We start from the raw sequence: 56238 nt of genomic DNA, 5'->3' as shown, positions 1-56238 counted from the left end.
GCCTTGTTTTGATGCTGGCTGCGGCCATCCTGGCATTCGACGACGATGCCGGTAGGGATATGCGTCAGGCGCACGGCGGAGTCGGTCTTGTTGATATGCTGACCACCAGCACCACTGGCGCGGAAGGTATCTATGCGCAGGTCAGCATTGTTGATGACTACGTCCGCAAGTTCATCGGCCTCAGGCATGACAGCAACCGTACAGGCGGAGGTATGGATGCGACCCTGGGTTTCTGTCGCCGGGACACGCTGTACGCGGTGGCCACCGGATTCAAATTTGAGTTTGGAATACACGCCCTGGCCAGCAAGGCGCACGATGACCTCTTTATAGCCGCCCAGCTCGGATGGCGATTCAGACATGATCTCGGTCTGCCAGCGATTGCGCTCAGCAAAACGCATATACATACGCAGCAAGTCACCGGCGAAGAGGGCTGCTTCATCACCACCCGTGCCAGCGCGGATCTCCATGAGGATATTGCGCTCGTCATTGGGGTCCTTTGGCAACAGCATGGTTTGCAAATCACTTTCCAGTGTCTGCATAGTGGTTTTTGCGGCTTCGATTTCGTCCTGGGCAAAGGCCTTCATGTCGGGGTCGCTGAGCATGAGCTCGGCTTCGGCGATATCGGCCTGGGCTTGTTTGTAATTGTTGTACAGCGCGACCAGCGGGTCTAGTTCGGCATGCTCGCGATTCAGTTTGCGGTAGCTGTCCATGTCATTGGTGGCACCTTCCTGCATGAGAAGGTGGCCAACTTCGTCGAGGCGTTCGGCAAGCTGGTCGAGCTTGTGTAGCATTGATGGTTTCATAATATATTCTTTGACTGTATAGCTAATGATGCTGATTACGCTAAGGATGGGGCGGGTCAGGCTGACCCAGAAGAAAATGCCCGTAAGCGCCTACGCGTACAGGCCAGCAGCGTAGCGAATCGCTAACGCTTTGTGCGGAATAATTGAGGTAACAGCGTGGCCAGGCGGGCGCGTTCATCGCCGCTGGCTTGATGCAAGGCCTGTTGCGGGCCATGCAGGAATTTGGCGGTGATGCCCTTGGACAAGGCTTCAAGTACCGCGTCTATATCATCGCCGCGTGCCAGCATCTTGCGTGCACGTTCGAGTTCTATCAGGCGCAATTGCTCGCTGCTTTCATGCAGGTCTTGTATCACCGGTACAACAGCACGGCCATCGACCCAGTGCATGAAGGATTGCACGCGGGTTTCTATGATGGCTTCTGCCTGTGCAACAGCAGCCTGGCGATTTTCCAGGCCGGTTTGTACAACGGTACCAAGATCATCGACAGTGTACAAAAACACGTCATCGAGCTTGGCGACTTCAGGTTCTATGTCGCGCGGTACCGCCAGGTCAACCATGAAGATGGGGCGGTGTTTGCGCGCCTTGACGACACGTTCTATCAGACCCAGGCCTATGATGGGCAGGGAAGATGCCGTGCAGGAAACGATGATATCGAATTGCGCCAGTTGCTGCGGCAAGTCGGCCAGGCGTATGGCTTTGCCGCTGAAGCGGTGCGCCAGTGCTTCACCACGTTCCAGCGTGCGGTTGGCAATGGTGAGCGACTTGGGGTTTTGTGCCGCAAAATGGGTGGCGCAGAGCTCTATCATCTCACCCGCACCGATGAACAAGACATGCTGGTCAGCGATCTTGTCAAAAATACGTTGTGATAATCTGACGGCAGCCGCCGCCATCGAGACACTGTGTGCGCCTATCTCTGTGGTAGTGCGTACTTCCTTCGCGACAGCGAAACTGCGCTGGAACATCTGGTGCAGATAAGTACCCAGGCCACCGGCTGCTTCTGCCTGGCGTACGGCATCTTTCATTTGGCCCAGGATTTGCGGCTCACCTATGACCATTGAATCCAGGCCAGAAGCAACGCGGAAAGCATGTCTTACCGCATTATCTTGCGGCAGTGTGTACAAGTGCGGACGTAAATCTGCATAAGACAGCTTATGAAAATCCGCCAAAAAGTGGGCGGTAGAATCAATCGCATTGGCTCCACTACAGGCTGCGTACAGTTCGGTACGGTTGCAAGTTGATAAAATTGCTGCCTCATTACCATGCCTTGCCACATTGTCATCGCGACCAAACCAGGCACGCGCAGCCACAACCGCCTGAGATATTTGCTCAGGCGAGAAGGCGACCTTTTCGCGCAAGGACAGCGGCGCGGTCGTGTGGTTGAGGCCAACAGCAGACAGTTGCATTGCAATTAAGCTCAATTAAGCTGGGGGAGGACGTAAGGCTTCATTATAACGCTTTGCATCAGCATTTTCCTGAACGTGGGCATTTGATGCATATCAAGTGAACCTTATAAACCAGGAATTATGCCTTTTTTGCAACATGCATTGCGCCAACATTTGCTTTGTTACCCATGCTTAAAGCCTGAATTTATTCCAGATCGGCTGGAATGCGCACATTGAATGTCGTACCTTCATTCGGCACGCTTGTGAAGTCTATCGTCGCCTGATGCCTGTCCAGCACAGCCTTGACGAAGACCATGCCCAGGCCTATGCCGTCATTTTTAGGCTGGTCACTGGTCTTGAAGCGCTGGAAGCGCTGGAATAGCCTGGCCTGGTCTGCATGGGTAATGCCATAGCCCTGGTCTGCGATAGAACAGACGATGACAGAGTCAGCCAGGCGCTGTTCACGCACGAGTGAGCAGGTGATGGTGGTGTTCTTGGGGCTGTATTTGATGGCGTTTGACAGCAGATTTGTCAGCACCCTGGTCATCAGCGAGTTATCTACCAGCACTGGGAATTCTTCATCCTGGATTTTTGTTTGTATGCGGATATTCTTGCTACGGGCCAGCGACCACATTTCTTCCGTCGCTACCAGCAAGATGTCCTGGAAGTCGGCTTCTTCATAGCGATAATTCTGCGACTCTGCCTGCGCGAGTTGTACAAAATTATCAGCCAGGCCCAAAGTGGAGCGCGATGCTCTTTCTATGCGTGCCATGAATTCATCCGCTGGCAGGGCGGTGCTGCTGTCTTTTTGCAATTCCAGCAGTGCCAGTATCGAGGCCTGTGGTGCGCGCATGTCGTGCGAAATGAAATGCAAAGTCTCGTCCCTGCTGCGTTCGGCGGCACGCACGCTGGTGATATCGATCAGGCTGACTATCCAGCCCACCAGCTGTTTTTCGCCGTTGTAACTCGGTGCGCTCTTGATCAGCAAATCCTTGCCCTGCGGGTCTCTGACCTCTATGCCCTGCGACATGGATTTGGTGTGTTTGATGTCGAGCAAATCCCACCAGCTAAAACTGGCATCTGAGCCGGTGTCAGCATTGCTTGGCGGGGACATCTTGGCGAACAGATAGGGTACCAGCGCATCATTGACCTTGGGCATGCCTATGCCGGCAAAATAATCAAGCGCAGGCTGGTTGCTCAGCAAGACATTGCCATCGGTAGTGGTGACCATCGTCGCATCGGGCAGGCTGGCCAGGCTGTCACTGACAAACTGACGCAGGTCACGTACCCGATCAACTGCTTCACGCATGGCATTGATGCTTTGTTCCAGGGTATCGGTCAGGGCACGAGCAGGTTCTTCATCGTCTTCATCAATAAACTCTGGCAACAGATGAGGCTCCTGGTCGAGTACCCGGAATTCTTCTGCCAGAAAGCGTATCGCCGCTTCCAGCCTGCGCCAGCTCCACAGAGGGTAGGCCAGGATGAGCGCAAACAGGGCTGCAGTGGGGGCAGCCCAATAACCCGCATACCTGAGCATGGCCCAGCTACCAAACATGGTGACGACCGCCACTACCGCAGTTGCCATCAGGGCCTTGCGTGGCGACAGCATCTGGTAAGCCATCAACGCCAGCGCCACTGCGAGTAAATTCAGCAGGTATAAATACAGCTTGGGCGCTGCATGTATGCTGCGCTGGTCCAGCAGCGCAGCGAGGATATTGGCATTGATCTCGACACCGGAAATCATGCCCTCGTTACCAGATACCGGCGTAGGAAAGGAGTCAGCCATGGCACTGGCCATAGGGCCGACCAGCACATACTTGTTCTTGAAAAAATCGGCAGGGACTTCACCACGCAAGACACTGACATAAGGCACAGAGCGGAAGTGCCCGCTGCTGCCAGCGAAAGGGATGTGGATCAGATAGTCGCGTTGCCAGGTACCAGGCTCAGGTGCTGCATTGCGCAAGCTGGCAGGCAGGCGTTCACCCGGCAAATTTGTTTCGGTACCCGGGGTCACCTGGCTACCGATGTCGGCCAGCGCCAGTGCAAAATGTGGCCACCATTCGCCATTCATGCCTTCGCGCAGAAAAACACTGCGTACCACGCCATCTTTATCCAGTTCCAGGTTGATGTGCGCCAGTTGACGCGCAGCACTTGCGAGCAAGGGAACAGGGCGCACCGTGGTCAGGCCCTTGCCCGCATTTTCCGAGATCAGCGGCAAGACCACGTTATTGCTGCGTACCAGTGCCTCTGCCAGTTGCTGGTCACCATTTTGCACCTGCTCATTGCGCTCTTCAGCTTCAGTAAAGACAAAGTCCATACCGATAGCCACAGGCTGGGCTGCGCTGATTTGCTTGATGAGTTCAGCATGACGCAGGCGCGGCCACGGCCATTTGCCAAGTTCGCTAAGGCTGTGGCTGTCTATGCCAACGATGATGATGTCATCCCGCGCCGGGCGGGAATTGAGTTGCATCAGCCTGTCATACAAGACCAGGTCAGTTCGCTCCAGGGTCTTGTAGTACAGCAGGCCAGCGGTGACGCAGAGGATGAGGATACTGAGAACCAGCCACTCGCGTAATGCAATACGTTCTACCTGTAAGTGGCTGTTTTTCATGGGGTGCTGCTAAATTTGCCTGTCCTTTTTTATGCTGTGATTGTATCAATAATTGGTGCCGATAGGGCCGCTGCCACTCTGTATGGGGGAGCCGTCCCCACTGGTCCAGCGCTGTTGCAGCGTGATTTTCTGGGTCGATGAGAAGGGGCTGACATAGCCATCCGGGTCAGTTGAGCGCACGCGGATGAAGTAAACACCTGCATCTGGCCGGTTGATCTTCAGTTCAGCCTTGTCGAGCTCCTTGCTCAGGAACAGTTTCTTGAAATCAGGATCAGTGCTGATCTGTATCAGGAATTTCTGTCCCGGTTCAGAAGCCCAGCTAAATGACAATTGATTGCCGTTGCCTTCATCCGGCGGTGCCAGGCTGGTGACTGGCAAGACCACGAATTTTTGCGCATCGCTGTAAGGGCCATGATCTGGCTTGCCATCTTTTTGCACTATCGTGGCGACATGCCAGAAATACTCACCTTCGGCAGGGCGGTCGGAACTGAACTGGACTTCTTTCAAGCCAGGTTTGTCGATGAGCAGATTCTTGAATTCTGCATCTTTGGCGACTTGCAAGTGATAAGCCACGGCATTGCTGGCTTCTGTCCAGGCAAAATCCAGGCGTTCAGCACGTACCTTGTTCTTAGGCTGTACCGTGAAAGGTGGTTCTGGCCTGGCTTTCAGGGTCACTGCTTTGACCAGTGGCAGGCCTTCCAGCCCCAACTTGTCGATGGCAGTGATACGTACAAAATAATTACCATCGGCGAAACCATCAAACTTGAAGCGGTTGTCTTTGTAGCGGTTTTCTGCCAATACGTTGATGATGTCTTTGTCCTGGGCGATTTGCACGCGATAGCCCGTAGCCGCAGCGTTGGTCTCTACCTGGAATTGCAGGGTAGGACGTTCTTGCAGCAGATAGCTTTCATTCATCTTCGGTGGTGGCAGCAAATCTACAGGCTTGCCCACACCAGTGGCTGAAACGATATTGCCCTTGCCTGTGGTCAGCACTAGTTCATCCGCTTTTTTGGCGACAGTATTATTGACGGCAACACCGCCTTCCAGCACCTCGTTGGCAATCCCATCTTCATTGACACCAACGCGGAAATTGGTGCCGCGTACACCCGCCACTGCGAGGTTGGTACGTACTTCAAAACGTCCCTTGTTGCTGACCAGCGAAGAAACGCGTGACTCTACCTTGCCCTGTAATAAGGTGACCTCAGTACGCGGGCTACCTGTATATTTGGTTTTACGCAACTTGGACAGGCTGACATTGCTGTTCGACGGAATCGAGATACGTGATTCATCCGGCAAGGCCATGGTCAGGAAACCATTTTTGTCAGTGCTGATCTGCGCGCCTTCTTTCAATACGCTACCCAGGGCCAGTGTGCCGCTTGTACCATCCGCAGCTTTGTAAGCCGGGTTGCCGGTCATGGCAATGACCTTGGCTTCGCTAGGTTCTTCTGGTAACAGTTCCAGCGGTATCAGTATCGCCGTGCCTATGGGTATCGCCCTGTCGTTACCTATCTTGTTGCGCTTGCCCAGTATCGGCCAGTTGGTGGTTTTGTCGGTGTAGCGTTTGGCGATCGATGTCAAAGTATCACCCTGCAGGGCGAAATAAGTCATGTCAGGCGGAGTATTGATAAAACTGCCGGGTGTACCTGTAGCCGCGGGGGCTGGCGCGGCAAAAGCGCCGAGAGGGGCAGCAATTGCCAGGCTCAGTAACATGCAATAGGGGGTCTTTTGCAAGAGCGTGGGGGCGCATGGTCTCATGCGGGACTCCTTGATGGGGAAAACTAAGCGGGGCAGCCTTGGCTGCCCCGGGGGTATTTATTCTGGTGTCATTTGTTCGAGGCGATAGCCATAACTATAGACCGGTGCCAGCCTGTAGCCATTTTCAGGACGCAATTCCAGTTTGCTGCGCACCCTGGAAATATGCGTATCCATGGTACGCGAAGGGATATCCACATCGCGTGACCATACTGCTTCGAGTATGTAGGCGCGGGACAGAGGGCGGCCCAGGTTGCGGAACAACAGCAGGGCCAGGTCGAATTCTTTCTGTGTCATTTCTACAGGCACATCATTGACACTGACGCGGCCAGCGCGGGTCTCAAATTTGTAGATGCCAAATTGCAAATGTTCAGACGCTGCCTGTGTTGGATAAGCGCGGCGTAACAGGGCTTGTACCCTGGCCACCATTTCACTGCGGCGTATCGGTTTGATCATGTAATCATCGGCACCGGCAGCCAGGCCAGCGACGATATCGTCTTCACCAGAGCGGCTGGTCATGAACAGAACCGGCAGCGTGGGCGAAAGTTTCTCGCGCACCCAGTGCAAGATTTCAGTGCCGCTCAGGTCTGGCACTTGCCAGTCCAGTATCAGCATGTCGTAACTCTCCCTGCGCAATTGATGCAGCATCTCTTTCCCGCTCAGGAAAGGGTGAGTCGTATGACCGGCTGCATTCAATATGGTGCAGACCAATTCGAGCAAGTTATTGTCGTCGTCAAGTACAGCGATTCTCATGGGATGTTACCGTTGATGTTCGGCAAATAAAGTGGAATATCTTCCATTATATCGAAAGCAAGTGAAAAAATAAGTAATTGTGAAAAAATGTGAATAAAACACAAATTACTTCTTGTTACAAACTTCCGCTAATAGAAGGCGATAATTGCTGATGTTGTTGTTTTTTAGTAAATTCCTTGTCGCACTGCCTGTATTTGCAAACCAGTCAGTGTCCTTAAGACTTAACTACGTAATTCCAGTTCCGGCAAAACGACATTGACATCCAGTACTTCCAGATTTCCCTGCTTATCCAATGACACTTTGATATCTTCCGGATTCACCTTGGTGTATTTGGAAATAACAGCGATCAGTTCTTCACGTAATGCAGGCAAAAAATCATAACCGCCTTCCCGGCCAGTACGCTCACGCGCAATGATGATTTGCAGGCGTTCCTTCGCCACATTGGCGGTTTTTGGTTTGGTATTAAATAAAAATGAAAGCAGAGCCATATTATTTGCCTCCGAAAATGCGTTGCAGCAGCCCCGGTTTTTCGTAATTGATGAAACGCAAGGGCACTTCTGCCCCCAAAAAGCGGGAAACCACGTCTTCATAGGCATCAGAAACATCACTGCCCTTCATATGAATGGCAGGGTTACCTTGATTAGACGCATGAAGTACCGCTTCGGATTCAGGAATAACACCAATCAGCGGTATGCGCAAGATTTCCTGTACATCGGTATAAGACAACATCTCTCCCGCTTCTACCCTTTTTGGTGAGTAGCGGGTGATCAGCAGATGTTCCTTGACTGGCTCACCACCGGCCTGGGCACGCTTGGACTTGGCCTGGATGATACCCAGGATGCGGTCAGAATCCCTGACGGACGAGACTTCAGGGTTGGTCACGACGATGGCTTCATCGGCAAAAGTCAGCGCCATGACGGCACCACGCTCGATACCGGCAGGCGAATCGCAGACGATAAATTCAAAATCCATCTTGATCAGGTCATTCAATACCCGTTCCACGCCTTCTTCTGTCAGGGCATCTTTATCGCGGGTTTGTGAGGCGGGCAAAATAAACAGGTTATCGCAGTGTTTATCCTTGATCAGGGCCTGGTTCAGCGTCGCTTCACCGCTGATGACGTTCACCAGGTCATACACGACACGGCGTTCACAGCCCATGATGAGGTCAAGGTTGCGCAGGCCTACGTCAAAGTCCAGCACGGCTGTCTTGTGGCCGCGCATGGCCAGGCCTGAAGAAAAACTGGCACTGGAAGTAGTCTTGCCTACGCCGCCCTTACCGGATGTCACAACGATGATTCTTGCCACAAATAACTCCTTTTATCTATCCAAGATACTGAAAATTGAGGCTGCTAATCTCCAGTACAAGCTGCAAATTAGCCTGCTGATTTCACTGATGATACTTCAATACTGTCACCAAGCAGTTTAACTTGAACCGGATGATGGGGTAGTAAGGCCGGGAAGCCATTTTCAAACGTACGGTAAATCCCGGCAATGGAAACCAGTTCAGGCTCCATGGTCAGGGCAAAAATCCTGGCTTCGGTATTTCCCGTTGCGCCAGCCAGGGCGCGGCCACGCAAAGGCGCATAAATATGGATGCTTCCATCGGCAATGACTTCAGCCCCGTTATTGACTGAGGCGGTAATAATCAGGTCAGCCCCGCGTGCATAAATGCGCTGGCCAGCGCGCACAGGCGTGTCTATCACCATGGCAGGCATATTGCGGATGATGACTTGTGGTTCAACTGCAACGGGCGCCGGGGCCGCTACTACCTCTACAGGTGCTGGAGCTGGCTGCTGTTCAACTGGCGTTTCAAGCGGGGCTTCAAGCTTAAGTTCAGGCTCTGCCCTGGGTTTGCTGACCACATCTATGCTCAGGCCATGCGAGCGTATGGTGGCATGGTCCTCTTCACGCGCATGGCGCACCGCAACCGGGTTTAGTCCATGCGACTTGAACAGCGGGATCAGTGCATTCCAGTCCAGCGTCTGTTCAGTAATGGCTTCGACATCAATGACGGCAAATTCGTCATCAAAAAAATCAGGCGAACCCGCGGTCATTTCCTTCAATGCGGCTTCGAGCACAGGAAAAGCGGAGTCATGCAGCAAAATTGCAACAGCAACAACAGTAGAAATCTTGATCTCAATGGGCTTGCGCGTCAGGCTGTTTTGCATGGCATCCAAAAAAAATAGTGGTAAATCTGCTTATTGCCCAAATACTTGCACAGGAGGAATAATTACATTCTCTTATGTCAGCATTATATTCATGTACCAATTGTGGCAAGCATGAAAAGGACTAATCCTACCAATAGGCGGGCAGGATTGCAAAATTATGCACTTTTTATTTTACAAAGCTACAAAAACTGAGATGAGTACACTTAAAACTACTTAAAAAGCATGTGCTTCGTGCAAGCTTTCCAGTATATTAATTTTCATTGCTGACAAAGCCGCATGCGTCCGCTGGCGTGGTCTTTTCTGCAATACGGCAAATTCTTGTCGTATGCTAGCGGTATGTTGAACCGACTGTTGTTCCATTAGTACGACACGGTCACTCAAATACAGGGCTTCATCAATATCATGGCTGACCAGGATGACGGTCAAACCATGCTCGCTGGCGATATTGATCAGCAAATCCTGCAACTTCATGCGGGTGAACGCATCCACAGCAGAAAAAGGCTCATCCAGTAACAGGATTTTTGGGCTGGAGAATAAGCCACGGGCAATCGCTACGCGCTGTGCTTGGCCGCCGGACAATTGCTTGGGCAAGGCATGTTGATAGCCATGTATGCCGACTTCCGCCAATAGCCTGGCAACTTTAGGCTGGTCGCGGCTGGCATCATCGCTGTCGAAAGCAATATTTTGGGCCACCGTCAGCCAGGGGAACAAGCGTGGTTCCTGGAAGATAAAACCTATGTCGCGGCTGACGCCCTGCAACTTGCGGCCATGCAGGCTGATTTGCCCTTCGAAACTGCCATCCAGCCCGGCAATGATGGATAACAGGGTACTCTTGCCACAGCCACTCGCGCCGATCAGGCTGAGGATTTCACCCTGTTGCACGCTGAGTTGCAGGTTCTTGAGTATCTGACGTGTGCCATAGGATTTTCTGGTGACTTCGATTTGTAAAAAGGGGGACGAAAAGCTGCTCATCTCAAGTCCTGTTACCGTGTTGGTAAGTATCACGCCAGGCCAGCAAATGCGTTTCCAGTTTTTGCATGAGCAAGTCGCTGCTCTTGCCCAAGACCGCGAGTATAGCTATCGCCGCCAGCACGATATCGGCACGGCTGGTTTCGCGGCCATCCGTCAGCAAATAACCCAGGCCCTGGCTGGCAGCAATCAGTTCTGCCGCCACCATGAACATCCAGGCCAGGCTGAGCCCATTGCGCAGGCCCGTGATAATGGCCGGCAAAGCGGCGGGCAAGAGGATGCGTCTGATCATGGCGGTGGTCGATAAGTGATACAGCTTGCCCACTTCGATGAGACGCCGATCTACCCCGCGTATTCCCGATACCACACCCATATAAACGGGGAAGAAAGCACCGATGGCGATCAACACCAGTTTGGGTGCTTCATCTATGCCCAGCCACAGCAAGAGCAAAGGCACCCAGGCCAGTGACGGTATCGCACGCAAAGCCTGGAAGCTGGGGTCCAGTATCGCCTCCAGGCGAGTACTCAAACCCACCAGTGAACCGGTCAGGATAGCCAGACCGGCGCCTGCGATAAAACCTGCCGCCACTCTGGCGCTGCTTATGCCTATATGTGCCAGCAAGCCTTGCTGCCCCAGATGAACAATGGTGTTGAAAATCTCACTGGGAGCAGGCAAGTGATTGGCCGCGATCCAGCCACGGCTGACACTGACTTCTGCCAGCAGGATCAGGGCGAAGGGCAGGATCAGGCCCAACAAGAAACGCGGCATGACAGGACTTTGCCTGCTGGCAGAGGCGGTCTTGACGGGCGTGTCCGCAATAATGATGGCGCTGGTCGATGGCATGATGCTGGTCTGCTTGATTACACCGTGATCAGCTTCTGGGCAAAGCGGGTATCGATGAGGTCGAGTATGGTACGGTTCAGATCAACACCCGGTTTCACCAGGCCTTCATCCTGCAGTATAGGCGCGGCGACCTGCAAGGCCTGTATGTGTTCATTCGATGGCAGGGCATTGCTAAAGTCACTGCGCAATTTAATTTGCAACAAAGCCACTGGCAAACTGACCTTGGCTTCTTCAGACAAAATTTTCGCCGCCTCAGTTGGGTTAGTACGTATCCATGCCCTGGCTTTTTCATAGGCCCGCAATACGCGACTTACTTCCGGTCCGTGATTGTTCAGGAATTCTTCACGTACATTCAAGAAGCCATAAGTATTGAAAGCGACGTTACGATAAATTAGGCGCGAATTGGCCTCAAGTTCACTGGCTGCCATGTGCGGATCAAGCCCTGCCCAGGCATCTACTTTGCCTTGTTCCAGCGCGGCGCGGCCATCGGCATGTTGCAAGCCCACATGTTCAATGTCTGAACGTTTCAGGCCTGCGGTCTTCAAGGCGCGCAGTAAAAACAGATAAGGATCAGTGCCCTTGGTCGCGGCGACCTTCTTGCCTTTTAAATCGGCCAAAGTGTGTATCGCAGAATCCTTGCGCACTACCAGCGCCGTCCATTCAGGGCGTGAAAAAATATATGGTGTTTTGATGGGGTTGCCATTGGCCCTGGCCAGCAAGGCTGCCAGGCCCGCGGTGGAACCTATGTCCAGGCTATTCGCATTCAGGTATTCCAGTGCGCGGTTACTGCCTGCACTGAGCACCCACTTGATATTCGTACCATCTGCCTTGAACTCTTCTTCGAGCCAGCCAAAGCGGCGCAACACCAGGCTGGTTGGCGAGTAATAAGCATAGTCGAGACGCAATTCCTTGAGCGGTGATGCAGCATGGACGAGTGATGGCAAGCTCGCAATGCCAGTGGTTGCAGCGACAGTAGATAGTTGTAGAAAATGGCGGCGTTTCATGACGTTTCCTGATGATGTTATTGTGTTTTATTGGATGCGATCTTTTAGGCCGCATCAGCCAGCGGTTTGTTGATATGTGTATTCCTGCCTATGTGGTTTTCTGGAAGTCGTGAGCCTCGCTGGAATAACTGCTGGCGCAAAGTACCATCGCTGTAGCTGGTTTTATAACGGCCACGTCTCTGCAATTCCGGTACGATGAACTTCACCACATCTCTGATGGTTTCATGCGCGAGAGCGAAAGTCAGGTTGAAGCCATCAATGCCGGTTTCATCCAGCCATGCTTCGAGTTGATCAGCCACTTCCCTTGCATCGCCAACAAGCACAGGGCCACGGCCACCGAGGGCGATAAATTCTGCGGCTTCGCGCACTGTCCATTTTTTGCCAGGGTCAGCAGAACTGAATGAAGCCAGCGCAGAGCGGCCCGCTTCAGATTCTATGTAATCGATAGTCGCATCCAGTGGCAACTTCGAAAAATCTACACCTGTCCAGCCAGACAATAAAGCCAGTGAAGCATCAATATCAATGTACTGGCGATATTCCTGATATTTGGCTTTTGCAGCTTCGCTGCTTTCTGCCGTAATGATCAATGCTTGTGCGTAGATATACACATCGCCAGCTTCACGCCCAGCAGTTTTCAATGCCGCGCGAGTATCATCAACATAGCGCTTCACCACATGTTTACTGGGGCCGCTGACGAAAGTGCATTCTGCATGCTGAGCCGCAAAGGCTGTGCCGCGTGCTGAATTACCCGCCTGGAATAACAGGGGTGTTCTTTGCGGTGAAGGCTCGGACAAATGTATGCCGGGCACGCTATAGTATTTGCCATGATGATTTATGGCATGCACATGCGCCGGGTCGGTATAAATACCACGCTCCTTATCGCGCACCACAGCCTGATCATCCCAGCTTTTTTCCCATAATTTATAGACCACTTCCATGTACTCATCCGCCAGGTTATAGCGCTCATCATGGCTTAGTTGTTTTTGCAGGCCCAGGTTACGGGCTGCGCTATCCAGATAACCGGTCACGATATTCCAGCCTATGCGTCCCTGTGTCAGATGATCCAGGGTAGAGATGCGTCGCGCAAAAGTATAAGGGTGTTCATAAGTCAGTGCGCAAGTCACCCCAAAGCCCAGGTGTCTGGTGACGCTAGCCATCAGCGGCACCAGTGCCAGCGGGTCATTCAACGGCACTTGTATCGCATGGCGCAATGCTGCATCGGTGTCACCGGCATAGACGTCATATACACCCAGCACATCTGCCAGAAAGATGGCATCAAACAAGCCTTCTTCCAGCAGGCGTGCCAACTCTGTCCAGTGATCTGCGCTGGTGTAGCGATGGCTATTATCCCTGGGATGACGCCACATGCCGGGCGATTGATGCCCGACCGTGTTCATCTGGAATGCATTGAAGCGGATAAGCTTTTTGCTCATAAAAATATTTTTACTTGGCTGCGACTTCAAGTGCTACCTGATAATCAGGTTTGGCAAAACCCGAAAAATGTTTATTGGTTACTTCCAAAAATTCCCTGGAGCGATAAGCTGCTTCCAGGTCTTTTACCCAGGGTTTGCTCTTGTCATCAGTGCGTATGGCAACCAGGTTTTGATAATTGGGGGAGATTTTTTCGCGCGCCAGTGCTTCATTGAGTTTCAGGCCAGACGCCAGTGCGAAATTGCCATTCACGAAAGAGAAATCAGTGTCTTCGAGAGAGCGTGGCAATTGTGCTGCTTCCAGTGGTATCAGTTTGATTTTCTTGAGGTTGTCAGCGACATCTTTTTCAGATGCACGGATAGGGTCGATATTTGCCTTCAGCTTGATCCAGCCCAGTTGATCCAGCAAGACCAGCGCCCGCGCCTGGTTGGTCGGGTCATTGGGCAAGGCAACGGTTGTACCTTCTTTGACTTCGTTCAGGGACTTGTGTTTTTTACTGTAGATGGCAATCGGTGCAGTTGGCACCTTGATCAATTCCGATAGTGCCAGTTTATTGTCGGTCGAAAATTTCTTCAGATAGATGATGTGCTGGAAGGCATTCGCATCCAGTGAGCCTTCTGCCAGTGCAAAGTTGGGTTGGATATAATCATTGAATTCGACAACCTTGACCTTGTAACCCTGTTTTTCCAGTATGGGTTTGATACCCAGTTTGACCTGGTCAGCATAGGGACCAGCACTGGTGCCTATCACCAGTTCTTTTGGGTCTTTTGCGAAGGCTGAGTCAGTCAAAGTAGTGGAGAGTGCAAGAGCGAGTGTAGCTAGCAGGAATGGGCGACGATGCATGAGAGTGTCCTTTTGAAAAATAAAGAATTAGCGTTTATCGATATGGCGGGCAATACGGTTGCCCGTGAACTGTATGATCTGCACCAGTGCAATCAGCAGGGCAACCGTGATGAACATGACATCGGTCTGGAAGCGGTAATATCCATAGCGTATCGCCAGGTCACCTATGCCGCCGCCGCCAACTACACCAGCGACAGCGGAGTAAGACAGGAAGCTGATCGCCAATACCGTCAGTGCCAGCACCAGGCCACTGCGTGCTTCCACCAACAAGACGCGGAGAATGATTTGCAACTCAGACGCGCCCATGGCATGCGCAGCTTCAATCACGCCGCGTGGCACTTCACGAAAACTCTGCTCTACCAGACGGGCGAAATAGGGTATGGCCGCAATCGACAAGGGCACGGCTGCTGCCAGTGGGCCTATTGAGGTGCCGACTATGAAACGTGTGAAAGGCACCAGCGCCACTAGCAAAATAATGAATGGGAATGAGCGTATGGTATTCACCAGCCAACCCAGGAAAACTGCCAGTGGGCGGTTTTGCAGCGACTGACCGTCACCCACCAGGAAAAGCAAAACACCCAGCGGGCCGCCTATCAGCACCGCAGCACTCAGGCCTATGGCCAGCATGGTGAAAGTCTGCAATGCAGCTGTACCCAGTTCTGGCAATAATGAAGTCAGGTTTTCAAACATGGCTTAACTCCTTCCACTGTGCATTGCTGCCATTTTCCTGTCCATGAAAAGCAAGCTCACGGCCGAGCGCAGTCTTGCGCAGGATGCCTGTATCGGCCAGTGAAAAACTCTCGGCAATTTCACCGTCTTCGATAACGGCTACCTTATTGCAGATGGTACTGAGCACAGACAGTTCATGGCTGACGATGACGATAGTGACGCCCAGGCGCTGGTTGATATCCCGCAGCGTATCTAGCACTTCGCGTGTGGTTTCTGCATCCAGTGCCGAGGTCGGTTCATCGCATAAGACCACATTGGGTTTGCTGGCCAGCGCACGGGCAATTGCCACGCGTTGTTTTTGGCCGCCGGATAATTGGGCTGGGTAGCTTTCTGACTTATTGGAAAGACCGACAATGTCCAGGCATTCAGCAACACGTCCGGCGATTTCATGTCTGCTTTGCTTCGTGTGTATTCTCAATGGAAAGGCCACGTTCTCAAACACACTGGCGTTTTGCAGCAAATTGAATTGCTGAAAAATCATGCCTATGTTTTGCCTGGCGACGCGCAGTTCTTTTTTACCTAGTCTGGTCAGTTCCTGCCCGGCGACGGCGACTGTGCCGTTATCCGGACGTTCAAGCAAATTAATCAGTCGCAGTAACGTTGATTTACCAGCGCCACTTTTGCCGATCAGGCCAAAGATATCGCCTTGTTCAATATCGAGACTGACAGATTTGACTGCATGAAAAGTCTTGCCATCCGGTAGAGGAAAAGCCTTGCTGACAGACTGTATTTGTATAATAGGTGTGCTCACGTTTATTGCCGATCAAGAATATGCCGTAGGTTCAGGAAGGCTGCCATTCAATACATAGCGACCCAGGTCGCGCAATTTATAATCGATGGGGTCATGCAGGGTATGTACCCTGACATTGCGCCAGAACCTGTCATAGCCATAGCGTGCCGAGGTGGAACGGGCACCAGTCAGTTCAAACATTTGCGAGCTGACTTCTATACCCGCGCGGTGCGCCAGGCACTTTGCTTCTGCCACTGCAATTGCGAGTTCACCGCGGGTTTCTGCGGTGACCAAAGGCCCCTGACGAAAAGCCTTTTCCAGACTCGCTGCCGCATGGTCTGCGAGGGCAACTGCGGGGCGCAATAGCAGCCATAGTTCTCCGTAGCGGTGTTGTATGAAAGGATCGTCCGTGGCTTTATCCACACCCGCTGCAAACCATGCCCTGGCCTGCTCTTGCGTATATTGGCGGGCTGCATCAAACGCACCCAGGCCTATGCCCAGATACAGATTCGTCATGATGAGCTGGGCAACTTGCGAGCGCAGAGTGGCCTGCGCAGTGGGTAGTGTTGCTGGCGCTTGCAACACCAGATCGGCAGGCAGGAAGACATGTTCAAAATGCACATTGCCACTATCCGTCTGTTTTTGACCAAAGGCATCCCAGTCAGCTTGTACCGAGATACCTTTTTGCGTTGTTGGCACTGCGGCGATCAGGGCACTTTGATTCTGTTCATCCCAGGCCGAGATCGTCAGCCATTCCGCACCCACAGAGCCAGATGAAAAACTCTTGATGCCATTCAGGATATAGCCACCATCTGTCTTCGTCGCTGTAGTGCGCTTGTCTAGAGGGTTAAGGGCATTACCCCAGAAAAATCTTTGTTCTACCGTCGCTGCCAGCAAACGGCGTTGTTGCTGCGCATTGCCATACAGCTGTATGCCAGCGAGTTGCAAATGATGGAAAGCGAAGACATGCGCCAGCGCACTGTCGGCCTTGGCCAGCAGGCGTATGACCTGAAACACCAGCGACCAGTCCGCACCCTGGCCACCAAATTCTACCGGGATGGAGAGTGTCAGCAAGCCAGAGGCACGTATCCATTCACGCTCTTGCTGCGCATGCCCGCCTGCGCGGTCACGTTCAACGGCGGTGCTGGCCAGTTGATCAGCCAAAGCAGTGGCGATAGCCAGAGCGTCGTCTTGCTGATCTGACGAAGAAGTAGGTGTAACGCGGCTGTGGAGAGCAAAAGGCATGGCAAACCTGATATATCAAAATAATTTGAAAAATCAGTATTACATTGCTCCTTATGCGCGTACACGAACAAATCCAGCTTACCTTATGCGTTATTGACCTATGGAGAAAATCAAGATTGGATAGTTGAAATGCGCATGACGCGCAGTCTTATGATGCCTTTGAATTTTGTGCCTGTAGCAGATAATCGATGAAGACCCTGATCTTCAAGGCCAGATGTTTACCGGGTGTGTAGACAGCATAAATATTGCCCGTATAAGGCGCGCAAAATTCCCAATCAGGTAAAACAACTTCCACCTGTTTCGCGGCGATGGCAGCATGTGCTGTAAAGTCAGGAACCAGGCCTATGCCACCACCAGCGAGGGTGGCAGCAAGTATCGCTGAACTATTGTTGATGGTCAGCCGCGCCGGGATTTTTACATTGCATTGTTGCTTGCCTTTTTGCATGACCCAGTGATCACCAAAGCTGCCATAGCCAAGATAAATGCAGCGATGTGCAGTTAACTCATCTGGCTCAGTGGGGTAGCCAGACTGTTGCAGATAATCTGGCGTAGCCACCAGCACATAGCGCATCTTGCCCAGTGGCCGGGCTGCCAGACCGGGGGATAGTTCGCGAGAAATGCGTATCGCCAGATCCACACCTTCATCGATGAGGTCCAGGGTATTGTCTATCAGTGAGAGGCGCACAGACACATCGGGATAGGCATCCAGAAAACCAGGTAGCAAGGGGGCCAGCCAGACTTCACCAAATACGACTGGGGCAGTCACGCGTATCACGCCGCTGGGATGCTGGCTGTAAGTGCCTGCCAGCGCATGGGTTTCACGTGCTGCCTGCAAGATGCGCATGCTGCCTGTCAGCACCTCCTGCCCCAGTTCGGTCAGGGCAAATGAACGCGTGGTTCTTTGCATTAATCTGCCACCCATATGCGCTTCCAGCCGCGTGATATGGCGGCTGATGGCTGAGGTATTCACACCCAGTTGCCGGGCAGCCGCCGAAAAACTGCCAGTTTCCACTACCTGGGCAAAGATCGCCATTTCATTAAGCATTTCCATCACGCATGTCCTTTTATTTATGCCTGTAGAGCAATAATCATTTGTATTTTATGCGTATTGTTGAGGAGTGTCAGCTTGTCGATAATGGAAGCTATTCAATCAGAAGCAGGCGGATACGATGAACAGCAATTTGGAAAGCTCTGGAAACTCCGGCAAATGGCAAATGGTAGCGGCAATGACATTGTCCGGCACCATAGGCCTGTTCGTAATGGCCAGCGGGCAGCCAGCAATGACGGTGGTTTTATTACGCTGCCTGATTGGTGGCCTCAGCCTGCTGGCCTTGCTGTACTGGCAAGGCGGCTGGCAAAACTTGAATGCCAGTCAAGTGAAGTGGCTATTGTTAGGAGCCGTAGCCCTCATCATCAACTGGTTATGCCTGTTTTCTGCCTACAGGCTTAGCAGTATTTCAATCGCCACGGTGGTCTATCACGTGCAACCCTTCTTTTTACTGATCCTGCTGGCCATGATGCAAAGAGATGGGCAACTCTGGCGTAAACTGCCATTCCTGCTGGTGGCCTTTGCTGGCGTGGTGTTCAGTTCGGGTCTGGATATCCGGCATGATTTCCTGCGCAGTGCCGACGGACATGTTAGCCAGGCCCTGGCAGGTGCCGGGCTGGCTTTGCTGGCAGCCTTACTGTATGCCTTCGCTACCCTGGCGACGCGCAAGTTGCAAGGCATAGCCCCGGCGCAGATCGCCAGTGTGCAATTACTGCTTGGCGCCGTGGTGCTGGCGCCAATGGCAGATTTATCTGGCTGGAGCTGGCAATGGCAAAGCTGGGGCAGTTTATTGTTGCTGGGCTTTGTACATACCGGGTTGATGTATAAACTCATGTACGATGCTTTTCAAAAGCTGTCGGCCACGAATATTGCTACCTTGTCCTTTATTTATCCGCTGGTGGCTTTGCTGGTTGATGTGTGGTTTTTTTCTACGGTCTTGAGTGCCGTGCAATTGCTGGGCATGGCCATGATCTTGATCGCCGTGCTGGCAAATCAGCGTGAGTGGAATCTGCTTATGTTGATGCGAACTTTGAATTTAAGAAATGGAATCAAATGATGAAAATTCGTAAACTGGGGCAACAGGGTTTGCTCGTCTCTGAGCTTGGGCTGGGATGCATGGGCATGAGTACAGCCTATGGTGCTGCCGATGAAAATGAAAGCATAGCCACCATCCACAGGGCGCTGGAAGTGGGTTTGAATTTTTTTGATACGGCAGAACAATACGGCCCTTATGCCAACGAAGCTTTGCTGGGCAAAGCCTTGCAGGGCAGACGCAGTGAGGTCGTACTCGCCACGAAGTTCGGTTTCAAGATAGAAAACACTCAAATAACTGGCCTGGACAGCCACCCCAGACATATACGTCAGGCAGTAGAAGGTTCTTTGCAAAGACTGGGTACGGATTACATTGATCTCTTGTATCAGCACAGGGTAGATCCTGCTATCCCGATCGAAGAAGTCATAGGCTGTATGGCTGATTTGGTACAACAGGGCAAAGTGCGCTTCCTTGGTCTGTCAGAAGCAAGTGTCAATACCATACGCCGCGCACATGCTGTCCATCCCATCAGTGCATTGCAGAGTGAATATTCCTTATGGGAGCGCAATCTGGAAGACGAGATTTTGCCACTCTTGCGTGAACTGGGTATAGGCCTGGTGCCATTCAGCCCGCTGGGACGTGGATTTCTCAGCGGTAGCGCGCTACGTGCTGAAGCTTATCCTGCGACGGATTTTCGCCATCTTGATCCGCGTTTGCAGGGTGAGAATTTTGATCGCAATATGCAGGCAGCCGACCAGGTCAGGGTAATTGCCAAGACTAAAAATATCAGCGCCGCTCAATTGGCCCTGGCCTGGGTCATGCATCAGGGGCTAGACATTGTCGCCATTCCAGGCACCAAACGCGTAAAGTATCTGGAAGAAAATCTGCTGGCCAGCGAGGTAGTGCTGGATGATGTGGATAGGCAAGCCCTGGGCTTGGCCATGCAAACTGTGGCCGGTGAGCGTTACAGCAAAGAGAGAATGGCCATGGTGGACAGGTGAGCTGCACCAATGCTGAATCATATAAGACTCAGCTCTTTTGGTGAAGACAGTACTCTCATTGTCCACTTGTAGCTTGTTTATACACATACGCATCCTGATGCCAGTCTGCATGTGTGCTTGACGTTCTGTTATTCCGTGGCATGCTGCAAAAAGGGGAATAGAGCAGGGAAAACAAATGTGAAAGTGTTTTTGCGGGATTTGTGGTGCTAATATCTACGTTTTTAGTGTAACTCCTGGGTACCACGCATGAGATTTTCATGGGCAAGGGCCGCTGGGTACAGCATAATTGTGGATTGCTCTGCTATCAATACTAAAGGACGCACATGACACTCACCTGGATAAGGCAGCCTCCTGCCTCTTATCGCCTGCAACGCTTGTCAGGTATGTCATTGTTCGCCACCCTGAGTCCGCGTGAGTTGAAAATCATTGATGGCATGTTGCACGACAGGCAGTATCTTGCCAATGAAATCATCTTTGATGAAGGTGAGGAAGGGCAGGCCTTGTACATCATCCTGTCTGGGATAGTCAGTATCAACCGCAGGCGCGAGCATGGTGATGAGTTCATTGCCAATCTGACCGAGGGTAATTTTTTCGGTGACGTAGCCTTGCTGGATAATTCTCCGCGCAGCGCGCAGGCCAAGGCGGCAGAGAATTGTGAGGTCGCGGTATTTTTCCGTGCTGACTTCAGCTCTTTACTGGAAACCAATGCCGTCATCGGTTACAAAATTTCGCTGGAACTGGCTCGCCTGAATAGCCGCCGCCTGCGTGATTCCCTCGATGATGTTTCGCGTAGTGAGGCCTTGTGAACCAGCGTCAATCTGGCCCCATTGTCTGGCTATGTGTACTTGCATCGACTTGCGCGCTGCTATTTTTATTGCCCAAGGTCTTGTGGCTGCTGATACCGTTCATGTTTGCAATGATACTGTATTACATCCTCGTGCCTGCAGTGGCGCGCCTGAGCCTGCTGGGTTTGCCGCGTGAGTTGGCAGCTACTTTTGTTGGTGGTATTTTTTTTATTGCATTGGCTTTGGCACTGGCCTACATCATTAATAAATTCACTTTGCGTGCAGGATCTTTGCAAGACATGTTCGCGCATTATGTCGATGGCGGAATACGTTTCGTGCACAATTCCATGCAGACCATGGAAGAGAATTTTTCTATACTCCGTAAGGCACATGCGAGCGAATCAGTGAATGCATGGATGGCGAGTAACACCGATAATTTTGCCCAGCAATATGTCGCCAACATCCTGGTTTCCATGGCGGGAGTATTGCCGGCGGTTTTCCTGACTCCTTTTCTGACTTTCTTTTTCTTGCGTGATGGCCGCAAGTTCAAGCAATTTCTGGCACGCGCTGTGCCGAATGCTTTTTTTGAAGAAACCCTGTTTCTCATGCATGAAATTGGCCAGACTGCGCGCCGTTACTTTCAGGGCTTGTTGAAACTGACGGTAATCGATACCCTCATACTAGCGCTGGGACTGTGGTCTATAGGTATATCAGCACCATTCACACTGGCGCTGATATCCGCCATTCTCGCATGGGTGCCTTTTGTTGGTTCTGTACTGGGTTGCATCATGGTGGTACTGGTGGCGGCTACCGATGCGCCTGATACTCCCTTGCTGGCTTATGGCGCGATTACTGTTTTCATCACCGTACGTTTGCTCGACGATTTTATTTTCATGCCCATGACCCTGGGCCGTAGCCTGCACATGCATCCGCTTATTTCAGTATTGATGATTTTCGTCGGTGGCGAGCTGGCTGGTATCGCCGGCCTGATGCTGGTGTTACCTATACTGGGCATTGCCATGGTGGTGGGTGAGACAGTAGGGAGTGTCATTACCAACCCCCGTTTGCGGGCACGTCACCGCCATGCCAAAGCCTTGCGTGAGCGACAGGTCAGTTTTGACTTGAAAGACTAAAAATAGAAAAAAATGGCAGCGATGAGGCTGCCATTTTTGCTTTAAGGCTTCAGGGTTTGCCTGTGTCTGGCATTGGCTTCCACTTTGTCAGGCGCAAACCACCACGGGCGGCGTTCATCTTTTGCCCAAAGTTTGGCCATGTCATTCTGGTGCTCCTGAAAATGCCTTTCACTGACGCCACCGGCCATTGCCGCTTCTATCTTTTCATTGTCACCAAAGTCCATGATGACTTGCATGGAGGCGAAGAAGTTAGATTCGTAGGGTTTCTGAAAATCATAGACGCCACGGCTGACAGTTTCGCCACTACCCGAGCGTTCAACAGTAAAGCCACCCAGCAATTCCTGTCCCGCACCATTGCGGCGCAAGGGGCTGACAAAGCGTACGGTATGCGCCTTGCCCCAGCGCCATCGGCTTGTATCTTTACCTTGCAAGGCTTCTATCTCTGCCCGGGCGCGTGGTGCGGCAGCACGTATCACGTCGGCCAGGGTTTCACGCTTGTCCTTGGTGCGCACGTCGTCAAACCAGATGGAGTCCGGCTTGGCCAGCAGGGTATCAAAACGCTGCTGCCAGAAATACCAGGTCGATAGCATGTCTTTGGCGACATCGTCGCCCAGTTCATCACTGAAAGTACCTATCACGACTTCGCGGTACAGTGCCTGATAGACCAGCGGGGCAGCAAGGGCCGCATCGTCCCTGCCATCCCAGGCCTTGAGTATGGCAGCCAGGTCTTTGTTTGCAGTATCATTTTCCAGCGTAGCAATAAGGGCAGGGCGCAAGGCATCTGACTGCAGGTTGCGGCTGTCATGCATGAGTTTCCAGTGATCTTCCACCGTCATTTTTTGTGCCGCACCGAGTACCTGTCCTATGCGGGTATAGCGATAATTCGGCGAGACATAATTGGTGTAATACCAGGGGAAATCTTCAGGCCGGGTATCGTGGTTGGCGGTGCCCACCCAGGCACGTGCCGGGTTGAGCATGCCGGGCATCTTGTCCTTGGGAATAAAGCCTGTCCAGTCATCACTACCATCTATCGGTGGCAGGCGCGGGAAGCCGCCGTCAGCGCCTGAGCGTATCGGCACCGCACCAGTGGCACGGTGAGCGATAGTTCCCTGGTCATCACCAAAGACAAAATTGAACATCATCAAATCTATCTTCTGTACCTGATTGTCAAAGTCAGCGGCATTGGCGGCAGTCAGCATGCCCTCTATGCCGATCTGCGGTGTCAATACTTCGGCATCGGTAGAGCGCAAGACCAGCAGCTTGTCACCCTTGGGGCCAAGGCCGGGGTGATCGGTAATCACTGGCCCACGTTTGGTATAGCGTATGACCAGTGCCTGATCCCGGTAGCCACCTGTGGCGCTCTTGTCCTTGATGCGTATGTTTTCAGTGATGACCGTGAATGGCACGCTGCGGCCACCGTCCATGTAATGATCTTTGTTGGCCGGGTCCAGGCTTTCCACATACAAATCCTGCACATCGCCATAAGCATTCGTGACACCAAAAGCCACGTGTTTGTTGCGTCCCACCATAATGCCAGGCATACCGGGTATCGCTGCACCTACCGCCTGTATCTCAGGCGTAAACAAACCTACCGGGTGCCAGGTGCCAGGTAAGATACGGTTGTCCAGATGTGGGTCATTCGCCACCATGGCCTTGCCTGATTGCGAGCGCGATGGGCCAACGGCCCAATTGTTTGAACCCAGACCCTGATGATTCAAAGTCTCTGGTGCGATATTGAGATCACTCCATGCCAGGTTCAATTGTGCGAATTGTGCCTGCTGGTTTGCTGCTTGCGTAGTGGGCGCAGTCTTCCAGTCAGGATTCACAGTCAGCGGGAAAATCTCGCGTGCTTTTTCCATACCCAGATGATCAATAAGCTTTTGCGCGATGACTTCCGCCTTGAAATTGGTTGAATGGGTGTAATGGATGTAATGCACCAGCGCTACCAGGTCAGCCACCGTCCAGGCTTGTGGCACCAGACCTATGGCCTTGAGTTCTACGGGATGTTCACCGGGATAAGACTTGATATAGGCATTGATGCCATCGACATAATGCTGGAAAAAAGTCCGTGATTCAGGACTGAGTTTTTCTGCATGGCGCTCACCATTGCGGCGTATGCCCAGCACACGCATGCGTATGTCGCTGGGCACAGTCTCGGCACCCAATATGGCTGACAACTCACCACGCCAGGTAGCGCGGAATAATTCCATCTGCATCAGCCGGTTTTGTGCAGTCACAAAACCCTGGGCACGTAACAGGTCAGGTGTATTTCTGGCAAAAATATAGGGTATGCCCAGCTCATCGCGCAAGACTTTGACTGGAGCAGTCAAACCAGCCAATTGCATTTCGCCATCGATTTGTGGATGGCCGGAACTGCGCAGTTTCAGATATCCGACCGTTGCGCCCACAACCAGTACTACCGCCAGACCTATGGTCGTGCGTTTCAATATTTTATTCATCTTGTCTCCATCTGGGTCAGTCTTTGGCCTGCCCATTGTTATATTTGTTTGCCTTTTTTAAGCAAGGCTCTCATCATTTCGCAAGCTGCTAGCGCAGTCAAGCAATAATCACTTTGCAAGGGCTTTTGCTGCAAAGCGAAATTATTTGATCTTGTATTGGGTCTTGTATCCAGCCTAAAGCTTGGACTACACTCCATAGTCAAGAAAGATTTGAATCTGGAGTAGTCTATGAACATCAGCCAGTTTGCAGGACTCTGTGAAGTATCGACCGACACCGTGCGCTATTACGAAAAACAGGGCATCATCAAGCCCGCCCCGCGTCAGGGTAATGGTTACCGCAAATATGTTGATGCCGATGTACAAACCCTGCGCTTTGTCCGTGGTGCGCAGGCATTGGGATTTTCTCTGGCGGAAATACAAAACATTTTGCCGCGTCTGGCAGAGGGCAAGTTTGGCCGTGCCGATATAGAGCAGCAATTAATGAACAAGATGGCACAGATAGACGCGCACATGCGTCAGTTGAAAACCCTTAAAAAAGAATTACAGGCGACCTTTGCCTTGCTGACTTGCAAACCTGATTTGCCAGTCACGACCACACAAAGCACCGCCACCGATAGCGGCAGCGGTGCTGGTGCGGCAATCGCAAAGCAGGCCTTCAAAAAACCTGTCACAAAAGGGCGTTAAGCTTTTTGTTCCTTGAAATCCATGCCTACAAATATGCGTCTGGCATTTCCCCTTTCTGTATCGTGATGTTGCATGCGCCTCTCGGCCTTGCTGTCACGTTCTTTGGCAGCATGCAATTCTTCCAGTTTGCTGCTTAGCAGTTGCGCGGCCAGGCGCTTGTTGGCGTGCTGGCTGCGCTCAGTCTGTACCTTGACTGAAATGCCTGTTGCAATATGCGTGGCGCGTATGGCACTGTCAGTCTTGTTGACATGCTGGCCGCCGGGGCCGGATGCTCGTGTAGCTTCATAACGTATTTCACTCTCCGGCATGGTGCTGCCAGCCTGAAATACTTTGCAACCCAAAAACCAGTTTTTGCGTTTATGGCCCAGCCGGTAAGGGCTATTGCAGATCCATAGCAGGCTGCCTTCCCACGCCTGCGCCAGATTTTGCGCGGCATCTTCATTTTTATCAGCTGTCAATTCCAGCAAGGCAGAGCGCAGGCTGCCAGCATACGGGCCATCGACTTGTTCAATGATGCGCGCAGTGACACCTGCTTTGGCCGCTTCTTTATTGAAGACTTGCAAAGCCTTGGCAACAGCCAGACAACATTCTGCCGGGCCGGTATTCGCGGTGATTTGTAGATGCAGCATCAGCAGCACTCCCCACGTGTTTTGTAGGTTAGCAGGGGTTTGCTGCGGGCGATGACGGTGACCAGATCGGCACCCAGCAAGCAATCAAGTACGCTATCAAGATTTTTGTAGGCTTGCGGTGCCTCTTCATAAATCAGGGCACGGTCAGCACAAATCACGCGACTGCCAAATTCTGTGCGGCTCAATTGATCTGGTGTCGCCAGTTTAAACAATCTGTCCTTGCAATCAGTACGCTGCCATTTGCGACCTGCACCATGCGCCAGTGAATGCAAACTGGCTACGCCATTCTCTATTTTTGGTTGCAGCAGATAGCTGTAATCACCGCGTGAACCCGGCAACATCACCATGCCCTGATCACTGGGGCTGGCACCTTTGCGATGCAACCACAAACTCTTGCCATCCGCTTTTACAGGGGTAACGAGATTGTGATGCACGTCGAGTATCAATTCGCCACGGCAACGCAGGCGGCGCAAGATACGTGCGGCGATCATGGCGCGGTTCAATGCGGCATACGCCAGCGCGGCATCATGCTTGCGCAGGTAGTCTGTCGCTGCTTTGCTGTCAATTGCGAGACCAGCGTGGCTATGCGCATCGACATGCTGACGCAAGATGAATTGCCCGAGACCACGCGAGCCGCTATGCACCAGTAATTGCACACGTTTCGCATGCAAGTTTGCTGCGTCGTAGCTGCTTGCATCATCAACTCTGTCAGTGATTTGCAATTCAGCAAAGTGATTGCCACCACCGATAGTGCCGAGTGAGCGCATTTGCAGTAAATCCAGTCCCGCTGCCAGCAAGCCATCTGCGATGGCCTGTTTTTTTACTGCCAGATCAGGATCTAGGCTGAGCAATTGCTGCCATTCATCTTCATCGACAGGTTCATCAAGATTGCCGATTTGCTTGTCGAGTTTGTCCAGCTTGACCTTGTTGATCGCCAGGTCAGTCTGGTACAGGCTCATGCCGCAGCCTATGTCGTTGCCAACCAGGGCAGGGTAGAAATGGTCTTGTGATAAAAATGCGGCACCCACAGGGTAGCCACGACCCGGGTGTAAATCAGGCAGGCCTACTACGCTGACCATATGTGTTAATTGTGCTGTGGTTTTGAGTTGCTGTATCGCGCTGTCTTCAAGCCACAAGCGGTCTGAAGCGATCACAGATACGCGCTCAGACAATTGCTGAATAAAATTGCCCATAGAGGAATTCCAAATAATATTTTTTAGGAATTGGGCACTGGTATAGACGTATCAAATCACCAGCAGATGCTGAAAAGATGAAGGCTAAGATGAAATGCTTGCAGACGCGTACGCTGTATCAACAGAACGATGAAATATACGCTATGAAATACGCGCGCTTAAATACGAATTAATGCAGGCAGTAGAAAACCAGACCCAATGAAGGAGAGAGGTTTGGTAGTAGTCGCATGTTTATCTCCTTTCAGATGATGTTGGTTGAGGTGAGGGTTTGATAGTAGCTGATGGATTTTGGTTTTGGCAAGGAATTTTTTACATTTGTATTTCTGCATTTGTACCTTGGCTATGCCTTAAATCCAGCGAAAGCCAGCGCGTAACATATTGCAACTTCATTTATTCTTTCGCTACCAAGCGACTAGAATCAAAATTTGAAGTAAAGATTTTCCACTTTCTTTGCCGTCATCGGGAATAAAAATGAGCCAGTCGAATCAGGAAAACAAATTGAGCGAAGATGATCTGCACGAGCTGGAACTGGACAAGAAGTTTGCAGAGCATATCAAAAAACTCAACGAGACTGAGACCATCAGTTATGTCGATGAGCAAGGTTATCTGGTCAGGCGTACTCCTGATGGTGTCATCACGCGTGTGCATGATGTACCGGTAGAAAAGTCGTAACATGAGTGAGCGCCCCATCGCCCTGTTTTATGGCGGCACGAATGGTTCGGGCAAATCCACTTTGCGCGAAATCGACTCAGGCAGCAAGATCAGCAAACACATAGACCCCGATGCCATCGCCCGCGTCATGAACCCTCAAGACCCGCGTGCTGTTGATGTCGCCGCAGGCCGTGAAGCAATACACCAGTTCAAGCAAGCTCTGGCAGCAAAGACGTCTTTTACGATGGAAACCACGCTTACCGGCAATGGCATACTCAGACGTATGGAAGAAGCCAAAGCTGCAGGCTTTCAGGTGCAATTGCGTTACGTAGGACTAAACAATGCCGATGTCAATGTAGAGCGGGTAGCCAACCGTGTCGCAAAAGGTGGTCATCATATTGATGAAGATGTGATCCGCAGGCGATATACGGAAAGCCAGGAAAACCTGGTCAGGGCCGTCGCAATTTGTGACAAGACCCTGATACGTGACAATTCTGGCGCGATGCCAGTTACCTATCTGAAAATTGAAAATAATCAAATTACAAAACTGACAGATAAAGAAGCGCCAAACTGGATTAAATCGATAGAGACTAAAATTGTGGCAGGAATGCAAGCCAGCCAGACTCAATCAAAGTCAATAGAAAAAGGGAACGAAATTGCTGCAATTCCCGTGACAGCCATAGAAAGCTCAGAAACCTCAGAAAAATCAGAAAAATCGATTGCAATTGTCAATCACGGTACCAATGTACTGTCAGTGCAAGATAGTCCTTCGAATCGAATGATTGCCGCTGTCAACGAATCGACCAAATTGGATAGATCAAAACCATGAAGTGATGGCATTGAAATAAGATTGTGATCATTCTGCTTGTCTCTTCTTGCTTGTTGTCATCCGATTCCGCTTTTTGCCGTTATAGGTAGATGTGCCTGTTTTTAAGACCGCGTGCAGACGCTTGCTTTTAGTTAAGACATCTCTGAAGCATGCCAGCATGGTAATGGCTGATGCCCTCATAGGGGGCAAACATATCCTCAGCAATAATGGGAGAAAATATGAAATTTGATTTGCTAAAACACACATCGGCTGGCACCATCCTCGGTCTTGCTGCGTGCCTGGTAGTAACGGCATGCGGCGGCGGTTCTTCGTCCAGCCCGGTGACCACCCCCGTTGTCACCACGCCAGATGTGCTTAATCCACCTGGCCCCGGGCATTTCGATACTGCCACATTTATCAAAACCATCAGCCTTGCTGATGTGACTGCTGCCTTGCCAAAAGAAGTGACGGCAGTGATCAAGCCCTTGTATGCAGTTGATACCTACAAGATTACCTATACCACGACGGACACCGGTGGCCGCAGTGTGGTGGCCTCTGGTCTGGCGGCTATCCCGCGCAAGACGGGTAGCCTGGCCAGCCCGGTACTCAGTTACCAGCATGCAACCATCAAAACCAATGCTGAGGCACCGAGCAACCATGCCACTGCAGATGAACCGGCAGTGCTGTTCGCCTCCATGGGTTATCTGGTCAGTGCTACTGATTATGTCGGCTATGGTGTGTCCAGGGGGCTGCCACATCCTTATCTGCTGGCAACACCGACTGCTCTTTCAGTGGCTGATTTCATGACGGCCACTGCGCGCTGGCGGCAGACGCAATCCATTGCTGACAATGGCCAGATGTTTTTAACCGGTTATTCAGAAGGCGCGTACGCGAGCATGGCAACGCTGCGTTACCTGACACAAAACAGGGCAGGTGCTTTGCCTGTCAGCACCTATATTGGTGCCGGGCCTTACGATGTAGTGCTGACGCTGAACGCGATGCTTGATGCGGTACGCAAAGAGAACCCTATTGTCGGCGCACTCATCAGCCCCGGTTTCTTGAAAAAACTCGGTGCGAATGACAGGGCAAATGTGCGTAATCTCTTGTTGTCGTCTGCATTGGGCAGCAATAGCGATATCGTATTTGACCCTGCTTTTCTCGACAATTTCCTCAACGATGATGATGCTGCCATCATCGCGCAAAGTAATGTAAATGACTGGACACCGCAATCACCTATCTCATTTTTCCATGGCCGTGATGACACGACCGTGCCTTATGGGAATACTGATTCCGCCTTCCAGGCCATGACCAGACGCGGCGCAGGCACACTGCTGGACCGCATGGATTGCCCGGTCAAACCGGCAGAGCATATCCCCTGTGTACCGGCTTTCCTCATCAATGATATTACTCGCCTGGGGACTCTGGCTAAAGGACTATAAGCCAGTCATTCGTGCGTAAAGTCATGCGTGAAGTGAAGACACTTCACGCATGAAATACAAGATGCTGATGAAATAAATCAGCGGCCTGTTTCTTTCAGATAATCTGCACGTGCAGCCAGTGCGGTGTCGGCAAAATCAGAGAACATGCCATCAATCCCGAGACGGAAGAATTGCAGGTATTCTGCCTTGGGGTCACCATTGTAGTTGGCTGCCAGGCGGCGCTTTTCATTACGGAAAGTGTAAGGATGTACCAGCAGGCCAGCCTTGTGTGCATCGCTGATCAGGCTGGTTGGTGCCAGGGTAGTGGCATCAGTTTCATTGATCTTGCCATCGCCATTCACATCGACCAGTTTGCCGTCGGCACCCACGGTACCCTTGACGCTGACGATGTAACGTTTCCAAGGGCCTATGCCATCGGCATAAGTCTTGATCTCGGCCAGGCCTGCAGGTGTCACCATGTCGCTGAACAGGCGCTTGTCACCCGCCAGGGCCCAGTCATAAGGGCGGTCGTAAGGTGCGGCAAAAGTCAGTGCACCAGTTTTAAGATCAACATCATCTGCATCGATCAATTGCACCAGCTTGACGTTCAAACCTTTCCTGCGCATTTCTTTCAGGCTGCCTGGTTCAAACGACTGCACGAAAATAGGTGCAGTCTTATCATTCCAGCCTGCTTTGGTGATGAGGTCTATCAGCTTGTCTTCCAGCGGCAAACCAAGTGCGCGGTGATAGCTGGGGTTCTTGGTTTCAGGATAGACTGCAATCGTGCGGCCGGTCTCTTTGCTCTTGGCTTTGACCAAATCGATGATCTCCTGGAAGCTGACGATTTTATACAAGCCATTGTATTGCTGCGGGCGTTCAGCATCGGTGGAGATGCCACCCAGTGTCTTGATTTCTGCAAACGTAAAATCGCTGGCAAACCAGCCGGTTTGGGTTTCGCCATCGACGTCTATGGTTTTTTTTCTGGAAGCAAATTCAGGGTGTTTATCGACATCGGTGCTGTAGGCCAGGTTAGGATCATGGCGCGCAATCAGTACACCATCTTTGGTCGAAATCAGGTCGGGTTCTATCGCATCTGCACCCAGGTCAATCGCTTTCACGTAGGCTTCATAAGTCTCTTCTGGCAAATAGCCGGATGCACCACGGTGCGCAACCACCAAAGGTTTGTCGCCATTCAGGGTAGGTAAAGGCTGCAGGCTATTGCCACCGCAGGCGCTGAGCAAGACCAGCAGGGAAGATGCCAATAGATATTCTGGAGTGCGTGTAGGTTGCATGAGCGTCTCTCGGTAAAAAAGAGCGACGATATAAGTTGTGTATGACGATGTAATGACAGAGTTACAATTGTTACACTTGTCTGAAAAATATTTTTTGCTCGGTTTTGCGATGCTATGATGAGCGCCGATATGCGCATTTCTGTACTTGGTTCCAGTTGAAATAGCCAGATTTTCAAGGGGGTAATCATGCATCACGGCAAAGTATCTGCAGAAATCGCAGCAGGTTTATTGGTATTGAAAGAAAGCATCAAGGAGGCAGAAATACCTTCCTCCAAGCTGGATGAGACCATCAATATCGCCACCTGGAATATCCGCGAATTTGGCCGGAAATCCCGCAATGAAGCATCAATCCATTACATCGCAGAAATCCTCGGTCAATTTGATCTGATCGCCATAGTTGAATTGCGCAATAATCTCGAAGACCTGGGCAAGGTCATGACTTACCTCGGCGACTCATGGCGCGTAGTGTATTCAGACTGGTCAGATGACCGCGGTGGCAATGATGAACGCACCGCTTTTCTATATGACAGAAGGGCTGTGACACATACTGGTCTCGCCGCTGAAGTAGAGGCTCAAAGGGTAAAGGAAGGTGATGAATGGGTCACCAAAGAATCTTACTGGCGCGCACCATACCTGTGTTCATTCAGGGCCGGTAACTTTGATTTTTTGGCGCTGGCCCTGCATGCCAGGTGGGGTGACAGCACCGCCGCACGCCGTGATGAATTACAGCGCTTCAGCAACTGGATCAAGCGCCGCTTTGAGAGTAAATATGTAGAAGACCATGACCTCATCGTGTTTGGCGATTTTAATACGCCGACCATCAAGGATGAATTGTTTGCAGCCCTGGTAGATTGTGGCTTGCAGATACCCAAGCCACTGGTGCAATTAAAAGCAGGCAAGCGCAACATAGGCGGGTCTAATCTGAAGGGCAATGCGCGTTATGACCAGATACTGCATTTGCCTACCGTGCCTGAGAATTTTACCAATGCAGGCGGGGTGGTCGATTTTTTTGTCGATGAGGCCAATATCGCCAGACTATATCCAGGCAAGAATTACACATTGCAGCAATTCAGCTACCAGATGTCTGACCATTTCCCGGTCTGGATACAGATCAAGACCGACATCGAAGGTTTTCGCTTGAATCAAATTATTCAGGCAAAATCGAAGTGAGTTGCTGCAAGCTTTGCCGCTGCTCAGTAAAGTTTGTGTTCACAGTCGCTATCCCAGTCGCTATCCTAGTTAGTATCCCAGTCTGTATCCCAGACCGCCCACCAGTTTTGCTGGGCATCGGCAGCGGGTTGTTTTCTGGATGACAGATAAGTGGTTTCCTCAAGACTGATATTGACTTCGGCAGGCTGCTTGTCTTGCAAAACCTGATAAGCCGTTTCGCCCTTCAGTTTATCCAGCATTCCTGTCAGGCCGGCCACAGACCAGCAGTGATATGACCAGGTGTCTTCTGCCAGTACGCTGGTCGCAATATCCATGTCAAACTTGTAGCACAGACGCATCCGCAAACGCAGGGCAGGCTGCGGCTCTGTGCTGGTCTTCTCTGTAGGCACGCAAAACAGACGGACGATACCTATTTCAAAGCGCGTACCGCGCCCGCGATTGGTGATGTCGTCATACACCACCAGGCCATCGCCTTCAGCAGCGATGACGTCGTAGTCGCGTACATCCTGGTAATAAGCGCTCATCAGCCTCAGGGCTTGCGGCAGCTTCATGCTCTTGAGCGTCTGTTTATTTGCCCTGAGCAGGGCACGCAAGTCTTTTTCAGATTGCGCCGGATTTTTGTTCATGCTGATTTTCTCTTAAAGTTGCAAACCTGACACTCAGATTTCTACTTGCATATATGGTGGGCAATTTTACAGTGAAATAAATTCAGCCTGAGGAGAATTGATCCCGCCAAATAGTTTTGGTGAATGATTAATTTATTTAAAGAATGTTGAATCCATTCATGAGTCTCCTGCGTATCTGAAATATTGGTCATCAAAGACTGATACCCCAACCACCATACAGGAGCCTTAAATGAAAGCCTACACTCTGACTATCGCATCGCGCGCTGCTTGCATTTCCACCGTGCTGGCCAGCGCACTATTGGCGGGCTGCACTTCCATGAGCCCCATGGCAGCCACCTACTCGCAAGACAGCTTGCCAGATGCAGTCAAGGTGCCAGCAGGCAATAAAGTCGCCATGCAGACAGTAGGCGCAGGTTTGATCACTTATGAATGCCGCGCCAAGAAAGACATGGCAGGCCAGTTTGAATGGGCCTTCGTCGGCCCGGACGCCACACTCAGTGATCGCAGCGGCACCAAAGTTGGCAAATACTATGGCCCACCAGCGACATGGGAAAACCTGGACGGTTCCAAAGTCACCGCTACCCAGGTCGCAGTCGCACCAGCAGGCACAGGCAATATCCCGTATCAACTGGTCAAAGCCAATCCTGCGACTGGCAGCGGTGCCATGACAGGCGTCACTTACATACAACGGGTTGCAACCAAAGGCGGTGTGGCACCATCCGGTACTTGTGATGCTGGTAGTGCTGGTAGCAAGCAGACGGTGAATTACCAGGCGGATTATATTTTCTGGAAGTAATCACAACCGTAAATGATTATTGACCGATGCAGCGAATTCTCGTCGCATCGGCATTTTGCCATTACGTTGCGGGACTCTGCCAAATCATGGCATGTCAAAACTAAGCATAGATTTCACATTCAAAAAACGTCCTACACCTTTCTCAGAGCTTTCCTATAGTTCAGATCCTTGGCATGTAGCAAGCTGACCCCTTATAAATAAAATCTTGAAAGGGAGCAGCCATGCCAGAAGGACCATCCATCCGCATCTTGCAAGAAGATGCCAGCGGCTTTACAGGCAAGACCGTGAAAAAAGCATATGGCAATGCGAAGATGGATATGTCACGCATGAGCAATCAAAAAATCAAAGACCTGCGCACCTGGGGCAAGCACTTCCTGATCGTTTTTGAGGACTTTACGGTACGTATACATCTCCTGATGTTTGGCAGTTACCGCATCAATGAACAAAAAGACGCGGTTCCGCGCCTGTCTTTGTTATTTAAGGATGGACAGCAGCTTAATTTTTATACCTGTTCAATCAAATATCTTGAAGGTGATATCAATACCCATTATGACTGGGCTGCCGATGTCATGTCAGATGATTGGGATGCTGCGGCCGCACGCAAAAAATTACGCGCCAACCCGTCTATGTTTGTCTGTGATGCCTTGCTGGAACAGGATATTTTTTCTGGCGTCGGTAATATTATCAAGAATGAAGTCCTGTTCAGAATCCGCCTGCATCCTCTTTCGCTTGTGGGCAGTTTATCAAGCGCAAAATTATCGGACATGGTTACGCAGGCGAGACAATATAGTTTTGAATTTCTCGAATGGAAAAAAGCCTTCGTCCTGAAACAGCACTGGCTTGCGCATACCAGGAAAATTTGCCCACGTTGCCATATTCCTTTCCTGAAAGCACATCTAGGGCATAAGAAGCGCCGGGCTTTTTATTGTGAGAAGTGTCAGAAGAAATATGATTAGTGGTTTGATTTTTGGATGAAACTGTTTAGCTATGCGTTTTCCATGGTACCAGCTTGCGTTCAAGGCGGCGCATGAGCAAATCGAACAGGTAGGCCACGATGCCGATAAGGATGATGCCCATGATCACGATATCGGTGCGCAAAAAACTGGACGCGTTTAACACCAGTTGGCCTACTCCAGCCGTCGCTGCCACCATTTCAGCCGCGACCAGGGTGGTCCAGCCAAAACCTATGGCTATCCTCAAGCCTGTCAGAATATCAGGCAGCGCTGCTGGCAAGATCACATGCCGCAATAGTTGCCACTGGCTTGCACCCATCGATAATGCCGCATGCAATTGCTCGGATGCGACCTTGATGACACCGGCGCGGGTAGCTACCGCGATAGGCGCAAAACAGGCCAGGTAGATCAGCAATATCTTGGCTGTTTCGTCGATGCCAAACCAGATCACGATCAAGGGCAGATAGGCCAGTGGTGGCAACGGTCTATAGAATTCGAGGATGGGATCAAAGATGCCGCGCACGATGCGATTGGTGCCCATCAATAAGCCCAACGGTACGGCGCTGATAGCAGCAAGCAAGAATGCACCAAACACGCGTATCAGGCTCCAGGCCAGATGTTGAAGCAATGGCAGCCCGCCTTGTATATTGCCACTCCAGGCCTGTTGAGCAGCGAGCCACACAGCCGCTGGCGAAGGCAGGAATAAGGGTTCTACCCAGGCTCTTGCCGTGATGAACCACCAGCCAGACAACAGCACGGCGATGGTGACGATAGTCACTCCCACGGTTTTGCCACTGCCTGGCCTTGGGTACACCTTTGCTACCGGCAATAACGGCACAACCTCGCGCCTTGTAACTTCTGTATAAGCGTGATCAGGAGTTGCAACTGAGGTGGATGGTGGTGGCATGTGGAAATCTTTAGACAGGATGATGCACAAGTTGCAGCAGACGTTCACGCCATGCGATGAAGTCAGGCGAAGATTTGACTGTACGCGCATCGCCCGAGGCCAGATATTCGCCAGAAAATGGCAACTCAAATTGTTGGGCAATGCGGCCAGGGCGCGGCGACATGACGATTACCCGCGTGCCGAGAAAAAGCGCTTCTTCTACACTATGGGTAATGAAGAAAATGGTTTTGCCGCTACGCTGCCAGACTTTGACCAGCAGTTCTTGTATTGCCTCACGCGTCAGGGCATCAAGCGCACCCATCGGTTCATCCATCAGCAGCACACGGGGATTATTTGCCAGGGCGCGGGCTATCCCTACACGCTGCTGCATGCCGCCAGACAATTGATAAACGGGGGACGTAGCAAATTGCTCCAGCCCGACCAGACGCAATTGATCCAGCGCAAGCGCATTACGCTGCTCACGTGCGATACCGCGAAAGCGCAATCCCAGTGCGACATTGTCCAGCACATTCAACCACGGCATCAGCGCATGCTTTTGAAACACCACACCCACATCAGGGCTGGGGCCGTTGATTGCCACATCGTCCAGCGTGAGTTCACCCTCAGATGCCTGTATGAAACCGGCCAGGCAATTCAGCAAAGTTGTCTTGCCACATCCTGAAGGGCCAAGCGCGACGACGAATTCTCCTGGGGCGATAGACAGGTTAACGTCGGACAAGGCCAGTGCTTCATCCGGCCCGGTACCGGCAAAGCGCACCGACAGCCGGCGTATATCAAGCCGGCCGCCGTTGTGAGCCGCAGGTGTGATTACTGTGCTGCCGCTTTGCGTACCCATGTGGCATTGACTCCTACGCTATAGTCTGGCAAAACCGTCTGTATAGTGCCCTGGCTTTTCAGGAAAGCCGCTGTAGCAGCCAGTGATTTGGCCGCACCACCACCCAGCCATTGTGCTGAGGCCTGTTGCTGCAAAGTCGGAAACTCATACAACGCCAGGCTGGCAGGCACTTCCGCAGCCTCTGCACCAGCCCATTTTGCGACTGCCTTGATTTGCGCTGAATCTGTTTTCCAGTTTGCCTTGTTGTTGCGGTAATCCGCATCCGTGGCCGCCAATAGCTTCACCAACTCAGTCAGGAATGCATCATTCTGTTTGGCGAAATCCTTGTTGACCACGATGCCATCAAAGGTTGCCGTGCCAGTCTGTTTGGCGATCTCACCAGAAGAGATTAGGGTCTTGCCGGTCTTCTTCACTTTGGCCAGTACAGGATCCCAGATGAACGTCGCATCAATATCACCCCGCTCCCACGCTGCAGCAATTTCTGGCGGACGCAAGTTAATAATCTTGACGCCACGCGCATCAACTTTTGCATGTTCCAGTGCCAGCAGAGTATGGAAATGCGAGGTCGACACAAACGGCACGGCAATGCGCTTGCCATTCAGATCGGCCAGCGTTTTGACATTGCTGCCATTACGCACCACCAGTGCTTCGGCATCATTGATATTGTCCAGTATCCAGAACAACTGTATGTTCAAACCCTGCGACAAGCCCGAGGCTATCGGTGCCGACCCTGCTTCACCTATCTGTACCGAACCAGAGGCCAGCGCACGGATAACATCAGCACCACTCGCCAGCTTGCGAAACGTCACCTTGTACCCGGTCTTTTGTTCCAGGTTGTGCGTTTCCTGCGCATAGCGCCAGGGCACGACCATGTCCTGATAAGCGATAACTACCTCTTTGGTTTCGGCAACAGCGTTCCCCATGAGGAAGACACTGGCGGCGAGGGCGAGAACATGCAGATTCTTTTTCATATATGTTGATGGACAAGTGGCAGACGGTCCAGTATATGAGCTGGTTTTGTGCCGTAAAACGAATCTTTCCGACTATGAATATGCAGTGCATGTATTGCGTACTTTGGGTATAAGCCGGGAGGGGACGTTGAGAGGCGTTGAGAGGCTTAAAAAAGAAAAATGTTCGGTGCCGTACACTGATCTGACTCCTGGCGTCGCATAATGGATATCAATGTGCACTATTTGTCAGTGCAAACTATAGCCACTAAAGCCAATAAAGGACATCGCGTGGAACGCCAAAAGCTTTTTCTGGAAGGCCCTATCACCAAAGCACTTGCGGCACTGGCGTTGCCCATTATCCTCGGCAACATTTTGCAGACTGGTTATCAGTTGACCGATGCATTCTGGGTGGGCCGGCTGGGTGCCTCGGCAGTCGCGGCGATTTCCATCAGTTTCCCGGTGACTTTCCTTGTTATTGCCCTGGGTTCTGGTCTTGCCATGGCAGGGGCGACGCTCACTGCACAGTATATGGGCGCAGGCCGGCAAGATATGGTCAATCATGTTGCTGCCCAGACCATGGTCATGGTCGCTATCAGCTCGGTGGTACTGGGCCTGATTGGGTATAGTCTGGCACCGCACCTGCTGACACTGCTGGGCGTAGAGCCAGCAGTTCACGATGGCGCGTTGGGTTTCATGCGCGTGTCCTTCATAGGCATTATTTTTGTATTCATTTATGCGATGTTCCAGGCACTGATGCGTGGCGTCGGCCAGACCAAAATCCCCTTGTATATCGTCGCAGGAACGGTACTGCTGAACTTCTTGCTTGACCCCTTGTTCATCTATGGATGGCAGATCATTCCTCCTTTAGGTGTCATGGGCGCGGCCTATGCAACCCTGGTGACACAGGCGCTGGCGGCCTTGATAGGCATGATCATTTTCTTGCGTGGCAGACATGGCATACAACTGGATTGGCGTGCTTTAAAACCAGACCCGGCCTATATCCGCCGTGCTTTCTTCCTGGGTTTGCCAGGTTCGGTCGAGCTCTCGACGCGTGGTCTGGGTTTGATCGTCATGTCCTTCCTGGTGTCCAGTTTTGGAACTGTCACGATTGCCGCTTACGGTGTCGGTGCAAATATTTTGCAAGTCATCACGATACCTGTCATGGGCATTTCGATGGCGATATCCACATTGGTGGGGCAAAATATCGGGGCCGGCAATATTGAACGCGCATCACGCATTACGGTGCTCGGTACCTTGATAGGCTTTGCCGTGCTTAGCGTGGTGGGCGTCATCGCCTATGCACTGGCACCTCTGATCGTCAGTTTTTTTATTCCCAATGATGCCGCAGTCATTGCAGAAGCCGCAAACTTCTTGCGCATCATGTGCCTGGCATGGGGGGGTATAGGTGTGCAGCTTTGCATCGTGTCGGCTTTCCGTGCCTCTGGCAATATGCTCAATGCCATGATCATCGCGCTGGTGTCACAGTGGATGGTGCAGTTTCCGCTGGCGTATGTATTATCCAAGCATACGCAACTCCATGCCCATGGCTTGTGGTGGTCATTCCCGGTGACGAATATCGTAGTCGCCCTGATTGCCATCTGCTGGTTTGCCAGAGGCAGCTGGAAAACCACCAGACTCACTGAGGATGACAGGCAAACGGCACTCGTCAGTCAGGAGACGATTATCGAGGATGGTATACGGTGACGAGCGTTTCTTGTCGCAAGCATGAATGCATTGAAAAAGGGATAGCGCCATGAGCATTTCAAAAACTCCTGATTATGAGTTGTACTATTGGTCGGTCCCGTTTCGTGGTCAATTTGTAAGGGCTATCCTGGCATGCGCCGGAAAAACCTGGATTGAGGCCGACGATGCATCCATCATGAAACTCATGAGCGGGCCGATAAAAAATATGCCAGTACCCTTCATGGGGCCACCCATACTCATCGACAAAAAAAACAGATTCGCCATCGCTGAAATGCCCGCCATTGTGCTGTATCTTGGCGAAACACTAGATATCATGCCAGCAAGCCCGGAACTCCGCGCCATGACCATGAAAATAGTCAATGATGCCAATGACGTCATCGATGAAATCACCCTGGATGGCGGGCGACAGATGTGGACAGAAAAACGCTGGAAAGAATTCATTCCAAGACTACAAAAGTGGATGTCACTATGGGAAGAAACCGGCAAGCGCCACGGTCTTAGGGCTGGCAGTGGATTTTTATTGGGCGGCAAGGAGGCAGGCATTGCAGACATCATGACCGCCACTTTGTGGTCAACTTTAGGTGATCACTTTCCCAAAATAAAAAAGTTGCTTGAAAAGACCGCACCCATGACTGCAAACCTGTCACAACGCATCAGTGCGCTACCTCCCTTGCTCAAGCTTGCCGCCAAGGCGCGCGAAGAGTATGGGGATGATTATTGTGGCGGCAAGATAGGTGAGTCAATGAAAAAGATCATAGGTACTTAGCCAAATGAGAGAGTCCTGCGGTCTTGACGTGAGGCTCCTTTGGCTTGATCAACTGGTCTTGAATTCAGATGAGACGCAGGATGGGCTGCATTATTGATTTTGGGATGTCATGATCTGTCTGTATTGATTTCAGATGCTGTATCCACTTCCTGTAAGCGCCCCAGACGTACCAGTCTTGAATTGATTGATCCTCTTGAGCGCCCAAATTCCCTGGCGATTTCGCTTACCTGTGCTCCTGCATCAAATGCTGCCAGCAGTTCGGTGTCGTCTATTGCGGTCCAGGGCTTTCCCGCATTTGTCGCCAGTGATTTTTGCTTTTCATTGCTCGCGGATTTTGCTATTGCTAATTCCGTTTCCTGTTTTCCTGCGCCCAGCGCCTGGGCTGCAAGAAACAGGGCACGGATAATCTGGGGTTGATTAAAAATTCCTTCATCTGGCAAAGCGTCGCCAGTTTCCGGGTGTATGCCGAGTGCCAGAGATTCGAGAATGGTTTTTGCTTTTTGAGGAGTCATAAATTTTCGTTTTCGGCAAATGAGAAATCAGCAAAGGTGATATGAAAAGAAGGAAATTGGCAAAATTATTTTTCTGTTGATGCCAAAGCATTGAGCTACAACGATAAGCTACAACAGAGATTGCTGATCCGTAAAGACTATTGCTGGGATTTTTTATTTGCTGTGTTTCCAATCGCAGATTTTTGCCAGAAAAAGTAAAGGAAAAATCAGATCAATGCGAAAAGCCGCTTAACAAAGAAATTTGTTAAGCGGCTTTTCATTTCTTGGTGACTCAAGCAGTAGCTTATGTATGTGACCTGATGCGCTACTTGCTCGTATAAGGCAATGCAAACATGTACAAGCCAGAAAATAGCATCAGAAATAGCGGAGGCAAAGGCGCATATGTTATCCACGACGACGGTTCACCCTGACCGATTGCTCTTGCCGCAAAATTGGCGATGACTGTCAGCGTAAAAACGATGGATAGCCAGCGGTGGCTTTGTCGTATCCAATCGCTCAAGTTCATGATGATTTCCCTGCTTGTGGCTTGGATGCAGCTTCTATCATTTTCCAGCCATTGCCAGACGGATCGCGAAAACCCGCATCCACAGTGCCATAGCGATCGACGGGTTCTTGCGTGAACTCAACACCGCATTTGCTCAAGCGTTCATAGGTAGCGCGGCAGTCATCCACCACGAGTACGTTTGCCGGCATGGCCCCTTTTGCTACCATCTCATGCAAGGTTTGCGCGGTTGCCGCGTCATGCAGCGGTGCTCCGGGCACGAACAAGCCTAGCTGGAAAGAGGGCTGCTCCGGATGCTGAACCGTCAGCCAGCGATAACTGCCATTACGAACATCGGTGTGGACGAGAAACCCCAGCTTGCCGACGTAGAATGCCAGCGCTTCATCCTGATCATGCACATACAGACCTGCCACATTAACACCTTGAGTCATATATCCTCCTGATTTGATTGAGGCTCCAGTTTGCCAGCGGCTTCCATGCGCCGCTTCTCCAAAACTGCTGTATTGAGATCAGGACGCGCCGCATTGCGCATGACACACTCAGGGATATGCACACCCGCATGCGGAAGTGTGCGTTCACGTTCCCGCAGTTCTCCCGGGCTTTCGCCAGTAATATCACGAAAGATGCGTCCAAAGGTGCCAAGACTGGTCCAGCCAGTCTGGAGTGCGATCTCGGTAACGGGCAGATCAGTATCGCGCAACAGAGTTTTTGCCCGCTCGATGCGGCGAGTGAGCAGGTAACGATGGGGAGGCAGGCCAAAAGCCTTCTTGAATTCGCGCGCAAAATGCGCCGCCGATACTGCGCTCACTTCAGCCAGCTTGTGGATAGGCCAGTCTTCATGGGCAGCCCCATCCATCCGGTCTTTCGCCCGCAGCAAACGTCGTAATAGTTGGGGACTTTGAGGCATCTTATCCTCGCACAAAAAAAATGCCAACCTCAAGAGTGGGCGCTGATGATACCGATCCTTGATGGACAGTATTGAAATCGAACCACCGACACAAGCATTTTCAATCTTATACGATACCTGTGCATTATCCAACCATGGTTGGCATATCCCATGCCAAGCTAGTATGGTCGAGAATGCCAGGCAAATTGATGGGCAAGTGAAGGTAGCTTCTCAGTTCTTGCCCGGTGCCTCTTCAGGGCCATTTTTTGCCGTGTTAGGGGTTGGCAATTGAGATGGGGTGTTAAAACATTTTTTTTGAATCACTGCCTGGTCCAGTGCTTCTTTTTCACCTTTTAATCTGGCGAATTCCGCTTGTTGCTCTTTGTTGCCAGAACCTGTGAAAAATGCCGCTGGCCAGAAAATAACGACGGCCGCTGCAGTTGCGAGATTGCCATTGCTTGCACTTTGATCAATTCGCGCTCCCATTTGCGACGCTCTTACCTGAATACGCTGCCCCTCCATTGCCAACTGATCGCAGTCGTAGGTTGAATATTGAAGTGGCGAGATATAAACCGCAGAAATATCCTTGGAGGTGGTTGCACATCCTGCAAGAAGGGACATTGACAAGGCGATGTAAGAAAGTTTCTTCATTTTTTGCTCGCAAAAGTAATATTCTGAAAATACTATTTGGACATGATCTACTCAGTTAAATACAAGCCCGTATCTGTAACGCTGAGTGCCAAATGGTTTTAGGATTGTTGCCATCACATAGTATTGCCCATCGCCTGCCACTGCTCTTATGCTGGGAGAAGTAATAGTTTGCTTGTGAAAAAATGAATCACAAACAAAAACGCCAATCTTTGCAGATTGGCGTTTTGTAAAATTATTTCTTGGTGGCCCGGGGCGGAATCGAACCACCGACACAAGGATTTTCAATCCTCTGCTCTACCGACTGAGCTACCAGGCCAAGACCAAGAATTATAGACATGTTGGAGGCTGTTTGCAAGCTTTTTCTGAAAAAACCTGTGCCCCTCTCTATGATGGGGCTTTGATCTGGCGCATCGGGCAGGTGGGTGGGCTTCCCGTATAATGGGGCATTATCTGGTTTTTGATGGGGGACTGATGTCTGCTCAGGTGCGGGATTGCGATATTTGTATCGTTGGTAATGGGGCTGTCGGCAAAGCAGCTGCTTTGGGCTTTGCCCAGGCGGGGTTGCGTGTGAACTTGTTGTGCGCTCCTGGTTCTGGAGTGCCTGCAGTTGTTCCCAATTCGGCTCTCGGTTTAACTGCTGACTGGGATGTGCGGGTATATGCGCTGAACCATGTGGCGCATGATTTGCTGTCTTCATTAAAGGTCTGGGATGCACTGGATCAGGCGCGGCTGGCCCCGGTGTCAGCCATGCAGGTGCAGGGTGGTGGTATTGATGCGGGCAGGCTGGGCTTTGATGCTTATGGTGCGCACGTGAATGAGCTGGCCTGGATCATCGAAGACAAGAATCTGAACCAGGCGCTGGATACGGCTTTGCGGTTTGCGCAAAATCTGACGCTGGTGCAGGGGCGGGCGCAGGCTTTGGCAGTTGGCGCTGATGCTGCACAGGTAGAGCTGGATGATGGCAGCAGCATACGTGCGTCTCTGGTCGTTGGTGCTGATGGCGCGCAGTCGTGGGTGCGTGGTGCTTGCGATATTGGCCTTGATTACCGGTCGTATCATCAGCAAGGTGTGGTGAGCAATTTTGAATGTACCAAACCGCATCACGGTGTTGCTCATCAGTGGTTTGTACAAGAGCAGGGTATTATCGCCCTGCTGCCTTTGCCTGGTAATCGCGTTTCTCTGGTATGGTCGGCGCCAGATTCACTGGCCGAGACTTTATTGCGTGAACCCTTGTCGGCTCTGGTGGAGCGTTTGATGCCGTATTGTGGTGAGGTACTGGGAGCCTTGCAGCCAGTGCTGCCGGAGGCGATCAAAGCTTTTCCTTTGCGCCTGATGCGGCCACACAGCATGATCGCGCCACGGGTTGCTCTGGTGGGGGATGCAGCGCATGCTGTGCATCCGCTGGCGGGGCATGGCATGAATCTGGGGTTTGCTGATGTAGTGGATTTGCTGAAAGTGATCAAAGAAAAAGAAGCACACCGGGATTGTGGTGATGCCCGTTTGCTGGGCCGTTACCAGCGTGCGCGCAAGGAAGAGGTGATGCTGATGCTGGCTACAACAGATGGCCTGGCGCGCCTGTTTGCATCTGATTTGACACCTTTGCGTACAATACGTGATCTGGGATTGAACTTGCTGAACCGCTTGCCAGTCATAAAGAACAAATTAATCGCCCACGCCATGGGGAAATAAGTCTGGCGTGGTGTCGTGATGTGTTTGTAAGTTTGCCGCAATGAATGCGACCAAGAACCAGACTACGGTCTTTATGGTTTTGACGTTCTTGCACATGTATGAAGAAAATGAAAGAAGATTGAAGATGAAAAAAACTCTACAAGGCCTGATGGTCATTGCGCTGGCCCTGGCTGGCAGTGCCTTTGCTGCCGAGACGGCGCAAGAAGCCAATGTGCGCAAGCTGGTACAGCCCACCTTTCGTGAAGGTGTGAAGATTGATTCGGTGACCAAGACGCCATATTCAGGTCTGTTCGAGGTACGCATAGGTTCAGATATCATGTACACCGATGAGAAGGCACAATTCCTGTTCACGGGTGAAGTCATAGATGCAAAGAATGGCACCAATTACACCAAGGCCAGGATAGATGACCTGACCAAGGTAAAGTTTTCTGAGCTGCCGCTGGAATCTGCATTGAAGATGGTCAAGGGCGATGGCAAGCGTGTCATTGCGGTATTTGAAGATCCGAATTGCGGCTATTGCAAACAGTTCCGCAAGACGCTGGCGACGATGGACAACATCACCGTGTATACCTTCATGTATAACATTCTGGCAGAAGATTCCAAAACCAAATCCAAAAACATCTGGTGTTCGGCTGACCGCAATAAGGCCTGGGATGAATGGATGTTGCACGGCAAGGTCGCACCTGAGGCTGCTGCCAACTGCAATACACCCAACGATAAAATTTTTGCCCTAGGCCAAAAGTTGCGTGTAACGGGTACGCCTTCTGTTTTCTTTACAGATGGCACGCGTGCGCCTGGCATGCTGGATGTCAAAACGCTGGAAAGCAGGATTGCAGCAGCAGCCGGCAATAGCAAAGCCAACTAATCCATTTAAAGTATTAATTCACGATGACTTCGTCGCCACGCTGGACAGGCATTTTGCTGGCAGCGGGACGCGGTCGTCGCTTTGATGCGAGTGGCCAGCAAGACAAACTCTTGCAAATGCTGTCGGATGGCAAATCGGTGGCACAGCATAGCGCACACAATTTGCTGGCGGTTATGCCGCATGTAGTTGCTGTGCTCAGGCCAGATAATTCTGTGTTGGCAGGCCAATTGCAGACAATGGGTATTGAGTGCCTGGTCTGTCATGACGCTGATGCGGGCATGGCGAATTCTCTCAAACATGCTTTGCGTGCCACCGCGGACAGTGCTGGATGGGTCATCGCCCTGGCCGATATGCCCTCAGTAAAAACTTCTACCATGTCACTATTGTTTGAAGCCTTGCAGGCAGGGGCTGGAATAGTCGCGCCGGTGTATCAGGGACGGCGCGGTAACCCGGTTGGGTTTGCCAATCAATACTTGCCACAATTGCTGGATTTGCAGGGCGACATTGGTGCCCGCAGTGTTTTACAAAGCAATCCGCTCACGCAAATAGAAGTGGATGACCCTGGCATTCATGAGGATATTGATACTCGCGATGCCTTGCTCAGTCATTTGGATAAAGGCGGGAAAGCAAATGCTTGAAATACAGGATTCAATGATTTTGTGATTAAAATACTGTAAATAAGACATGGTTTCACAGACGATACGCATGACGGCTAGGGATTTTCCACAATTTTTGACCTTCCCCACCAGTTTTGTTACTTCTAAATAGCTTGTGGATATATCTATACAACTAAAATAACCATAGAATAGCGGTTTTCTTCCACCTGATTTAGAAGTGGGCGGTATTGGTGCTGCCAAAATGTATGGATAATCTCAATCGAAAACTGGCAATACGGATAGGCATTGCCGGGCTTGCACCATTTATCTTTTTGACGCTGGCTTGCTGGATAGTGCATCCAGACTGGTTGGGGGCTCTGATCAAGGCACAACTGCATTATGGCATTGTGATTTTGTCTTTTCTTGGCGGTCTGCATTGGGGCGTAGCTCTCATGGCAGGTGGCGGGCATGAGAATGAAAACAAAAAAGTCCTGATCTGGGGCGTGGTTCCCATTATTATTGCCTGGCTGTTTTTGAACCATATGCTGATAGGTTTTATCGTGCAGGTTGCCGGTTTTATCGCAACCTACAAGATAGACAAGCGTCTTTATCAATCTTATGGTGTGCCAGCATGGTTTATCAATTTGCGTTTGCAATTGACACGTGCAGTCGTAGGGGCGCAGTTATTTACTTTTATTGCGGCCAATGTGCGTAATTACACCGCGTCATAAAATTCTGTTCCACTTTTCATTTCAGTACTCATTATTTAAGAAACAGAAAGATCGTTCAGAATGAAAAAAACGATAACAACAAAGAGACAAGTGACGAACGTGTCAGTATCCGCCCATGCACTGGCATATACCATCGTCCCCAAGGACCTGGCCGGACATATGTACCTGGTCACGCTGGATATCGCAGCGCCTGATGCCGATGGCCAGATCGTCAGCTTGCCGGCATGGATACCTGGCAGTTATATGGTGCGTGAATTTGCCCGCAACATCGTGCAGATCAAGGCCAGTTCTGACGGCAAAAAAGTCGCGCTGAAAAAGCTCGACAAGCACACCTGGCAAGCTGCGCCTTGCAAAGGCGCTCTGCGTATCACGTATGAAGTCTATGCCTGGGATTTATCAGTTCGCGCAGCGCATCTGGATCAAAGCCATGGCTTCTTCAATGGCACCAGCGTATTTTTGAGCGTGCATGGCCAGGAGATGAATGCGCATGTGGTTGATATTCAGCGTTCTGAAGATATCGCCTGCAAAACCTGGCGCGTTGCCACGTCCTTGCCTGAGTTGAAAGCCAAGCGTTACGGCTTTGGTACGTATGTCGCTGCCAATTATGATGAGCTGATAGATCATCCGGTTGAAATGGGTGATTTTGCGCTGGCGACATTTGATGCGCACGGTATCTCGCATGACTTTGTCGTGACCGGCAAAGTACCGAATATGGATATGGAGCGCATCATCGCTGATGTGCAGAAAATCTGCGAAACGCAAATCGCTTTCTTCGAACCACGCACCAAAAAAGCACCAATGGACCGCTATGTCTTCATGACCATGGTGGTAGGTGAAGGTTATGGTGGCCTGGAGCATCGCGCTTCTACTGCATTGATTTGCAATCGCACTGACTTGCCAGTCAAACACCATGCAGAGATGAGCGATGGCTATCGTGGCTTTTTGGGCCTGTGTAGCCATGAGTATTTCCACACCTGGAACGTCAAGCGCATCAAGCCTGCGGCCTTTGCCAGCTATGATTTGCGTCACGAAAACTACACCAGCCTGTTGTGGGTATTTGAAGGTTTCACCAGCTACTATGATGACCTGATGCTGGTACGCGCAGGCGTGATTGATGAAGCTGCTTACTTCAAGTTGCTGGCCAAGACCATCAATATGGTGACACGCGGTAGTGGTCGTACAAAGCAAAGCGTGGCTGAATCCAGCTTCGATGCATGGACCAAGTATTATCGTCAGGACGAAAATTCACCGAATGCGATAGTCAGCTATTACACCAAGGGTTCTTTGGTGGCACTTGGCCTGGATTTGATGATACGCGCAGAAACTGTCGGTAAAAAATCCCTTGATGACGTCATGCGTGCGATGTGGCAAAAATTTGGCCGCGACTTTTATGAGCGCAGTCTGTCAGGCAAGCAGCAGGGCCTGGGCGAGACTGAGTTTGAAAGTCTGGTCGAGCAAGTCGCTGGCGTGAATGTACGCCGCTTCCTCGACAAGCATGTGCGTGGCACCGAAGACGTGCCGCTGGCAAGTCTGTATGCAGACTTCGCCTTGCAGGTAAATGATGGCAGTGCGAGCAAAAAAGCCAGCCTCGGCGTGCGTGTGGTACGTGATGGCAATGACTGCAAGATCGCCAATGCACATGAAGGTCGTGCTGCGCATGTTGCTGGTTTGTCGCCAAACGATGTCATCATCGCCATCAATGGTTTGCGTGTAACTGCCGCAGATGCTGCCGATAGTCTGGCTATGGCGCTGGGTCGTTATCGTGTAGGTGAGACGGTGCAGATTCATGCCTTCCGCCGTGATGAATTACTGACTGTGCAAGCGAAGTTGCAAGCGGATGATGTGCCAGCTGTGACTCTGACAGTGCAGGCAGCGGGCAAGGCTGCCAGTTTGGTGAGACCGAGCTTTCAGAAACCTGGCAAGAAGTAAGTTGTAGTTTCGAAAAAAATGCCGCACAGTCAGATACTGTGTGGCATTTTTTATTTTTTGTGAAACCTGGATATTTCCCTTTGGGGCAGTGGGATAGTCAGCAAACTACCCAAACACCTTCGCCAGTTCCTCACCTGGATTCTCGGCCCGCATAAAAGCCTCGCCCACCAAAAATCCATGTACGTTGGCTTCACGCATGCGTGTAACATCCGCTGCTGACATGATGCCGGATTCGGTAATCACCAGTTTGTCTGGCGTAATCCTTGGCAGCAAGCCTATTGTCGTATCCAGCGACACTTCAAAAGTACGCAGGTTGCGGTTATTGATGCCCAGCATTGCTGTCTTGAGTTTCAGGGCGGCTTCCAGTTCTTCAGCATCATGTACTTCAACCAGGACACCCATGCCCAGTTCATGTGCGCAAGCTTCGAGGTCAGCCATCAGGCCGTGATCAAGCGCAGAGACGATGAGCAAGATGCAATCTGCACCCCAATGCCTGGCCTGATAAATCTGATAAGGATCGATCATGAAATCCTTGCGCAGTGCTGGTAGGCTGCACGCTGCACGCGCCTGTTGCAGATATTCAGGCGCGCCCTGGAAGAACTGCACATCGGTCAGCACAGACAAACAGGCCGCACCATGTTCTGCATAGCTTTGCGCGATCTCGGCTGGATGAAAATCAGGGCGCAGCACGCCTTTTGAAGGCGAGGCCTTTTTAATTTCAGCAATCACCGCTGCCTTGCCAGCAACAATCTTGCCACGCAAGCTGCCTTCAAAACTGCGCAGATCAGCTTGTGCTTCCTTGTTTGATTCAACTTCTGCACGCAGGCTGGCAAAGGATTGATATTTTTTGGCTGCTGCCACTTCATCCGCTTTGACTGCCAGGATTTTATTTAAAATGTCAGACATGAGCTTACTTCCCTAATTGCTGGGTGACTTCAATAAACTGTTCCAGCTTGGCCCTGGCTGCGCCGGATGCGATAGCTGTCTGGGCCAGCTTGACGCCGTCTGCGATTGACGTGGCGATACCTGCACCATACAAGGCCGCACCCGCATTCAGGGCAACGATATCGGTAGCTGCACCAGGCACATTGTTCATCACTTCGAGTATCTTGGCTTTTGATTCATCGGCACCAGATACACGCAGGTTGCGGTTGGATACCATCTGCAAACCAAAGTCTTCCGGGTGGATGTCGTATTCGCGGATTTCGCCATTCACCAGTTCACCCACCATGGTCGGTGCACCTAGTGAGACTTCATCCATATTGTCACGCCCCCATACCACCAGTGCATGTTGTGCCCCCAGCCTTTGCAAGACGCGGATTTGTATACCCACCAGATCAGGGTGGAACACGCCCATCAAAATATTCGGCGCACCTGCTGGATTGGTCAATGGCCCGAGGATATTGAAAATGGTACGTACACCAAGTTCGCGGCGCACTGGCGCAGCATGCTTCATCGCCGCATGGTGGTTCGGTGCAAACATGAAGCCTATGCCGGTTTGTGCTATCGACTGGGCGATTTGCTCAGGCTTGAGATTGATATTCGCGCCCAAAGATTCGAGCACATCAGCACTACCGGAAGAGGACGACACGCTGCGACCACCATGCTTGGCGACGCGCGCACCAGCGGCAGCGGTGACAAACATAGACGCAGTAGAGATATTGAAGGTATGCGCGCCATCACCACCTGTACCGACGATGTCGATCATGTTGTCCGTATTTGCCAGTGGCACCTTGGTTGAGAATTCACGCATCACCTGAGCGGCTGCAGTGATCTCGCCTATGCTTTCTTTCTTGACACGCAGTCCCATGGTCAGCGCGGTGATCATGACTGGCGACATTTCGCCACCCATCAGTTTGCGGAATAGGAACAGCATTTCATCGTGAAAAATTTCACGGTGTTCTATCAGGCGTGTCAGTGCTTCTTGTTGAGAGATGGTCATGATGCTGTTCCAGTCAAAAAGTTTTTCAGCAGGGCATGGCCATGCTCGGACAAAATGGATTCGGGGTGGAATTGCACGCCTTCGAGATTGAATTCTTTATGGCGCACACCCATGATTTCGCCGTCATCTGTCCATGCAGTCACTTCCAGGCAATCCGGCAGACTGGCGCGTTCTATCGCCAGCGAGTGGTAACGGGTAATCGTATAAGGGCTGGGCAAATTCCTGAAGACGCCAACGCCAGTATGCGCAATCGCAGAAGTCTTGCCATGCATGACTTGCTTGGCACGGATGACCTTGCCACCAAAGGCCGCACCTATGGCCTGGTGACCAAGGCAGACCCCCAGGATAGGCGTCTTGCCAGCGAAGCGTTCTATGACGGCGATGGAAACACCTGCCTCTGCTGGTGTGCAAGGGCCGGGTGAAATACAGATGTGATCGGGCTTTAAGGCTTCAATCTCTTCTATCGTAATTTCATCATTACGGTAGGTACGCACATCTTCACCCAGCTCGGCAAAATACTGCACCAGGTTGTAGGTGAAGGAATCGTAGTTGTCTATCATGAGTAGCATTTAAATTTCTCCATCCAGGCCATCTTGCACTTGTTCTGCTGCACGCAATACTGCGCGTGCCTTGTTTTCGGTTTCTTGCCATTCCATTTCTGGTACTGAATCAGCCACCACGCCAGCGGCTGCCTGCACATATAGCATGCCGTCCTTCAAGACACCGGTGCGTATCGCGATCGCCAGATCCATTTCGCCGCCGAAGGACAGATAGCCGCAGGCACCGCCATAAATGCCGCGTTTGACGGGTTCCAGCTCATCAATGAGTTCCATGGCCCTGACTTTCGGCGCGCCAGACAATGTGCCTGCCGGGAAGGTGGCTTTCAATACATCGAGGTTGGACAAATCGGCTTGCAACACACCTTCTACATTCGAGACGATGTGCTGTACGTGCGAATATTTTTCTATGACCATCTGGTCAGTGACCTTGACGCTGCCAGTCTGGGCGATGCGGCCTATGTCATTGCGGGCCAGGTCGATCAGCATCACGTGTTCGGCGATTTCTTTCGGGTCGGCCAGTAATTCTTTTGCCAGTTCTGCATCGCGTTCTGGTGTGGTGCCGCGCGGGCGGGTGCCAGCCAGTGGGCGTATGGTGACTTTCTTGCTGCCATCATTCAGGCTTTCATTGCGTACCAGAATTTCTGGCGATGCGCCTATGATTTGCATGTCGCCAAAATTATAGAAATACATATACGGCGAAGGATTCAGCGAACGTAGGGCGCGGTACAGTGACAGCGGTGAATCGACATAGGGTTTCTTGATGCGCTGGCCCACCTGTACCTGCATGAGGTCGCCTGCCATGATGTATTCCTTGGCTTTTTCTACAGCCTTCAGATAATCTTCCTTGGCAAACTCGCGTATAGCTTCTGTACGGACAGATGCCGATGTAACAGGTGCATCAACGCTACGGCGCAGCATCGCGCGCAAGTCTTTCAGACGCTGGCGAGCTTTGGACCAGGCTTCTGGCTGGGTAGGGTCGGCATACACGATGAGGTAGAGTTTGCCGGATACATTGTCGATGACGGCCAGTTCTTCGGTCAGCAATAACTGGATTTCTGGCAAGCCCAGATCATCTTTTGGTGCCTTGCCAGCCAGGCGCTTTTCTACATGGCGCACGGCGTCGTAACCAAAATAGCCAGCCAGGCCACCACAGAAACGTGGCAGGCCAGGGCGCAGCGCAACCTTGAAGCGGGCCTGGAATTCAGCAATGAAATCCAACGGATTCATTTCGCGGCTTTCTATGACCTGGCCGTTTTTCAGGACTTCGACTTTTTCACCAAAGCTGCGCACCAGGGTATTGGCGGGCAAGCCTATGAAGGAATAGCGGCCAAAGCGTTCGCCACCCATGACGGATTCAAGCAAGAAGGTATTCTTGCCACCGTTTTGGGTCTGTGCGAGTTTTAAATATAAGGTGAGCGGGGTTTCCAGATCGGCGAAGGCTTCCGCAATCATGGGGATACGGTTGTAGCCTTGCGCGGCCAACGATTTGAATTCGAGTTCGGTCATGGTTTTCTTTCAACCGCCTGCCTGTTCCTGAAGCTTATGCACGCGTCTACAGCAGCAGCGCACGCAAATTCGCTCAAGAGAGTATGGACGGGTAAGACAGATTGATATAACAAGCAAGAAGATGTGCTGGGGATGTGCACAGCCACTCGCGGCATTCGTGTATTAACAGAATTGCCAGCGTCGCCATAGCCAGGCCTCAAAAGTGCCTGGAGTGATCATGGAACGTTTGTTATCGAGGAACATTCGTTATGTGAATGGTTTGAAAGTCAATGAGAGTTTTTCGCTGACAGCAGTTGTGCTGCTACCAACAGGGTTTCGACTATACCATCACTTTGAATATTTTGTACAGCTTCACCGTGGTTGTATCCATACGGCACTGTCAAGACCGGGCAACCGGCAGCGCGGGCAGCAATCGCATCATTGCTGGAATCGCCTATGGCCAGCACTTGTGATGGTGGCAAGCCCAGAGCCTTGCAGGCTTCCAGCATGGGTAGGGGGTCAGGTTTCTTTTTTGCAAAGCTGTCACCGCCATAGACTTGCTCAAAATAATGGAATATTTCTTTCTTTTGCATCAACGGCAAGGCAAACGCCAGTGGCTTATTGGTGACGCAGACCAGGCGCAGACCCAGATCGCGCATGGCTTGCAGGCCTTCATGCACCTCAGGGTAAAGCTGGCTGTGGTCACCATTGATAGCCAGGTAATGACGCTGGTAAGCAGCCAGGGCATCATCAAAGCGGGCTGCTACACCAGCGGCATCAAAATCCAGGGACAAGACTTGCTGGATCAGATTTTCAGAGCCCTTGCCCACCATGGTCTTGATGACATCCAGTGTCAGCGCAAAGTCCTCGCGCATGCGGTTGATGGCGACCAGAAAGTCTGGTGCGGTATCGATCATGGTGCCATCGAGATCGATGATGGCGGCTTTGATTTTGCTGAGCATGGCGGGGGGCGATCAGAGGTAGGCTTTCCGCCTGGTGTGGCGAAAAGCCTGAATATGAAATTGAGGGTTAAACCTTGGACAACTCAAGGCGCATGGCATCGATGATGGCTTTGTAGTCGGGTTTGCCAAAAATGGCAGAACCGGCAACAAAGGTATCGGCACCAGCACGGGCTATCTCTGCGATGTTCTCGATTTTGACGCCGCCATCCACTTCCAGCATGATGTCGCGGCCAGATTCATCAATGATCTTGCGGGCTTGCGCGATTTTCTTCAGTGTATGCGGGATAAAAGTCTGACCGCCAAAGCCAGGGTTGATCGACATGATCAAAACGATATCGACTTTGTCGATGACATTTTCCAGTACATGCAGCGGTGTTGCCGGGTTGAATACCAGGCCAGCCTTGCAGCCATGGTCACGTATGATTTGCAGGCTGCGGTCTATATGTTCCGACGCCTCCGGGTGGAAGGTGATGATATTCGCGCCAGCCTTGGCAAAGTCGGGGATGATACGGTCCACAGGCTTGACCATCAGATGCACATCGATAGGCACTTGCACTTGCGGGCGTATCGCTTCGCACACCATGGGGCCTATGGTCAGGTTGGGCACATAATGATTGTCCATGACATCAAAATGGATCATGTCAGCGCCAGCGGCGATAACATTGCGGACTTCTTCTCCCAGACGGGCGAAATCGGCAGACAATATACTGGGAGCAATGCGGAAAGTAGTCATGATGGAATCGTGCTTGAAAAAGATATGCTATTTTACCTTGTGAGGGCAAGCGGCTGTTGTCTTCGTCTGGCACAATGAACATAGTTCATCATGAAAGAAAATTATGGCAGCGTATGAAATAAATGTATCGGTGGCGACGCAATACCTCAAAGACCAGTCCGATCCTGAGCAAAACAATTTCGTTTTTGCCTACACCATCACCATCAAGAATACTGGCACCGTGGCGGCGCAAGTCATTTCCCGCCATTGGATCATTACCGACAGCACCAACCATGTAGAAGAAGTCAAGGGCCTGGGAGTAGTTGGCCATCAACCCTTCCTGGCGCCAGGGCAAAGCTTTGAATACACCAGCGGCAGTTCACTGAGAACACCACAAGGCAGCATGAAGGGCACTTATTTCTGCGTGGCAGAAGACGCCCATCGCTTTGAGGCAGAGATACCTGAATTCGTTTTGTCTTTGCCGCGTACCCTGCATTGATACTGGCATGGCCCAGGCTTATTGCGGATTTTCAATATCCTGGCTTTGCTTGCTTTGCTCTATCGGCTTTTTATCTTCTTTGGGTGGTGTTTCTGGTCTTTCTGGCGCGCGGCCATGAAACATCGTCCACCAGACGATAAAAATCAGCATGAACATCGCTACGCCTGCTTCCAGCGCTAATAACCACATCGCATTCACCTCGCTCAATAAATTAAGCGCATTGTACCTGCTAATTTGTGTGCTTATTTGCGCACCTAATTACAGGTGCTGGTCCGGCGCATTACAATAGGCATACCGGCATTCATGCTGCATACCCCTACTCAATAAAATCAGGAGCATCTATGACATACGAATGTATTTTGACTGAAACCCGCGACAAAGTCGGCTTGATCACCCTGAACCGCCCCAAGGCCATGAATGCGCTGAACGATCAGCTCATGGATGAACTGGGTCTGGCATTAAAAGCTTTCGACAAGGATGAGAACATCCATTGCATTATCCTGACTGGCAGTGAAAAAGCCTTCGCCGCCGGTGCCGACATCGCCGCCATGGTCGGCTATAGCTTCATGGATGCCTATAAGGACGACTACATCACCCGCAATTGGGAAACCATGCGCCAGATCCGCAAGCCAGTCATCGCTGCTGTCGCCGGTTATGCCCTGGGCGGTGGTTGCGAAGTCGCCATGATGTGCGACTTCATCATCGCTGCTGAAAATGCCAAGTTCGGCCAGCCAGAAATCAAGCTGGGCACTTTACCTGGCGCGGGTGGTACACAGCGCCTGCCACGCGCGATCTCCAAATCGAAAGCCATGGACATGTGCCTGACTGCGCGCATGATGGATGTGGTCGAAGCAGAACGCGCAGGCCTGGTATCCCGCGTCGTGCCGCTGGATAAACTGATGGAAGAAGCGTTCGCAGCAGCTAACACCGTTGCCTCTATGTCTTTGCCTATCATCATGATGGCCAAGGAATCGGTCAACCGCGCTTATGAAACTACGCTGTCAGAAGGCATACAGTATGAGCGTCGCCTGTTCCAGGCCAGCTTTGGTACGGAAGATCAGAAAGAAGGTATGCAAGCCTTTCTGGAAAAACGTCCAGCAGTATTCAAGAATAAGTAATTTGTCTTTAGTTTCTAGTTGTATAGAGACTATGTAGAGGCGCGTCATATATGACGTTCCTCTACAAATTAAATCGCATTTATACAGCTCTAAAAAATAGATCGCATTCGCGAAGCAATGCAAGCACGTTCCAGATCCACGCAAGCTCCTTCCCCTTCAATAGGAAGGTAGGGATGGGGATGGGTTCCGGTTGATCAGCAAAATCAGCACTATATAGATAGCCCCCGAACCCGTCGCTTCTGCGCAGGCAGGAGCCCAGCGTCGTCGATGATGTGCGGCGAGGCAAGCTACTCAGCCATACGCCAAACACCGAGCTAGTAGGGTGCGCCGTGCGCACCGTTCTCTTATCTTACATATACAGCCCTTTTATACAGCCGCTAGTTTTGCACCATAAGCAGTAAGAAGAAGTGCACAGTTACTCAAAGAGCGGTGCGCACGGCGCCCCCTACAAAACCACCCCCCGCCCCGTCCCCAAACACAGCCGCCCCAAGAAT

The 56238-nt window shown here is 51.5% G+C and carries 57 protein-coding genes and 1 tRNA gene (1 of these 58 only partly in view); 20 read left to right on the top strand and 38 right to left on the bottom strand.

Annotation, left to right across the window (positions count from 1 at the left end; genetic code table 11):
* The 17 genes from prfA to ACO0LI_RS27390 all read right to left on the bottom strand — a co-directional run.
* A protein-coding gene (gene prfA / locus ACO0LI_RS27470) for a peptide chain release factor 1 (protein ID WP_422953532.1) crosses the window boundary here: on the bottom strand, positions 1–803 show its 5' portion. The gene continues 277 nt to the left of window position 1, outside the view; 803 of the gene's 1080 nt are visible here — the first part of the coding sequence; it begins with the start codon at positions 801–803; the stop codon falls past the left edge of the window.
* Between the two features lie 122 nt (positions 804–925).
* Positions 926–2206, bottom strand: a complete 1281-nt coding sequence (gene hemA, locus ACO0LI_RS27465; protein WP_422953533.1) for a glutamyl-tRNA reductase — start codon at positions 2204–2206, stop codon at positions 926–928.
* 184 nt (positions 2207–2390) lie between these two features.
* Positions 2391–4796: a CHASE2 domain-containing protein gene (locus ACO0LI_RS27460; protein WP_422953534.1), complete on the bottom strand. Its 2406-nt coding sequence runs from the start codon at positions 4794–4796 to the stop codon at positions 2391–2393.
* A 45-nt stretch (positions 4797–4841) separates the two neighbouring features.
* Positions 4842–6551, bottom strand: a complete 1710-nt coding sequence (locus ACO0LI_RS27455; protein ID WP_423036725.1) for a FecR domain-containing protein — start codon at positions 6549–6551, stop codon at positions 4842–4844.
* 57 nt (positions 6552–6608) lie between these two features.
* Positions 6609–7301 carry a response regulator transcription factor gene (locus ACO0LI_RS27450; RefSeq protein ID WP_162043428.1) on the bottom strand — a complete coding sequence of 231 codons (693 nt, stop codon included), beginning with the start codon at positions 7299–7301 and terminating at the stop codon, positions 6609–6611.
* A 221-nt stretch (positions 7302–7522) separates the two neighbouring features.
* Complete coding sequence (gene minE, locus ACO0LI_RS27445) at positions 7523–7789, bottom strand: cell division topological specificity factor MinE (RefSeq protein ID WP_422953536.1); 267 nt, start codon at positions 7787–7789, stop codon at positions 7523–7525.
* Between the two features lies 1 nt (position 7790).
* The gene (gene minD / locus ACO0LI_RS27440; protein WP_162060871.1) at positions 7791–8606 is read right to left on the bottom strand and encodes a septum site-determining protein MinD; all 816 of its coding nucleotides are present in this window, start codon (positions 8604–8606) and stop codon (positions 7791–7793) included.
* Positions 8607–8674: 68 nt separating this feature from the next.
* Complete coding sequence (gene minC, locus ACO0LI_RS27435) at positions 8675–9469, bottom strand: septum site-determining protein MinC (protein ID WP_422953537.1); 795 nt, start codon at positions 9467–9469, stop codon at positions 8675–8677.
* Between the two features lie 213 nt (positions 9470–9682).
* Positions 9683–10441: an ABC transporter ATP-binding protein gene (locus ACO0LI_RS27430; RefSeq protein WP_423036723.1), complete on the bottom strand. Its 759-nt coding sequence runs from the start codon at positions 10439–10441 to the stop codon at positions 9683–9685.
* Position 10442: 1 nt separating this feature from the next.
* Positions 10443–11282 (bottom strand): ABC transporter permease, encoded by an 840-nt coding sequence (locus ACO0LI_RS27425; RefSeq protein ID WP_423036721.1) that lies wholly within the window; start codon positions 11280–11282, stop codon positions 10443–10445.
* A 17-nt stretch (positions 11283–11299) separates the two neighbouring features.
* Positions 11300–12286: an aliphatic sulfonate ABC transporter substrate-binding protein gene (locus ACO0LI_RS27420; protein ID WP_423036719.1), complete on the bottom strand. Its 987-nt coding sequence runs from the start codon at positions 12284–12286 to the stop codon at positions 11300–11302.
* Positions 12287–12330: 44 nt separating this feature from the next.
* A complete protein-coding gene (locus ACO0LI_RS27415) occupies positions 12331–13719 on the bottom strand; it encodes an LLM class flavin-dependent oxidoreductase (RefSeq protein ID WP_423036717.1) in 1389 nt (462 codons plus the stop codon).
* 10 nt (positions 13720–13729) lie between these two features.
* Positions 13730–14560, bottom strand: a complete 831-nt coding sequence (locus tag ACO0LI_RS27410) for a MetQ/NlpA family ABC transporter substrate-binding protein (protein ID WP_423036715.1) — start codon at positions 14558–14560, stop codon at positions 13730–13732.
* 27 nt (positions 14561–14587) lie between these two features.
* The gene (locus ACO0LI_RS27405; protein WP_423036713.1) at positions 14588–15250 is read right to left on the bottom strand and encodes a methionine ABC transporter permease; all 663 of its coding nucleotides are present in this window, start codon (positions 15248–15250) and stop codon (positions 14588–14590) included.
* Positions 15243–16040, bottom strand: coding sequence for a methionine ABC transporter ATP-binding protein (locus ACO0LI_RS27400; RefSeq protein ID WP_423036711.1), 798 nt, complete (start codon positions 16038–16040; stop codon positions 15243–15245). The genes ACO0LI_RS27405 and ACO0LI_RS27400 overlap by 8 nt, the downstream gene beginning before the upstream one ends.
* A gap of 12 nt (positions 16041–16052) precedes the next feature.
* On the bottom strand, positions 16053–17264 hold the full coding sequence (locus tag ACO0LI_RS27395) for an acyl-CoA dehydrogenase family protein (protein WP_423036709.1): 1212 nt from the start codon (positions 17262–17264) through the stop codon (positions 16053–16055).
* A 148-nt stretch (positions 17265–17412) separates the two neighbouring features.
* Positions 17413–18315, bottom strand: a complete 903-nt coding sequence (locus ACO0LI_RS27390) for a LysR family transcriptional regulator (protein ID WP_423036707.1) — start codon at positions 18313–18315, stop codon at positions 17413–17415.
* A 118-nt stretch (positions 18316–18433) separates the two neighbouring features.
* On the opposite strand from ACO0LI_RS27390, the gene ACO0LI_RS27385 reads away from it, so the two are divergent.
* The 4 genes from ACO0LI_RS27385 to ACO0LI_RS27370 all read left to right on the top strand — a co-directional run bounded on the left by ACO0LI_RS27385 (position 18434) and on the right by ACO0LI_RS27370 (position 22264).
* A complete protein-coding gene (locus ACO0LI_RS27385; RefSeq protein WP_423036705.1) occupies positions 18434–19369 on the top strand; it encodes a DMT family transporter in 936 nt (311 codons plus the stop codon).
* Positions 19366–20346, top strand: coding sequence for an aldo/keto reductase (locus ACO0LI_RS27380; protein ID WP_423036703.1), 981 nt, complete (start codon positions 19366–19368; stop codon positions 20344–20346). The genes ACO0LI_RS27385 and ACO0LI_RS27380 overlap by 4 nt, the downstream gene beginning before the upstream one ends.
* A 323-nt stretch (positions 20347–20669) precedes the next feature.
* Positions 20670–21152 (top strand): cyclic nucleotide-binding domain-containing protein, encoded by a 483-nt coding sequence (locus tag ACO0LI_RS27375; protein ID WP_423036701.1) that lies wholly within the window; start codon positions 20670–20672, stop codon positions 21150–21152.
* Positions 21149–22264, top strand: coding sequence for an AI-2E family transporter (locus tag ACO0LI_RS27370; RefSeq protein WP_423036699.1), 1116 nt, complete (start codon positions 21149–21151; stop codon positions 22262–22264). Before ACO0LI_RS27375 ends, ACO0LI_RS27370 begins: the two co-directional genes overlap by 4 nt.
* Before the next feature lie 41 nt (positions 22265–22305).
* Here ACO0LI_RS27370 and ACO0LI_RS27365 read toward each other — a convergent pair whose 3' ends face one another.
* Positions 22306–24723 carry a penicillin acylase family protein gene (locus tag ACO0LI_RS27365; protein WP_423036697.1) on the bottom strand — a complete coding sequence of 806 codons (2418 nt, stop codon included), beginning with the start codon at positions 24721–24723 and terminating at the stop codon, positions 22306–22308.
* Positions 24724–24951: 228 nt separating this feature from the next.
* Between ACO0LI_RS27365 and ACO0LI_RS27360 the strand changes: the two genes are divergently transcribed.
* Positions 24952–25407, top strand: coding sequence for a MerR family transcriptional regulator (locus ACO0LI_RS27360; RefSeq protein ID WP_422953552.1), 456 nt, complete (start codon positions 24952–24954; stop codon positions 25405–25407).
* On the opposite strand, the gene prfH is transcribed toward ACO0LI_RS27360, so the two are convergent.
* Positions 25404–26036, bottom strand: coding sequence for a peptide chain release factor H (prfH, locus tag ACO0LI_RS27355; protein WP_422953553.1), 633 nt, complete (start codon positions 26034–26036; stop codon positions 25404–25406). The genes ACO0LI_RS27360 and prfH overlap by 4 nt on opposite strands.
* Entirely contained in the window at positions 26036–27229 is a 1194-nt protein-coding gene (locus tag ACO0LI_RS27350; RefSeq protein WP_423036695.1) for an RNA ligase RtcB family protein, read from the bottom strand. Before ACO0LI_RS27350 ends, prfH begins: the two co-directional genes overlap by 1 nt.
* Before the next feature lie 471 nt (positions 27230–27700).
* On the opposite strand from ACO0LI_RS27350, the gene ACO0LI_RS27345 reads away from it, so the two are divergent.
* The 3 genes from ACO0LI_RS27345 (at position 27701) to ACO0LI_RS27335 (ending at position 30127) form a co-directional block, all read left to right on the top strand.
* Positions 27701–27901, top strand: coding sequence for a hypothetical protein (locus tag ACO0LI_RS27345; protein ID WP_422953555.1), 201 nt, complete (start codon positions 27701–27703; stop codon positions 27899–27901).
* Position 27902: 1 nt separating this feature from the next.
* Positions 27903–28709 (top strand): zeta toxin family protein, encoded by an 807-nt coding sequence (locus ACO0LI_RS27340; RefSeq protein ID WP_423036693.1) that lies wholly within the window; start codon positions 27903–27905, stop codon positions 28707–28709.
* Positions 28710–28927: 218 nt separating this feature from the next.
* Positions 28928–30127, top strand: coding sequence for an alpha/beta hydrolase family protein (locus ACO0LI_RS27335; protein ID WP_423036691.1), 1200 nt, complete (start codon positions 28928–28930; stop codon positions 30125–30127).
* 77 nt (positions 30128–30204) lie between these two features.
* Here the strand turns inward: ACO0LI_RS27335 and ACO0LI_RS27330 are convergent, their stop codons facing one another.
* Entirely contained in the window at positions 30205–31398 is a 1194-nt protein-coding gene (locus ACO0LI_RS27330; protein WP_423036689.1) for a glycerophosphodiester phosphodiesterase, read from the bottom strand.
* Positions 31399–31584: 186 nt separating this feature from the next.
* On the opposite strand from ACO0LI_RS27330, the gene ACO0LI_RS27325 reads away from it, so the two are divergent.
* Positions 31585–32568 (top strand): endonuclease/exonuclease/phosphatase family protein, encoded by a 984-nt coding sequence (locus ACO0LI_RS27325; RefSeq protein ID WP_423036687.1) that lies wholly within the window; start codon positions 31585–31587, stop codon positions 32566–32568.
* Positions 32569–32633: 65 nt separating this feature from the next.
* Here ACO0LI_RS27325 and ACO0LI_RS27320 read toward each other — a convergent pair whose 3' ends face one another.
* Entirely contained in the window at positions 32634–33194 is a 561-nt protein-coding gene (locus ACO0LI_RS27320) for a hypothetical protein (protein WP_423036685.1), read from the bottom strand.
* 229 nt (positions 33195–33423) lie between these two features.
* Here ACO0LI_RS27320 and ACO0LI_RS27315 point away from each other — a divergent pair, with 229 nt between their 5' ends.
* Both ACO0LI_RS27315 and ACO0LI_RS27310 read left to right on the top strand, forming a co-directional pair.
* Positions 33424–33990, top strand: a complete 567-nt coding sequence (locus tag ACO0LI_RS27315) for a DUF3455 domain-containing protein (RefSeq protein ID WP_423036683.1) — start codon at positions 33424–33426, stop codon at positions 33988–33990.
* Positions 33991–34211: 221 nt separating this feature from the next.
* A complete protein-coding gene (locus ACO0LI_RS27310; protein WP_423036681.1) occupies positions 34212–34946 on the top strand; it encodes a DNA-formamidopyrimidine glycosylase family protein in 735 nt (244 codons plus the stop codon).
* 25 nt (positions 34947–34971) lie between these two features.
* Here the strand turns inward: ACO0LI_RS27310 and ACO0LI_RS27305 are convergent, their stop codons facing one another.
* From ACO0LI_RS27305 to tauA, 3 genes are read right to left on the bottom strand one after another with little or no spacing between them, the layout of a single operon-like run.
* On the bottom strand, positions 34972–35850 hold the full coding sequence (locus ACO0LI_RS27305) for an ABC transporter permease subunit (RefSeq protein ID WP_423036679.1): 879 nt from the start codon (positions 35848–35850) through the stop codon (positions 34972–34974).
* 10 nt (positions 35851–35860) lie between these two features.
* Entirely contained in the window at positions 35861–36685 is an 825-nt protein-coding gene (locus tag ACO0LI_RS27300; RefSeq protein ID WP_422953564.1) for a taurine ABC transporter ATP-binding protein, read from the bottom strand.
* Positions 36658–37656, bottom strand: coding sequence for a taurine ABC transporter substrate-binding protein (gene tauA, locus ACO0LI_RS27295; RefSeq protein WP_422953565.1), 999 nt, complete (start codon positions 37654–37656; stop codon positions 36658–36660). The genes ACO0LI_RS27300 and tauA overlap by 28 nt, the downstream gene beginning before the upstream one ends.
* Positions 37657–37923: 267 nt before the next feature.
* Here tauA and ACO0LI_RS27290 point away from each other — a divergent pair, with 267 nt between their 5' ends.
* Positions 37924–39339 carry an MATE family efflux transporter gene (locus tag ACO0LI_RS27290; RefSeq protein WP_423036677.1) on the top strand — a complete coding sequence of 472 codons (1416 nt, stop codon included), beginning with the start codon at positions 37924–37926 and terminating at the stop codon, positions 39337–39339.
* Between the two features lie 49 nt (positions 39340–39388).
* Positions 39389–40105, top strand: a complete 717-nt coding sequence (locus tag ACO0LI_RS27285; RefSeq protein ID WP_423036675.1) for a glutathione S-transferase — start codon at positions 39389–39391, stop codon at positions 40103–40105.
* 107 nt (positions 40106–40212) lie between these two features.
* On the opposite strand, the gene ACO0LI_RS27280 is transcribed toward ACO0LI_RS27285, so the two are convergent.
* The 6 genes from ACO0LI_RS27280 to ACO0LI_RS27255 all read right to left on the bottom strand — a co-directional run bounded on the left by ACO0LI_RS27280 (position 40213) and on the right by ACO0LI_RS27255 (position 42972).
* Positions 40213–40617, bottom strand: coding sequence for a hypothetical protein (locus tag ACO0LI_RS27280; RefSeq protein ID WP_423036673.1), 405 nt, complete (start codon positions 40615–40617; stop codon positions 40213–40215).
* Between the two features lie 304 nt (positions 40618–40921).
* Positions 40922–41122: a hypothetical protein gene (locus ACO0LI_RS27275; RefSeq protein WP_423036671.1), complete on the bottom strand. Its 201-nt coding sequence runs from the start codon at positions 41120–41122 to the stop codon at positions 40922–40924.
* Positions 41119–41550: a VOC family protein gene (locus ACO0LI_RS27270; RefSeq protein WP_423036669.1), complete on the bottom strand. Its 432-nt coding sequence runs from the start codon at positions 41548–41550 to the stop codon at positions 41119–41121. The genes ACO0LI_RS27275 and ACO0LI_RS27270 overlap by 4 nt, the downstream gene beginning before the upstream one ends.
* Positions 41547–42026: a helix-turn-helix transcriptional regulator gene (locus ACO0LI_RS27265; protein ID WP_422953571.1), complete on the bottom strand. Its 480-nt coding sequence runs from the start codon at positions 42024–42026 to the stop codon at positions 41547–41549. The genes ACO0LI_RS27270 and ACO0LI_RS27265 overlap by 4 nt, the downstream gene beginning before the upstream one ends.
* 210 nt (positions 42027–42236) lie before the next feature.
* Complete coding sequence (locus tag ACO0LI_RS27260) at positions 42237–42656, bottom strand: hypothetical protein (RefSeq protein ID WP_423036667.1); 420 nt, start codon at positions 42654–42656, stop codon at positions 42237–42239.
* Between the two features lie 240 nt (positions 42657–42896).
* Positions 42897–42972: transfer RNA gene (locus tag ACO0LI_RS27255), tRNA-Phe, on the bottom strand.
* Positions 42973–43127: 155 nt separating this feature from the next.
* Between ACO0LI_RS27255 and ACO0LI_RS27250 the strand changes: the two genes are divergently transcribed.
* The 5 genes from ACO0LI_RS27250 to ACO0LI_RS27230 all read left to right on the top strand — a co-directional run bounded on the left by ACO0LI_RS27250 (position 43128) and on the right by ACO0LI_RS27230 (position 48466).
* The gene (locus tag ACO0LI_RS27250; protein ID WP_423036665.1) at positions 43128–44345 is read left to right on the top strand and encodes a UbiH/UbiF family hydroxylase; all 1218 of its coding nucleotides are present in this window, start codon (positions 43128–43130) and stop codon (positions 44343–44345) included.
* Positions 44346–44469: 124 nt separating this feature from the next.
* Positions 44470–45210 (top strand): DsbC family protein, encoded by a 741-nt coding sequence (locus tag ACO0LI_RS27245; protein WP_423036663.1) that lies wholly within the window; start codon positions 44470–44472, stop codon positions 45208–45210.
* Positions 45211–45233: 23 nt separating this feature from the next.
* The gene (locus ACO0LI_RS27240; RefSeq protein WP_423036661.1) at positions 45234–45848 is read left to right on the top strand and encodes a nucleotidyltransferase family protein; all 615 of its coding nucleotides are present in this window, start codon (positions 45234–45236) and stop codon (positions 45846–45848) included.
* Between the two features lie 224 nt (positions 45849–46072).
* Positions 46073–46537 (top strand): DUF3429 domain-containing protein, encoded by a 465-nt coding sequence (locus tag ACO0LI_RS27235; RefSeq protein ID WP_162043392.1) that lies wholly within the window; start codon positions 46073–46075, stop codon positions 46535–46537.
* 60 nt (positions 46538–46597) lie between these two features.
* Positions 46598–48466, top strand: a complete 1869-nt coding sequence (locus tag ACO0LI_RS27230) for a M61 family metallopeptidase (RefSeq protein WP_423036659.1) — start codon at positions 46598–46600, stop codon at positions 48464–48466.
* A gap of 105 nt (positions 48467–48571) precedes the next feature.
* Here the strand turns inward: ACO0LI_RS27230 and trpC are convergent, their stop codons facing one another.
* From trpC to rpe, 6 genes are all read right to left on the bottom strand, one after another.
* Entirely contained in the window at positions 48572–49372 is an 801-nt protein-coding gene (trpC, locus tag ACO0LI_RS27225) for an indole-3-glycerol phosphate synthase TrpC (protein WP_423036657.1), read from the bottom strand.
* Between the two features lie 4 nt (positions 49373–49376).
* A complete protein-coding gene (trpD, locus tag ACO0LI_RS27220) occupies positions 49377–50408 on the bottom strand; it encodes an anthranilate phosphoribosyltransferase (protein WP_423036655.1) in 1032 nt (343 codons plus the stop codon).
* Positions 50405–50977, bottom strand: coding sequence for an anthranilate synthase component II (locus tag ACO0LI_RS27215; protein WP_110258194.1), 573 nt, complete (start codon positions 50975–50977; stop codon positions 50405–50407). The genes trpD and ACO0LI_RS27215 overlap by 4 nt, the downstream gene beginning before the upstream one ends.
* The gene (gene trpE, locus ACO0LI_RS27210; RefSeq protein WP_423036653.1) at positions 50978–52474 is read right to left on the bottom strand and encodes an anthranilate synthase component I; all 1497 of its coding nucleotides are present in this window, start codon (positions 52472–52474) and stop codon (positions 50978–50980) included. It abuts the gene before it with no gap.
* Positions 52475–52740: 266 nt separating this feature from the next.
* The gene (locus ACO0LI_RS27205) at positions 52741–53415 is read right to left on the bottom strand and encodes a phosphoglycolate phosphatase (protein ID WP_423036651.1); all 675 of its coding nucleotides are present in this window, start codon (positions 53413–53415) and stop codon (positions 52741–52743) included.
* 67 nt (positions 53416–53482) lie between these two features.
* Positions 53483–54148: a ribulose-phosphate 3-epimerase gene (rpe, locus tag ACO0LI_RS27200; RefSeq protein ID WP_423036649.1), complete on the bottom strand. Its 666-nt coding sequence runs from the start codon at positions 54146–54148 to the stop codon at positions 53483–53485.
* A 103-nt stretch (positions 54149–54251) separates the two neighbouring features.
* Here rpe and apaG point away from each other — a divergent pair, with 103 nt between their 5' ends.
* Positions 54252–54626 (top strand): Co2+/Mg2+ efflux protein ApaG, encoded by a 375-nt coding sequence (gene apaG, locus ACO0LI_RS27195; RefSeq protein ID WP_423012126.1) that lies wholly within the window; start codon positions 54252–54254, stop codon positions 54624–54626.
* A gap of 18 nt (positions 54627–54644) precedes the next feature.
* Here apaG and ACO0LI_RS27190 read toward each other — a convergent pair whose 3' ends face one another.
* Positions 54645–54815 (bottom strand): hypothetical protein, encoded by a 171-nt coding sequence (locus ACO0LI_RS27190; RefSeq protein WP_423036647.1) that lies wholly within the window; start codon positions 54813–54815, stop codon positions 54645–54647.
* Positions 54816–54967: 152 nt separating this feature from the next.
* On the opposite strand from ACO0LI_RS27190, the gene ACO0LI_RS27185 reads away from it, so the two are divergent.
* Positions 54968–55744, top strand: coding sequence for an enoyl-CoA hydratase (locus ACO0LI_RS27185; protein ID WP_423036645.1), 777 nt, complete (start codon positions 54968–54970; stop codon positions 55742–55744).
* Positions 55745–56238 lie beyond the last annotated feature (494 nt).

The organism is Undibacterium sp. Tian12W (assembly GCF_049339405.1).
Taxonomy (GTDB): domain Bacteria; phylum Pseudomonadota; class Gammaproteobacteria; order Burkholderiales; family Burkholderiaceae_D; genus Undibacterium.
This window is presented reverse-complemented; position numbering and strand designations above follow the sequence as displayed.

Excerpts from the sequence above, each read along its gene's own strand:
- ACO0LI_RS27425 (WP_423036721.1), bottom strand. The coding sequence starts at position 11,282 with ATGCCATCGACCAGCGCCATCATTATTGCGGACACGCCCGTCAAGACC.
- ACO0LI_RS27315 (WP_423036683.1), top strand. The coding sequence starts at position 33,424 with ATGAAAGCCTACACTCTGACTATCGCATCGCGCGCTGCTTGCATTTCC.
- tauA (WP_422953565.1), bottom strand. The coding sequence starts at position 37,656 with ATGAAAAAGAATCTGCATGTTCTCGCCCTCGCCGCCAGTGTCTTCCTC.
- ACO0LI_RS27285 (WP_423036675.1), top strand. The coding sequence starts at position 39,389 with ATGAGCATTTCAAAAACTCCTGATTATGAGTTGTACTATTGGTCGGTC.
- ACO0LI_RS27230 (WP_423036659.1), top strand. The coding sequence starts at position 46,598 with ATGAAAAAAACGATAACAACAAAGAGACAAGTGACGAACGTGTCAGTA.
- ACO0LI_RS27450 (WP_162043428.1), bottom strand. The coding sequence starts at position 7,301 with ATGAGAATCGCTGTACTTGACGACGACAATAACTTGCTCGAATTGGTC.
- minE (WP_422953536.1), bottom strand. The coding sequence starts at position 7,789 with ATGGCTCTGCTTTCATTTTTATTTAATACCAAACCAAAAACCGCCAAT.
- trpC (WP_423036657.1), bottom strand. The coding sequence starts at position 49,372 with ATGTCTGACATTTTAAATAAAATCCTGGCAGTCAAAGCGGATGAAGTG.
- ACO0LI_RS27365 (WP_423036697.1), bottom strand. The coding sequence starts at position 24,723 with ATGAATAAAATATTGAAACGCACGACCATAGGTCTGGCGGTAGTACTG.
- ACO0LI_RS27300 (WP_422953564.1), bottom strand. The coding sequence starts at position 36,685 with ATGGGTACGCAAAGCGGCAGCACAGTAATCACACCTGCGGCTCACAAC.
- ACO0LI_RS27350 (WP_423036695.1), bottom strand. The coding sequence starts at position 27,229 with ATGGGCAATTTTATTCAGCAATTGTCTGAGCGCGTATCTGTGATCGCT.
- ACO0LI_RS27275 (WP_423036671.1), bottom strand. The coding sequence starts at position 41,122 with ATGAACTTGAGCGATTGGATACGACAAAGCCACCGCTGGCTATCCATC.
- ACO0LI_RS27250 (WP_423036665.1), top strand. The coding sequence starts at position 43,128 with ATGTCTGCTCAGGTGCGGGATTGCGATATTTGTATCGTTGGTAATGGG.
- rpe (WP_423036649.1), bottom strand. The coding sequence starts at position 54,148 with ATGACTACTTTCCGCATTGCTCCCAGTATATTGTCTGCCGATTTCGCC.
- ACO0LI_RS27245 (WP_423036663.1), top strand. The coding sequence starts at position 44,470 with ATGAAAAAAACTCTACAAGGCCTGATGGTCATTGCGCTGGCCCTGGCT.
- ACO0LI_RS27415 (WP_423036717.1), bottom strand. The coding sequence starts at position 13,719 with ATGAGCAAAAAGCTTATCCGCTTCAATGCATTCCAGATGAACACGGTC.
- ACO0LI_RS27380 (WP_423036703.1), top strand. The coding sequence starts at position 19,366 with ATGATGAAAATTCGTAAACTGGGGCAACAGGGTTTGCTCGTCTCTGAG.
- ACO0LI_RS27240 (WP_423036661.1), top strand. The coding sequence starts at position 45,234 with ATGACTTCGTCGCCACGCTGGACAGGCATTTTGCTGGCAGCGGGACGC.
- trpD (WP_423036655.1), bottom strand. The coding sequence starts at position 50,408 with ATGACCATCTCTCAACAAGAAGCACTGACACGCCTGATAGAACACCGT.
- ACO0LI_RS27430 (WP_423036723.1), bottom strand. The coding sequence starts at position 10,441 with ATGAGCAGCTTTTCGTCCCCCTTTTTACAAATCGAAGTCACCAGAAAA.
- ACO0LI_RS27310 (WP_423036681.1), top strand. The coding sequence starts at position 34,212 with ATGCCAGAAGGACCATCCATCCGCATCTTGCAAGAAGATGCCAGCGGC.
- ACO0LI_RS27395 (WP_423036709.1), bottom strand. The coding sequence starts at position 17,264 with ATGCCTTTTGCTCTCCACAGCCGCGTTACACCTACTTCTTCGTCAGAT.
- ACO0LI_RS27265 (WP_422953571.1), bottom strand. The coding sequence starts at position 42,026 with ATGCCTCAAAGTCCCCAACTATTACGACGTTTGCTGCGGGCGAAAGAC.
- minC (WP_422953537.1), bottom strand. The coding sequence starts at position 9,469 with ATGCAAAACAGCCTGACGCGCAAGCCCATTGAGATCAAGATTTCTACT.
- ACO0LI_RS27340 (WP_423036693.1), top strand. The coding sequence starts at position 27,903 with ATGAGTGAGCGCCCCATCGCCCTGTTTTATGGCGGCACGAATGGTTCG.
- ACO0LI_RS27345 (WP_422953555.1), top strand. The coding sequence starts at position 27,701 with ATGAGCCAGTCGAATCAGGAAAACAAATTGAGCGAAGATGATCTGCAC.
- ACO0LI_RS27325 (WP_423036687.1), top strand. The coding sequence starts at position 31,585 with ATGCATCACGGCAAAGTATCTGCAGAAATCGCAGCAGGTTTATTGGTA.
- ACO0LI_RS27455 (WP_423036725.1), bottom strand. The coding sequence starts at position 6,551 with ATGAGACCATGCGCCCCCACGCTCTTGCAAAAGACCCCCTATTGCATG.
- ACO0LI_RS27235 (WP_162043392.1), top strand. The coding sequence starts at position 46,073 with ATGGATAATCTCAATCGAAAACTGGCAATACGGATAGGCATTGCCGGG.
- hemA (WP_422953533.1), bottom strand. The coding sequence starts at position 2,206 with ATGCAACTGTCTGCTGTTGGCCTCAACCACACGACCGCGCCGCTGTCC.
- prfH (WP_422953553.1), bottom strand. The coding sequence starts at position 26,036 with ATGCTGCATCTACAAATCACCGCGAATACCGGCCCGGCAGAATGTTGT.
- ACO0LI_RS27205 (WP_423036651.1), bottom strand. The coding sequence starts at position 53,415 with ATGCTCAGCAAAATCAAAGCCGCCATCATCGATCTCGATGGCACCATG.
- ACO0LI_RS27320 (WP_423036685.1), bottom strand. The coding sequence starts at position 33,194 with ATGAACAAAAATCCGGCGCAATCTGAAAAAGACTTGCGTGCCCTGCTC.
- trpE (WP_423036653.1), bottom strand. The coding sequence starts at position 52,474 with ATGACCGAACTCGAATTCAAATCGTTGGCCGCGCAAGGCTACAACCGT.
- apaG (WP_423012126.1), top strand. The coding sequence starts at position 54,252 with ATGGCAGCGTATGAAATAAATGTATCGGTGGCGACGCAATACCTCAAA.
- ACO0LI_RS27185 (WP_423036645.1), top strand. The coding sequence starts at position 54,968 with ATGACATACGAATGTATTTTGACTGAAACCCGCGACAAAGTCGGCTTG.
- ACO0LI_RS27390 (WP_423036707.1), bottom strand. The coding sequence starts at position 18,315 with ATGGAAATGCTTAATGAAATGGCGATCTTTGCCCAGGTAGTGGAAACT.
- ACO0LI_RS27420 (WP_423036719.1), bottom strand. The coding sequence starts at position 12,286 with ATGAAACGCCGCCATTTTCTACAACTATCTACTGTCGCTGCAACCACT.
- ACO0LI_RS27190 (WP_423036647.1), bottom strand. The coding sequence starts at position 54,815 with ATGTGGTTATTAGCGCTGGAAGCAGGCGTAGCGATGTTCATGCTGATT.
- ACO0LI_RS27360 (WP_422953552.1), top strand. The coding sequence starts at position 24,952 with ATGAACATCAGCCAGTTTGCAGGACTCTGTGAAGTATCGACCGACACC.
- ACO0LI_RS27410 (WP_423036715.1), bottom strand. The coding sequence starts at position 14,560 with ATGCATCGTCGCCCATTCCTGCTAGCTACACTCGCTCTTGCACTCTCC.
- ACO0LI_RS27260 (WP_423036667.1), bottom strand. The coding sequence starts at position 42,656 with ATGAAGAAACTTTCTTACATCGCCTTGTCAATGTCCCTTCTTGCAGGA.
- ACO0LI_RS27280 (WP_423036673.1), bottom strand. The coding sequence starts at position 40,617 with ATGACTCCTCAAAAAGCAAAAACCATTCTCGAATCTCTGGCACTCGGC.
- ACO0LI_RS27270 (WP_423036669.1), bottom strand. The coding sequence starts at position 41,550 with ATGACTCAAGGTGTTAATGTGGCAGGTCTGTATGTGCATGATCAGGAT.
- ACO0LI_RS27335 (WP_423036691.1), top strand. The coding sequence starts at position 28,928 with ATGAAATTTGATTTGCTAAAACACACATCGGCTGGCACCATCCTCGGT.
- ACO0LI_RS27405 (WP_423036713.1), bottom strand. The coding sequence starts at position 15,250 with ATGTTTGAAAACCTGACTTCATTATTGCCAGAACTGGGTACAGCTGCA.
- ACO0LI_RS27375 (WP_423036701.1), top strand. The coding sequence starts at position 20,670 with ATGACACTCACCTGGATAAGGCAGCCTCCTGCCTCTTATCGCCTGCAA.
- ACO0LI_RS27215 (WP_110258194.1), bottom strand. The coding sequence starts at position 50,977 with ATGCTACTCATGATAGACAACTACGATTCCTTCACCTACAACCTGGTG.
- ACO0LI_RS27460 (WP_422953534.1), bottom strand. The coding sequence starts at position 4,796 with ATGAAAAACAGCCACTTACAGGTAGAACGTATTGCATTACGCGAGTGG.
- ACO0LI_RS27330 (WP_423036689.1), bottom strand. The coding sequence starts at position 31,398 with ATGCAACCTACACGCACTCCAGAATATCTATTGGCATCTTCCCTGCTG.
- ACO0LI_RS27305 (WP_423036679.1), bottom strand. The coding sequence starts at position 35,850 with ATGCCACCACCATCCACCTCAGTTGCAACTCCTGATCACGCTTATACA.
- ACO0LI_RS27385 (WP_423036705.1), top strand. The coding sequence starts at position 18,434 with ATGAACAGCAATTTGGAAAGCTCTGGAAACTCCGGCAAATGGCAAATG.